The 48,152-nt window shown below is 72.9% G+C and carries 38 protein-coding genes; 26 read left to right on the top strand and 12 right to left on the bottom strand.

Annotation, left to right across the window (positions count from 1 at the left end):
• From ML340_RS11825 to ML340_RS11805, 5 genes are all read left to right on the top strand, one after another.
• Positions 1 to 217 (top strand): hypothetical protein (locus tag ML340_RS11825; protein ID WP_240099897.1); only part of this gene is annotated, 217 nt, incomplete at its 5' end.
• A gap of 49 nt (positions 218 to 266) precedes the next feature.
• The gene (locus ML340_RS11820; RefSeq protein WP_240099895.1) at positions 267 to 1,409 is read left to right on the top strand and encodes a hypothetical protein; all 1,143 of its coding nucleotides are present in this window, start codon (positions 267 to 269) and stop codon (positions 1,407 to 1,409) included.
• A gap of 11 nt (positions 1,410 to 1,420) precedes the next feature.
• Positions 1,421 to 3,535, top strand: a complete 2,115-nt coding sequence (locus ML340_RS11815; protein WP_240099893.1) for an ATP-binding protein — start codon at positions 1,421 to 1,423, stop codon at positions 3,533 to 3,535.
• On the top strand, positions 3,532 to 4,638 hold the full coding sequence (locus ML340_RS11810) for a DNA methyltransferase (RefSeq protein ID WP_240099891.1): 1,107 nt from the start codon (positions 3,532 to 3,534) through the stop codon (positions 4,636 to 4,638). Before ML340_RS11815 ends, ML340_RS11810 begins: the two co-directional genes overlap by 4 nt.
• A gap of 333 nt (positions 4,639 to 4,971) precedes the next feature.
• Positions 4,972 to 5,478, top strand: coding sequence for a hypothetical protein (locus ML340_RS11805; RefSeq protein ID WP_240099890.1), 507 nt, complete (start codon positions 4,972 to 4,974; stop codon positions 5,476 to 5,478).
• 9 nt (positions 5,479 to 5,487) lie between these two features.
• Here the strand turns inward: ML340_RS11805 and ML340_RS11800 are convergent, their stop codons facing one another.
• Positions 5,488 to 6,024 (bottom strand): Dps family protein, encoded by a 537-nt coding sequence (locus tag ML340_RS11800; protein WP_240099888.1) that lies wholly within the window; start codon positions 6,022 to 6,024, stop codon positions 5,488 to 5,490.
• A 41-nt stretch (positions 6,025 to 6,065) separates the two neighbouring features.
• Between ML340_RS11800 and hrpA the strand changes: the two genes are divergently transcribed.
• Positions 6,066 to 10,049: an ATP-dependent RNA helicase HrpA gene (gene hrpA / locus ML340_RS11795; protein ID WP_240099886.1), complete on the top strand. Its 3,984-nt coding sequence runs from the start codon at positions 6,066 to 6,068 to the stop codon at positions 10,047 to 10,049.
• Positions 10,050 to 10,079: 30 nt separating this feature from the next.
• Here hrpA and ML340_RS11790 read toward each other — a convergent pair whose 3' ends face one another.
• On the bottom strand, positions 10,080 to 11,861 hold the full coding sequence (locus tag ML340_RS11790; RefSeq protein ID WP_240099884.1) for a chloride channel protein: 1,782 nt from the start codon (positions 11,859 to 11,861) through the stop codon (positions 10,080 to 10,082).
• A gap of 84 nt (positions 11,862 to 11,945) precedes the next feature.
• On the opposite strand from ML340_RS11790, the gene ML340_RS11785 reads away from it, so the two are divergent.
• Complete coding sequence (locus ML340_RS11785; protein WP_240099882.1) at positions 11,946 to 14,096, top strand: RelA/SpoT family protein; 2,151 nt, start codon at positions 11,946 to 11,948, stop codon at positions 14,094 to 14,096.
• Between the two features lie 3 nt (positions 14,097 to 14,099).
• Complete coding sequence (locus ML340_RS11780) at positions 14,100 to 15,599, top strand: hypothetical protein (protein ID WP_240099880.1); 1,500 nt, start codon at positions 14,100 to 14,102, stop codon at positions 15,597 to 15,599.
• 3 nt (positions 15,600 to 15,602) lie between these two features.
• Here ML340_RS11780 and ML340_RS11775 read toward each other — a convergent pair whose 3' ends face one another.
• Positions 15,603 to 17,696, bottom strand: a complete 2,094-nt coding sequence (locus ML340_RS11775; RefSeq protein WP_240099878.1) for a glycosyltransferase — start codon at positions 17,694 to 17,696, stop codon at positions 15,603 to 15,605.
• A gap of 116 nt (positions 17,697 to 17,812) precedes the next feature.
• Between ML340_RS11775 and mrcB the strand changes: the two genes are divergently transcribed.
• The 4 genes from mrcB to ML340_RS11755 are packed head-to-tail and all read left to right on the top strand — an operon-like array spanning position 17,813 to position 23,502.
• A complete protein-coding gene (gene mrcB / locus ML340_RS11770; RefSeq protein ID WP_240099876.1) occupies positions 17,813 to 20,272 on the top strand; it encodes a penicillin-binding protein 1B in 2,460 nt (819 codons plus the stop codon).
• Between the two features lie 10 nt (positions 20,273 to 20,282).
• Positions 20,283 to 22,280: a DNA repair helicase YoaA gene (gene yoaA, locus ML340_RS11765; RefSeq protein WP_240099874.1), complete on the top strand. Its 1,998-nt coding sequence runs from the start codon at positions 20,283 to 20,285 to the stop codon at positions 22,278 to 22,280.
• The gene (gene tsaB / locus ML340_RS11760) at positions 22,277 to 22,963 is read left to right on the top strand and encodes a tRNA (adenosine(37)-N6)-threonylcarbamoyltransferase complex dimerization subunit type 1 TsaB (protein WP_240099872.1); all 687 of its coding nucleotides are present in this window, start codon (positions 22,277 to 22,279) and stop codon (positions 22,961 to 22,963) included. The genes yoaA and tsaB overlap by 4 nt, the downstream gene beginning before the upstream one ends.
• A 44-nt stretch (positions 22,964 to 23,007) precedes the next feature.
• Positions 23,008 to 23,502, top strand: a complete 495-nt coding sequence (locus tag ML340_RS11755; protein WP_240099870.1) for a hypothetical protein — start codon at positions 23,008 to 23,010, stop codon at positions 23,500 to 23,502.
• A 7-nt stretch (positions 23,503 to 23,509) separates the two neighbouring features.
• Here ML340_RS11755 and ML340_RS11750 read toward each other — a convergent pair whose 3' ends face one another.
• Both ML340_RS11750 and gshB read right to left on the bottom strand, forming a co-directional pair.
• Entirely contained in the window at positions 23,510 to 24,382 is an 873-nt protein-coding gene (locus ML340_RS11750; RefSeq protein ID WP_240099868.1) for an energy transducer TonB, read from the bottom strand.
• Complete coding sequence (gene gshB, locus ML340_RS11745; RefSeq protein WP_240099867.1) at positions 24,379 to 25,335, bottom strand: glutathione synthase; 957 nt, start codon at positions 25,333 to 25,335, stop codon at positions 24,379 to 24,381. The genes ML340_RS11750 and gshB overlap by 4 nt, the downstream gene beginning before the upstream one ends.
• Before the next feature lie 149 nt (positions 25,336 to 25,484).
• Between gshB and pilG the strand changes: the two genes are divergently transcribed.
• The 7 genes from pilG (at position 25,485) to ML340_RS11710 (ending at position 36,502) form a co-directional block, all read left to right on the top strand.
• Positions 25,485 to 25,886, top strand: coding sequence for a twitching motility response regulator PilG (pilG, locus tag ML340_RS11740; RefSeq protein ID WP_240099865.1), 402 nt, complete (start codon positions 25,485 to 25,487; stop codon positions 25,884 to 25,886).
• 18 nt (positions 25,887 to 25,904) lie between these two features.
• Positions 25,905 to 26,270, top strand: a complete 366-nt coding sequence (locus ML340_RS11735; protein WP_240099863.1) for a response regulator transcription factor — start codon at positions 25,905 to 25,907, stop codon at positions 26,268 to 26,270.
• A gap of 227 nt (positions 26,271 to 26,497) precedes the next feature.
• A complete protein-coding gene (locus ML340_RS11730) occupies positions 26,498 to 27,043 on the top strand; it encodes a chemotaxis protein CheW (RefSeq protein WP_240099899.1) in 546 nt (181 codons plus the stop codon).
• A 31-nt stretch (positions 27,044 to 27,074) separates the two neighbouring features.
• Positions 27,075 to 29,090 carry a methyl-accepting chemotaxis protein gene (locus ML340_RS11725; protein WP_240099861.1) on the top strand — a complete coding sequence of 672 codons (2,016 nt, stop codon included), beginning with the start codon at positions 27,075 to 27,077 and terminating at the stop codon, positions 29,088 to 29,090.
• 76 nt (positions 29,091 to 29,166) lie between these two features.
• Entirely contained in the window at positions 29,167 to 35,025 is a 5,859-nt protein-coding gene (locus tag ML340_RS11720; protein WP_240099859.1) for an Hpt domain-containing protein, read from the top strand.
• A complete protein-coding gene (locus ML340_RS11715; RefSeq protein WP_240099857.1) occupies positions 35,022 to 36,026 on the top strand; it encodes a chemotaxis protein CheB in 1,005 nt (334 codons plus the stop codon). Before ML340_RS11720 ends, ML340_RS11715 begins: the two co-directional genes overlap by 4 nt.
• 8 nt (positions 36,027 to 36,034) lie before the next feature.
• On the top strand, positions 36,035 to 36,502 hold the full coding sequence (locus ML340_RS11710; protein ID WP_240099855.1) for a chemotaxis protein CheW: 468 nt from the start codon (positions 36,035 to 36,037) through the stop codon (positions 36,500 to 36,502).
• A gap of 14 nt (positions 36,503 to 36,516) precedes the next feature.
• Here ML340_RS11710 and ML340_RS11705 read toward each other — a convergent pair whose 3' ends face one another.
• A complete protein-coding gene (locus ML340_RS11705; RefSeq protein ID WP_240099853.1) occupies positions 36,517 to 37,248 on the bottom strand; it encodes a 16S rRNA (uracil(1498)-N(3))-methyltransferase in 732 nt (243 codons plus the stop codon).
• The gene (locus ML340_RS11700; protein ID WP_425608317.1) at positions 37,239 to 38,624 is read right to left on the bottom strand and encodes an adenosylmethionine--8-amino-7-oxononanoate transaminase; all 1,386 of its coding nucleotides are present in this window, start codon (positions 38,622 to 38,624) and stop codon (positions 37,239 to 37,241) included. Before ML340_RS11700 ends, ML340_RS11705 begins: the two co-directional genes overlap by 10 nt.
• Positions 38,625 to 38,677: 53 nt before the next feature.
• On the opposite strand from ML340_RS11700, the gene nudE reads away from it, so the two are divergent.
• The 6 genes from nudE to ML340_RS11670 all read left to right on the top strand — a co-directional run bounded on the left by nudE (position 38,678) and on the right by ML340_RS11670 (position 43,189).
• A complete protein-coding gene (nudE, locus tag ML340_RS11695; RefSeq protein ID WP_240099849.1) occupies positions 38,678 to 39,232 on the top strand; it encodes an ADP compounds hydrolase NudE in 555 nt (184 codons plus the stop codon).
• Positions 39,225 to 40,010, top strand: a complete 786-nt coding sequence (gene cysQ, locus ML340_RS11690) for a 3'(2'),5'-bisphosphate nucleotidase CysQ (RefSeq protein WP_240099847.1) — start codon at positions 39,225 to 39,227, stop codon at positions 40,008 to 40,010. The genes nudE and cysQ overlap by 8 nt, the downstream gene beginning before the upstream one ends.
• Positions 40,007 to 40,876, top strand: a complete 870-nt coding sequence (gene mazG / locus ML340_RS11685) for a nucleoside triphosphate pyrophosphohydrolase (protein WP_240099845.1) — start codon at positions 40,007 to 40,009, stop codon at positions 40,874 to 40,876. Before cysQ ends, mazG begins: the two co-directional genes overlap by 4 nt.
• Positions 40,877 to 41,009: 133 nt before the next feature.
• Positions 41,010 to 41,321: an Mpo1-like protein gene (locus tag ML340_RS11680; RefSeq protein WP_240099843.1), complete on the top strand. Its 312-nt coding sequence runs from the start codon at positions 41,010 to 41,012 to the stop codon at positions 41,319 to 41,321.
• A gap of 104 nt (positions 41,322 to 41,425) precedes the next feature.
• On the top strand, positions 41,426 to 42,136 hold the full coding sequence (locus ML340_RS11675) for a response regulator transcription factor (RefSeq protein ID WP_240099841.1): 711 nt from the start codon (positions 41,426 to 41,428) through the stop codon (positions 42,134 to 42,136).
• A 21-nt stretch (positions 42,137 to 42,157) separates the two neighbouring features.
• Entirely contained in the window at positions 42,158 to 43,189 is a 1,032-nt protein-coding gene (locus tag ML340_RS11670; protein ID WP_240099839.1) for a sensor histidine kinase, read from the top strand.
• Here ML340_RS11670 and ML340_RS11665 read toward each other — a convergent pair.
• The 4 genes from ML340_RS11665 to thiE are packed head-to-tail and all read right to left on the bottom strand — an operon-like array spanning position 43,186 to position 47,131.
• Positions 43,186 to 44,325 (bottom strand): trans-sulfuration enzyme family protein, encoded by a 1,140-nt coding sequence (locus ML340_RS11665; protein ID WP_240099837.1) that lies wholly within the window; start codon positions 44,323 to 44,325, stop codon positions 43,186 to 43,188. The genes ML340_RS11670 and ML340_RS11665 overlap by 4 nt on opposite strands.
• A gap of 7 nt (positions 44,326 to 44,332) precedes the next feature.
• Positions 44,333 to 45,220: an ion transporter gene (locus tag ML340_RS11660; protein ID WP_240099835.1), complete on the bottom strand. Its 888-nt coding sequence runs from the start codon at positions 45,218 to 45,220 to the stop codon at positions 44,333 to 44,335.
• 1 nt (position 45,221) lies between these two features.
• Positions 45,222 to 46,505 (bottom strand): glutamate-1-semialdehyde 2,1-aminomutase, encoded by a 1,284-nt coding sequence (gene hemL / locus ML340_RS11655; RefSeq protein WP_240099833.1) that lies wholly within the window; start codon positions 46,503 to 46,505, stop codon positions 45,222 to 45,224.
• Entirely contained in the window at positions 46,502 to 47,131 is a 630-nt protein-coding gene (gene thiE / locus ML340_RS11650; RefSeq protein WP_240099831.1) for a thiamine phosphate synthase, read from the bottom strand. Before thiE ends, hemL begins: the two co-directional genes overlap by 4 nt.
• 62 nt (positions 47,132 to 47,193) lie before the next feature.
• On the opposite strand from thiE, the gene ML340_RS11645 reads away from it, so the two are divergent.
• Positions 47,194 to 47,382 carry a rubredoxin gene (locus tag ML340_RS11645; RefSeq protein WP_240099829.1) on the top strand — a complete coding sequence of 63 codons (189 nt, stop codon included), beginning with the start codon at positions 47,194 to 47,196 and terminating at the stop codon, positions 47,380 to 47,382.
• Positions 47,383 to 47,397: 15 nt separating this feature from the next.
• Here ML340_RS11645 and ML340_RS11640 read toward each other — a convergent pair whose 3' ends face one another.
• On the bottom strand, positions 47,398 to 47,847 hold the full coding sequence (locus ML340_RS11640; protein WP_240099827.1) for a DUF192 domain-containing protein: 450 nt from the start codon (positions 47,845 to 47,847) through the stop codon (positions 47,398 to 47,400).
• Positions 47,848 to 48,152: the final 305 nt, after the last annotated feature.

Below are 48,152 nucleotides of genomic sequence, written 5' to 3'. Positions count from 1 at the left end.
CGGCCTCACGCAGGAAGCCGATGATCTGTTCTTCGGTAAAACGCTTCTTCACGTCCAATCTCCTTGTTGTTGGGGATTGGACTCCAGATCGCGGCGCTACTCAAAACCGGGGGGACGTCGCCACCTCATCGAGGGTGAATATCTCTCCAGTGTCTTCTTTCATCGCTTCCTCACCCGGTACCAGGCAGGGGCCGGTGATGATGGTAATCTTGGCTAGGATACGGCAATATTGGACACGGTTGAACAGCTAGATGGCAGGAGGGGGGATGATCGACCCGGCAAGCCAGGCCCAACTGAAGGAGGCCATCGCGGACTGCATCGGCACCGACCAAGGGGTGCTGGATGCACTGCGCGAAGAGATTCGCCCTCTGAAGAGCGCCACACGCCGCATCCAACCACGTGCCACGACGTCGATCTCGCTGGTCGGCACCGATGGCGGCAACAACCAGCTCCAGTTCGACCCCTTCCTCATCCAGCTGGTCCGGGTGGTGGACAGCAGCAACAACGAGTACTGCCTGGAGGCGGTCTCGCCGACGACACCCATCGGCAAGCTCGACAAGCGCCAGTTCGAACCGGATGGAACACCTCGCACGGCGCTGGGCGAGATGATGGCGTACTTGGGCGTAGCATCCCTTCAAAACCTTTCCCCCGTCTTCCCACGACCAGAAAAAAACAAGCCTGTGTCTCCCAGCTGGGTGCAGGTCTACCGGGAGCTCGTCGAGTGGGCCATCCTGTTCAAAATACTCGGCAAGGACTACGGCACCGACACACTCATCATTTGCGACGGCCTACTGCGCAGCAAGGTCTTCGCCAAGGACCTGTTCCAGCGACTGCTCCAAGGCATGAAGGAGCGCATCGAAGCGCAGTGGAGCAAGAGCCGCCGACGGGTGTACCTGGCTGGCGTAGCCAAACACAGCAAGGTGCTTTCACGGTATCGCCTCGCCATGGCACTGGAAGGCGTCCTGCAGACCGACTATCCGGCCTACGTGGAGGTGCCTCGCGAGGTGGAGGAAGAGGCCTACGTCTGGTCGGAATTCGCCCGAGGCGATGACCGCGCCGGTGAGGGCGGAGAGATCAATAAGTTCGTCGGCGGCAAGATGTTCCTGGTGAAGTTCGGCTCCCACCGCCGTGATCCGGTGTGGCCGGTGGATATCTTTGTTCCACAAGTCAGCGAGGCTCAAATCATCCTCGGCTCGATGCTCGCCGACGCGATCAACGGCTTCCCGGTGCCACACTACCCCCGTTGCCTGCAAAAGGCGCACGAAAACGCGGCTCTGGTCGATTTTGATTTCGACATTCTGCAGGACTTCATTTACGAAGGTGTTCGATCGAGTCTCGGTGGCGACGCGGGGACATTGGATGCGTTTCAGCTTCAGGATGCAGATCCTGCTCAACGCCGGTACGGATAAGGGAGCACAGCATGGCAAAAATCCAACTCTTCCCCAGGGAGCAAGTTGTCGGCATCTTCCGGGGCTTCCAGCAAGGAGGCATGGAGTTCCACGCCGACCTGGTGCTGCCGTACCGGAATGAGTTCCAGAACATCCCGATGCACGGGCAGTTCCTCCTCGTACAATTGGAGACGCCTGACGAAGCCGTGCTAGGCCGCATCGCCTCCTTCTCCTCAGAGGGCAAGCTGTCGTTCGGCTCCGGCGAGGAGTTCAATATCCGTGCAGTCCGCGAGGACCGGCCGATCCCCGAAGACCTGCGCGAGCAGTACCTCAAGTACCGGGTCAACATCCGCGTGTTGGGCGTGCTGCGCAAGAATGGCAAGGGGCTGACCTTCGTCCCCTCGCATCGCCGACTCCCCCATGTCGGTAGCAAGGTAGCCTTTCCGAACGACGAGGTGCTGCGCGAGATCGCCGGTCACAACATTGACGGCGCTCCCATCGGCCATCTGGCCTTCGGAGAGTACATCTACGCCGCAGGCAGCAAATCACTCCAGTCGCAAGAATGGATGCAGGTGGTCGACCCGGAGGTGTTAGTCCGCTTCCCCATCGAGTCCCTCGTATCTCGCCGCAGCTTTATCTTTGCCCGAGCGGGCTTCGGCAAATCCAATCTCAACAAGCTGCTCTTCTCGAAGCTCTACGAGACGACGCCCTTCGTCACCAAGCGCGCCGGCAAGCAGGTCCCTGTGGGCACGGTGATTTTCGATCCAGATGGCGAATATTTCTGGCCCGACGACAAGGGCCGCCCAGGGCTGTGCGATGTCCCCGCTCTGGAGGACAAGGTCGTCGTCTTCACCGACAGGAAAAATCCGAGTCCTTTCTACCAGTCGTTCGTGGCTGGCGGCATCAAGCTGGATATTCGCCGCCTACGCCCAGGAGACGTGATTTCAATCGCACTCGGACCGGAACGTCAGGAGCAGCAGAACGTTCGGAAGCTGCGCGGGCTTCCGCAAGACCGGTGGGAGTCGTTGGTCAACCTGATCGACACCAACGGCAACACCACGCCGCTTGACGATATCTGCCGACTGCTCGACCTTGATCCTCAGCGGCAGGAGGCCGAGGCTCTGGCCGCCAGAGGCAACATGACAGCGATCGTGAAGATGCTGCATGACAAGAGCAGCCAGCTTATGGACATGCTGGTTCACGCGCTCTCCGAGGGGAAGCTGTGCGTCATTGACGTCTCGCAGATGCGCGGCGGCCAATCGCTCGTTCTCTCGGGCCTGATCTTGCGCCGGATCTTCGACCGGAACCAACAGGAATTCACTGCGGCCGACCCAAAGACCATCCCGACCATCGCAGTCGTCGAAGAAGCCCAATCGGTGCTGAACGAAAACGCACCGGCTGCAGAGCCCTACATCGCCTGGGTGAAGGAAGGGCGTAAGTACGATCTGGGCGCGCTGCTGATCACTCAGCAGCCGGGCAGCATTCCAGTCGAGATCCTCAGCCAGGGTGACAACTGGTTCATTTTTCACCTGCTGTCGGCGGCGGATCTTACGTCGCTGAAACGAGCCAACGCTCATTTCAGCGACGACTTGCTGAGCTCCCTGCTCAACGAACCTATCCCGGGCCAGGGTGTGTTCTGGAGTTCGGTGGGAGGTAAGCCTTATCCGGTCAGCCTTCGCGCCCTGTCCTTCGAGAAGATGTTCTCGATGCGCGATCATGATTACAACCAGCCGGCGGGCAACACCTACGCCCAAACGCTGCGCAGCAAATTCGCAACGATTGGGTGGACCGCGACGACGGCCCGCGTGGCCCAAGCCCCAGATGCAGGCACTTTGTTCCCCGAAGAAGCGGAGACCGGAGAAGTCGAGCCGATGGATGTCATGGCGACCATCGAGCGGACCGCTATCGAAGCTTTGCGGGGGAATGACGATCTTCGTCAGAAACTTGAATCCCAGAATGGTATGCCGTGGTATGGGGTTCAGCAGTTCCTGATTGACCACTTGCCGGAACACTTGGAAGACCGTCGTCAGTTTGCTTACAACCTGGTGTCGAAGGCGATGAATGCAGTGTTCGGGCCACAACCTACGGCGTGGGAGACTTTCAAGAACCCGAGCACCGGGAAAACGTGGATAAGAGTCAGAAAATGACCGTTACCCTTCTGCGTGAAGATGCCGCCCTGAATGGGATTTGTCCGTACTTCACGATGTTCCCGCTCGATTTTCCGCTTGGCATCCTGCAGCGGAGCGCGCGGGCGGGCCATGTCGTGCTAGATCCCTTCTGTGGCCGTGGCACCACCAATTTCGCGGCACGACTCGTCGGGCTGCGTTCCCTTGGGGTGGACTCCAGCCCGGTTGCCGCAGCCATTACGGCGTCCAAGCTCGCGACGGCCACCGTTGATGACATTCTTGCCGAAGCACGCAGGATTCTGACCGAACGTAAGGCGCGCCACATCCCGACCAGCGAGTTTTGGCAATGGGCGTTTCACCCGACTGTGCTGGACGCGCTGTGTCGGTTCCGGGAAGCTTTCCTGGAGGACTGCACGACGGATGCCCGCGTCGCACTACGGGGCATTGTCCTGGGTGCGCTGCATGGCCCAAAGCAGAAGACCTTCCCAAGCTACTTCTCCAACCAATGCCCCCGCACCTACGCCCCTAAGCCTGTCTATGCGACACGCTTCTGGCGGTCGCGAGGGCTTTCGCCTGAGCCAATTGATGTCTTGGCCGTGATCGAACGGCGTGCAAAACGCTACTACGGAACCTCGCACGACACTAAGGGCACCGTGCGATTGGCAGACAGCCGACAGGCCGAAGCGCTCCAGCCGGAAACACCAGAAACCCGATTCGACTGGGTGATCACCTCGCCGCCGTACTACGGTATGAGGACCTACATTCCTGATCAGTGGCTGCGCAACTGGTTCGTGGGTGGCGCCGACGTTGTCGACTACAGCAGTAGCGACCAGATCGTTCATTCAAGCCCCGAGGCCTTCGCGGAAGATCTCCGCCGGGTATGGCGCAACGCCAATGAGGTGTGCGCCGAAGAGGCTAAGATGGTCATCCGGTTCGGCGGTATCACAGACAGGCGCGCCGACCCGCTGGAGCTAATCAAGAGTTCCCTCACTGACAGCGGCTGGCGCATCACGACCATCAAGGTGGCTGGGGCTGCGACAGAGGGCAAACGCCAGGCAGATACCTTCCTGCGCACAAAGTCCAAGCCGATGGTCGAGTACGACGTCTGGGCGATGCGGGTATGACACCCACGTCGTGAACGACGTACCACCAGCGGCGCCAAATCATCGAATCTCCGCCCTCAAGCCCGCTGACTTGCTATCTTGTTCGGAATCCGGGTTGTGTTTCGGTGGTGTCTGCACCACCATTTCCGTGCGGCAACCGGTCTCCGCATCGGACGCAGCCGGCGGGTCACAGACTCCAGCACGGTCCTGCGTTTGCTCCGGGCCGCCGCATGGAATGGACGTTCTCGCGTGAGATCAGGTCCGGGCCGAGGGGCAGGGTGGCCGTCATCTAGCCGGAATCCGTTTGCAATCGACGAAGGGGCGCTCAGCGCCGGCAACCTGAGGAGGCCTTGCATGACATCCGCCATTCGGGGGTCTTTTCCACCGCATCTTGCCGTCATCCGGCCGGGCCTGGCGCAGGCCTGTTCGATCCTGCTGCTGCTTGCAGGATGCGGGAAGGCGCCGGACGCGCCCGCACCGGCCCCGGATGCCGCCCCAGCGCCGCAGGATGCCGCGGGCCACGGCGCCAAGCCGGCACTGACGGCGCAGGTACGCTGGCCCCGCGGCGACACCGCGTTCGCCTTGAACGTGTGCACCAGCATCGGCCCCCATACCCTCCAGGCGGGCGGCAATAGCGCGGACGGGCAGTGGAACCTGGTGCTCGACGGCAACCTGCTCAAGCCGGGGGACACGGGTAGGCTGACGATTGCGGAGAAGACCGCCGGGATGCCGGTGGCCTATGACGCACGGCTCACCCAGCTCACGGTGACGCCGGATGGCCGTTTCAGCGGGAGTGGACAGGACGCAGGCGGCGCCCCCTTCACCCTCAGCGGCCAGTGCATGACCACCTGGCGCCCGTGACGGCAGTGCTCACTGCAGCAGCGAGCGCAGCATCCAGGCGTATTTCTCGTGGGTCTGCAAGCGCTGGGTCATCAGGTCCACGGTCGGATCGTCGCCGGCGTCATCCGCGGTCTTGAGCACCTGGCGCGCGGTGCGGCAGACCGCCTCGTTGCCGGCGACCAACTGGCGCACCATCTCCTTCCAGTCGGCGGCGTCCTCCAGGCCCGGTTCCTCCTTGATCGAGCCCAGGCGCATGAACTCGGCATACGAGCCGGGTGCGTTGTAGCCGAGCGCGCGCATGCGCTCGGCGATGTCGTCCAGCGCGTTCCACTGCTCGGTGTACTGGGTCTCGAACATCAGGTGCAGGCTGTTGAACATCGGCCCGCTGATGTTCCAGTGGAAGTTGTGGGTCTTCAGGTACAGGGTGAAGGCGTCCGCCAGCATGCGGCCGAGGCCTTCGGCGATCTCGCGGCGGTCGCCGGCGGCGATCCCGATGTCGATCGCCGGGGCGCCGTCGGCGTGGGCCTGCGGCTTGGTGGGCTTGCGGTCGTGCTTTTTCTTGGCCATGGCCTGCTCCTTGCTGTGCAATGCGGCGAGAATACGCCGGCATGCCGTTGCAGTCCGATGAAATTTCCCGATCCGCGCCATCGCCGGGGTCGATCCCGCCCGGCGCGGGGCCGGATGCCGCGGCAGTCCGGCAGGCGCTGGAACGGGCGCCGACCCGCGACCGCGGGCGCCTGCTCGGCCTGCTGCGGCGCTGGCGCGAGGCGCCCGCCGACGCCGCCCGGCGCGCCGCCTTCGCCGCCGCGCTGGAGCAGGCGTTGGCTGCGCGCGCGCGGCGCGAGGCGGCCCTGCCGGCGGCGGGGCCGATCGACCCGGCGCTGCCGATCGCCGCGCACGCCGAGGAACTGATCGAGCTGATCCGCCGCCACCCGGTGGTGGTGGTGGCCGGCGAGACCGGCAGCGGCAAGACCACCCAGTTGCCGAAGTTGTGCCTGCTGGCCGGGCGTGGCGCCGCTGGGATGATCGGCTGCACCCAGCCGCGGCGGCTGGCCGCGCGCGCGGTGGCGCGGCGGGTGGCCGAGGAGCTACAGGTGCCGCTGGGCGGCGCGGTCGGCTACCAGGTGCGCTTCAACGAGGCGGTCGGCGAGCAGACCGCGGTCAAGTTCATGACCGACGGCATCCTGCTGGCGGAGATCCAGAGCGACCGCTGGCTGTCGCAGTACGACACCCTGATCATCGACGAGGCGCACGAGCGCAGCCTCAACATCGACTTTTTGCTCGGCTACCTCAAGCAGCTGCTGCCGCGCCGGCCCGACCTCAAGCTGGTGGTGACCTCGGCGACCATCGACACGGCGCGCTTCGCCGCGCATTTCGGCGGGGCGCCGGTGGTGAGCGTGGAGGGCCGCGGCTATCCGGTGGAGGTGCGCTACCGGCCGCTCGAGGGGGAGGGCGCGGAGGATGGCGGGGATGCCGGGCAGCGCACGCTGGTGGACGGCATCGTCGCCGCCTGCGACGAGATCCTGCGCGAGAAGGGCAGCGGCGACATCCTCGTCTTCCTGCCCGGCGAGCGCGAGATCCGCGACGCCCACCAGGCGCTGGAGCGCCGCAAGTACCGCCACACCGAGGTGCTGCCGCTGTACGCGCGGCTGGCCGCGAAGGACCAGGACCGCGTGTTCCATCCGGGGCCGCAGCGCCGCATCGTGCTGGCCACCAACGTGGCCGAGACCTCGCTCACGGTGCCGCGCATCCACTACGTGATCGACCCCGGCGTGGCCCGGGTCAAGCGCTACAGCCCGCGGCAGAAGCTCGACCGCCTGCACATCGAGCCGGTCTCGCAGGCCAGCGCCAACCAGCGCGCCGGCCGCTGCGGCCGGATTGCGCCGGGCACCTGCTTCCGCCTGTATTCGGAGGCCGATTTCGCCGCGCGCCCCGCGTTCACCGACCCGGAGATCCGCCGCGCGGCGCTGGCCGGGGTGATCCTGCGGATGCTGGCGCTGGGGCTGGGCAATATCGAGGACTTCCCGTTCCTGGAACCGCCCGATCCGCGCGCCATTGCCGACGGCTGGCAGCAGCTCAATGAGCTGGGCGCGGTGGACGGCCACCGCAAGCTCACCGCCATCGGCCGGACGATGGCGAAGCTGCCGGTGGACGTGAAGCTGGCGCGCATGCTGGTGGCCGCGCACGCGCACGGCGTGCTGCGCGAGATGCTGGTGATCGCCAGCTTCCTCGGCATCCAGGACCCGCGCGAGCGCCCCGCCGACGCGCGCGCCGCCGCCGATGCCGCGCACGCGCAATTCGCGGATGCCAAGTCCGAGTTCGTCGGCATCCTCAAGCTGTGGCAGGCCTACCGCGGCGCGCACGAGGCGATGACGCAGTCGCAGCTGCGCAAATGGGCCGACCGCCACTTCCTCGGCTTTTTGCGCCTGCGCGAATGGTGGGAGCTGCACCGCCAGCTGAAGCTGCAGTGCGAGGCGCTGGGCTGGGACACCGCCGCGCCGGTCGCCGAGGCCGCCGAGGCCGCCGCGCCGCTGCCGGCGGCGTCCTACGCGGCGCTGCACCGCGCCCTGATCGCCGGCCTGCCCACGCAACTGGGCCAGCGCACCGACAAGGGCCAGTACGCGGGGCCGCGCGGGCGCAAGTTCCAGCTGTTCCCCGGCTCGAGACTCGCCAGCAAGCCGCCGCCGTGGGTGCTGAGCGCCACCCTGCTGGACACCGAGAAGGTGTGGGCGATCACCAATGCCGCGATCGAGCCGGACTGGGCGATCGCCGAACTGCCGCACCTGTTGGCGCGCCGCCACCACGACCCGCACTGGTCGCGCGCACAGGGGCGGGTGGTCGGCAGCGAGCAGATCAGCCTGTTCGGGCTGGTGCTGGCGCCGAAGAAGCCGGTGCACTACGGCGCGCTGTATCCCGAGGAGGCGCGCCAGATCTTCGTGCGCGAGGCGCTGCTGACCGGCGAGATCAACACCCGCAGCGCCTTCCTCGCGCGCAACCTGCGCACGCTGGAGCTGGCCCGGCAGGAGGAAGCCAAGCAGCGCCGGGTGGGGCTGGTGCAGGACGAGGACTGGCAGGCGCGCTGGTACCTGGACCGGCTGCCGCCGCACGTGCACAACGCGCAGGCGCTGGACGCCTGGTACGCGAAGCTCGCGAAGGAGGAGAAGGCCGCGCTGGAATGGTCGCGCGCGGACCTGCTGGTGGCCGACCAGACCGACGCCGCGCGCTTCCCGGCGTACATCGCGCTGGGCGAGGCGCGGCTGGCGGTGCAGTACCGCTTCGCGCCGGGCGAGCCCGACGACGGCATGACCGTGGCGGTGCCGCTGCATCTGCTAGGTGCGCTGGATCCGGCGCGGCTGTCGTGGTTGGCGCCGGGGTTCGTGGAGGACAAGGCGACGGCGCTGATCAAGTCGCTGCCGAAGGCGCTGCGGCGCAATTTCGTGCCGGCGCCGGACTTCGCCCATGCCTTCGCGGAGGCCTTCCCGCAGCCGGACGCCGACAGCCTGGAAGGCGCGCTGGCGCGCTTTTTGAAGAAGCTGTCCGGGGTGGAGGTCGCCGCCACCGATTTCGACCCGGCCGCGTTGGAGCCGCACCTGCGCGCCAACCTGCGCCTGCTGGACGGCAAGGCGGTGCTGGCCGAATCGCGCGACCTCGACGACCTGCGCGCCCGCTTCGGCGAGGCCGCCGCGCGGGCGTTCGCGCGCCACGCCGCGCAAGGGATGGCGCAGGCCGGGTTGACCGCGTTCCCCGACGCGCCGATCCCGGCGTCGGTGCCGGGCGCCGGCGGGGTGCCGGCATATCCGGCCTTGCAGGACGACGGCGACAGCGTGTCGCTGGCGCTGCACGCGCAGCGCGAGGTGGCCGAGCGCCTGCATCCGCAGGGCGTGCGCCGGCTGCTGGCGATCGCGCTGGCCGACAAGCTCAGGCAGGCGCGCAAGCAGCTGCCGGTGCCGCCGAAAATCGCGCTGCTGTATGCGGCCATCGAGTCGGCATCGCCGCGCAAGGACGGGCTGAAGGACGCCGACCGCCTGCGTGCGGACCTGGTCGAGGGCGCATTCGCGGCGCTGAGTGCCGACGGCCTGCTGGAGATCCGCGATGCCGAGGCGTTCGCACGGCGCCGCGACGCGCTCGCGCGGGCGCTGTTCGGCGAGGCGATGCAGCGGCTGCGGCAGGCCGAGACCATCCTCGGCCTGGTCGCGGAGGTGCGCGCCAAGCTGGAAGCGACGCTGGTCGGCTGGGCGCGCGCCAACCTCGACGACATGCGCGAGCAGCTGGAGGCGCTGGCCGCGCCGGGCTTCCTGCGCGACACCCCGGCCGCCGCGCTGGCGGAATACCCGCGCTGGCTGAAGGCACTGGCGCTGCGCGCCGAGCGCGCCCAGCGCGACCCCGGCAAGGACCAGGCGCGGATGCTGGAGCTGGCGCCGTTCCAGCAGGCGCTGGCGGCGGCCGCTGCGGACGATCCCGAGGCGCAGGCGCTGCGCTGGGAGCTGGAAGAACTGCGCGTGCAGCTGTTCGCGCAGGAGCTGGGCGCCAAGGGCGGCATCTCGCCCAAGCGGCTGGCGGCGCGCCTGCAACGGCTGCGTGCGCGCGAATGAGCGCGGCGTCCGCGCGCCGCGCCCCCGCGTTCAGTCGGCGATGCGCTCGCCCAGCAGCTCGCGCTGGCGGCGGTCGAGCTCCTCGGCGTAGCGCTTGCGCACGAAGCGCTCGGACAGCAGGCCGAGCACATGGCCGTCGTGGTCGATCACCGCCAGTTCGTCGCTCTGGCTGGTATCGAACTGGCGCATGACCGCGAGCGCGTCGTCCTCCTCGCGCACTGCAGTGGCCGGATTGCGCGCGTACTGCGCGACCGGCGCGGCCGGATCCACGCCGTCGGCGTACAGGTCGGGCAGGACCGCGATCCCGGCGTAGCGGCCGGCGGCATCGACCAGCACCAGCCGGCTGGTCGAACCGAGCGGGAAGCGCCGGCGCACCTCGGCCACCGCCAGCACCGCCGGCAGGGTGTCCGGGGCCTTGCGCATCATCCGCCCGGCGGTCAGGCTGCGCACCCAGCCGACGTCGCGCGCGTCGCGGATCTCGGCGCCGCGCAGGTGCAGGCGCCAGGTCGAGAACGAATAGCCGAACAGACGCCGGGTCACGGTGCTGGAGACCAGCACCGCGGCCATCGCCGCGCTGGCCAGGGCGAAGTCGTGGGTGCCCTCCAGCACCAGCATCGCCATCGTCATCGGCGCGCCGACCACCCCGGCGGCGAGCGCCGCCATCCCGACCAGGGCGGCGGTGGTGGCGTCCAGCGGCGGGCGCCCGAACAGCTGCCCGAGCAGGCCGGCGTAGACCGCGCCGACCAGGGTGCCGATGAACAGCGAGGCGAAGAACAGGCCGCCGCGGAAGCCGAACCCGAGCGAGATCGCCGAGGCCAGCGACTTCAGCACCAGCAGCAGCAGCAGCCAGCGCAGCGGCTCCTGCACGGTCAGGTCCACCTGCAGCGCGCCATGGCCGGAGGAGAGGATCTGCGGGGTGACCAGCGCGAGCGGGATCAGCAGCAGCCCGCCCAGCGCCGGGCGCAGCCAGATCGGCACTCGCGCGCGGTCCACGCCCTGCTCGATCAGGGTCACCAGGCGCATGATGCCGATCCCGATCAGGGCGCAGACCAGGCCGAGCAGGGCGTACAGCGCGTAGTCCTGCCACTCCAGTCCGGTGCTGGTCGGCGCCGGCAGCAGGCTGTCGCCGCCGCCGAACGCGGCGCGCACCGAGGCCGCGCCGAGCACCGCGACCGCCACCGGCGCCAGCGCCGAGGGCGAGTAGGCGCCGATCACGATCTCGAAGCCGTAGAACGCGCCGGTCAGCGGCGCGTCGAACGCCGCCGCGATCGCCGCGCCGGCGCCGGTGCCGACCAGGGTGCGGATGTCGGCGCGGCGCAGGCGCAGCACCCGCCCGAGCTGCGAGCCGGCTCCCGCGCCCATCTGCGCGTAGGCCGCTTCCAGCCCGACCGAGGCGCCGCTGCCGTTGGACAGGATGGTCTGCGCGGACACGATCAGGTTGTCGCGCATCGACATCCGTCCGCCGTGCAGGGCGTTGGCCTCCACCGCATCCACCAGCTGGCGCTTGCGCACCCGCGCGATCAGGCTGATCAGCCCGACCGCCAACCCGAACAGCGGCAGCGCCAGCAGCAGCCGCCAGTCCACCTGCGGCAGCGAACTCAGCCGCACCCCGGGCTGTTCCAGCCCGTACCACCAGGCCTGCAGCGCGTGCGCCAGCCAGTGCTGGAGCAGGCTGAGGCCGCCGGCGACCACGCCGACCACCAGCGCCAGCAGCAGGAACAGGTGCTCGCGGGTGCGGAAGCGCTCGCGCAGGCGGTCGGCGAGCGTGCGCACCTGCGCGCGCGCCGCGGTCAGGCCCGGGGCGACGGACATGCAGGGGCGGGGCGGCGGGGCGGCATGCCGGCAGTGTAGTGCGTGCGGCTGGCCGGGCGCGCACGGCCTCGCTACTGTAGCCGCATGCAGCAGGCGCACGCGCAGCACGAGTACGCCGGGGCGCTGGCGCAGGTGCCGGCGGCCGCGCTGCCGCCGGCGCTGGCGGCGTTCTGGCAGGCGCAGGTGCAGGCCGGGGCGGCGCTGCGCGATCCGCCCGCGGTGCTGGCCGACACCCTCGCCATCCTGCGCGGGCTGCACGTGGATGCCGAAGTGCTGGCGGCGGCGCTGCTGGACGCGCTCGATGGCCTGCTGGCGCAGGCCGACGCGGCCGGGCTGGCGATCCCGGAGCGCCTGCGCGTGCTGCTGGAGGGCCAGCGCGCCGCCAGCCGGGTGTGGGCGCTGCACCGCGACCACGGCGGCGGTCGCAACCCGGAGGGCATGCGCCGGCTGCTGCTGGCCCTGGTGCGCGATCTGCGCGTGGTCCTGATCGTGCTGGCGCGCCAGCTGGCGCGGCTGCGGGCCTGCGCCCGGCATGCGGGCGACGACTGCCGCGCGCTGGCGCAGCTGACCCGCGACATCCACGCGCCGCTGGCCAACCGGCTCGGCATCTGGCAGCTCAAGTGGGAGCTGGAGGACCTGGCGTTCCGGGTGCTGGAGCCGGACACCTATGCGCGCATCGCGCGCCAGCTCGACGACAACCGCAGCGGGCGCGAGCGCTACATCGACGCCGCCCGCCGCCAGCTGCAGGAGGCGCTGGCCGCGCATGGCCTGCACGCCGAGGTCGCCGGGCGGCCTAAGCACATCTACAGCATCTGGAAGAAGATGCAGCGCAAGGCGGTGCCGATCGAGGAACTGTACGACCTGCGCGCGCTGCGGGTGCTGGTGGACGACCTGGCCGCGTGCTACGCCGCGCTGGGAGTGGTGCACGCGACCTGGGTGCCGATCCCCAGCGAGTTCGACGACTACATCGCCCGTCCCAAGCCGAACGGCTACCGCTCGCTGCACACCGCGGTGATCGGTCCGCAGGGCAAGACCCTGGAGGTGCAGATCCGCACCCGCCAGATGCATGCCCAGGCCGAGCTGGGCGTGGCCGCGCACTGGCGCTACAAGGAGGGCGCCGCCGCCGGCGCGGGGCTGGATGCGCGCATCGCATGGATGCGCCAGCTGCTGGAGCAGGCCGCGGAGGCGGCGCGCGAGGGCGAGGCCGCACCGCTGCAGGGCGTCACCGCGGAGCTCAGCGAGGACCGGGTGTATGCCCTGACTCCGAAGGGCGAGGTGGTGGATCTGCCGCAGGGCGCGACCGTGCTCGATTTTGCCTACCACGTGCACACCATGGTCGGGCACCGCTGCCGCGGGGCCAAGGTGGACGGCCGGATCGTGCCGCTGCACTACCGCCTGCGCAGCGGCGAGCGGGTCGAGATCCTCACCGGCAAGGTTGCCGCGCCGCGCCGCGACTGGCTGCAGCCGAGCGCCGGTTTCCTCGCCAGCAGCCGCTCGCGCGAGAAGGTGCGGGCCTGGTTCAACCGCCTCGACCGCGCCCGCAACCTGCAGGCCGGGCGCGAGTTGCTGGAGCGCGACCTGCGCCGGCTCGGGCTGCTGCAGGCCGACCTCGGGCCGGTGCTGGCGCGCTTCAAGGCGGCCAGCGTGGACGACCTGCTGGTGCAGGTGGCGCTCGGCGACATCGGCCCCGGCCAGGTCGCGCGCGCCCTGCTCGAGCAGGAGCGTCCGCCCGCTGCCGCCCCCGCCGCGGCGCCGGCGCCCGCCGCCCGGCCGGCCCCCGCCGCGGGCAGCGGCGCGATCACGGTCGAGGGCGTGGACAACCTGCTGGTGCAGCGCGCGCGCTGCTGCCAGCCGCTGCCGGGCGAGCCGATCGTCGGCTACCTGACCCGCCACCGCGGGGTCAGCGTGCACCGCCCGGACTGCGCCGCGCTGCAGCGGCTGGCCGCGCGCGAGCCGGCGCGGGTACTGCCGGCCGAGTGGGGCGCGCGCCGGCAGGAGCAGGAGGTCGCGCTGCGGATCGAGGCGATCGACCGCAAGTGGCTGCTGAAGGACATCACCACCCTGGTCGCGCAGGTCGGCGTGCACGTGGCCAGCCTGCATGCCGAGCCGCAGCCGGGCGGGCACGCGCGGCTGCGGATCGCGCTGCGGGTGCGGATCGCCGACTACGACCAGCTCGGGCAACTGCTGGCGCGGCTGGAGGCGCTGCCCGGGGTGCTGGCGGCGCGCCGCGGCTGAGCCATGCGCGCGCGCCAGTTCGCGTCGCTGCGTGTACTGCCGGCCGCCTGGCGGCGCGGGCTGGCGATCGCGGGCGGCGTACTGCTGGCCGGCGCGCTGCTGCTGGCGTGGCGGCAGCCGCTGGGCGAGTGGCTGTGGCCGCAGCCGCGCGCCGAGCAGCTGCGGCTGCGGGCGGAGCGCGCGCTTGCGGCCGGCCGCCTGAGCGCGGCGGACGGCAGCGGCGCGCGCGAACTGTACGAGGCGGCGCTGGCGCTGGACCCGGACCAGCGTGCGGCGCGCGCGGGGCTGGCGAAGGTCGCGCGCGCGGCGCTGGCGCGTGCGCAGGCGGCGCTGGACGCCGGGCGCGAGGACGCGGTGGCCGCGGACCTGCAGCTGGCGCAGGCGCTGCAGGCGCCGCAGGCCGAGATCGCGCGGGTGCAGGCGCGCTGGCAGGCGCGGCGCGCCGCGCAGGCGGACATTCCCGCCCTGCTGGCGCAGGCGCAGGCGGCGCAGCGCGCCGGACACCTCGACGACGGGCCGCAGGCCGCGCTGCCGCTGTACCAGCAGGTGCTCGCGCTGGCACCGCGCAACCTGGCCGCGGCCGAGGGCCGCGAGGACGCGCTGGCGCAGCTGCTGCAGCCGGCGCAGGCGGCGCTGGCCGCGGGCAATGTCGCCGCAGTGGCGGCGCGGATCCGGCGCGCCGAGGCCTTTGATCCCGGGCACCCGGACCTGCCGGCGCTGCGCGCGGGGCTGGCGCGCGCGCTCGAGCATCGCCAGCAGGCGTTGCGGCGTGCGCTCGTGCGCCGGCACCTGGTGGCGGCCAGCGCGCAGTGCCTGGCATTGCGCCGCGACGTACCGGAGGCGGAGCCGGCCGAATGCCGCGGCGCCCTGGTGGATGCCCTGCTGGTGCGCGTCCAGCGCGCCGCTGCGCATGGCAATGCCGCGGCGGCGCGCGGGCTGCTACAGCAGGCCGAAGCGCTGGCCGGCGCGGCGGATCCGCGCCTGCGCGGGGAGGCCGCGCGGCTGGCGGCGCCGCCGGCGGTGGCCGTGCCGGCGCCGCTCGACCACCGCAGCCGTGCCCGCGTCCGCCAGCTGCTGCAGCAGGCCGCGCGCGCGCAGGCGCGCGGCGACTGGCTGACCCCGCCCGGCGAGAGCGCCTGGGACCGGCTGCGCGCCGCGCGTGCGCTGGCGCCGGCGGACCCGGCGGTGGCCGCCGCGCTGCACGCGCTCGGGCCGGCCGCGCGCCACTGCCAGGCGCAGGCCCTGCGCGACAATCGCCTGGCCCAGGCCGAGACCTGCCTCGACGCCTGGCGGCAGGCCGATCCGCGCGCGCACGCGGCGCTCGCCGCCGCGGCGCAGGCGCTGGCCGAGCGCTGGCTGGCGGTCGCCGACGAGCGCCTGCAGGCCGGCGAGCTGGAACGCGCGCAGCAGGCATGGGCGCACGCCGCCGCGCTCGACCCGCAGGCCCCCGGGCTGGAGGCGCTGGCGCAGCGCCTGCGCCGCGCCCGCCCGGCCGAGCGCTGAGCCTCAGCGCCCGAGGAACAGCGCGCGCACCAGCGGGCGCGCGGCGTCCAGCGAGAAATGCCGGGCCACGTTGGCGCGCCCGTTGGCGGCCAGCTGCTGCCACAGCCCGGGGTCGCGGTAGAGGCGGACGATGGCCGCGGCGAAGGCCTCGGCATCGGCCGCCAGCAGCACGTCCTCGCCGTCGCGCAGGTGCATGCCCTCGGCCGCCAGCGGGGTCGCCACCACTGGCAGGCCGTGCGCCATGGCCTGGTTGACCTTGCCCTTGACCCCGGCGCCGGCCCGCAGCGGCGCCACCGCCACCCGGCAGCCGTCCAGCCAGGGCTGCAGGTCGGGGACATGGCCGTGGATGCGCACGCCGGGCTGCGCGGCCAGCGCCGCGATCGCCGGCGGTACGTCGCCGCCGATGCAGTGGAACGTGACTTCCGGCAGTGCCGCGCGCACCCGCGGGAACACCGCCTCGACGAACCAGCGCACCGCATCCACGTTCGGCGGATGCCCGAAGCCGCCGACGAACAGCAGGTCGCGCCGCGCCTGCGGGCCCGGGCCGGGCGGCGGCAGCCGATGCAGGTTGGACAGCACCTGCACGTCGGCCGCGGGCAGCAGGCGTTGCAGCAGGTCGCGCTCGGCGCTGCTGACCACCAGGGTGGTGTCGGCCTGCTGGGCGAGCGCCAGCTCCTGGCGGCGGGTGCGCGCGGCCGCCCGCCGCGCGGCGGCATCGCCGGCCAGGTCCGCCTGGCGCTGCTCGCGCAGGAAATGCAGGTCCACGGTGTCGAACAGCAGCCGCGCCTGCGGCGCATGCCGGCGCAGCAGCGGCAGGCACTCGGCGGCGACGTAGTGGCGGCTGACCAGCACGCTGGCGAAGCGCGCGCCGTGGCGGCGCAGCCAGGCCGGCAGGCGCGGCGCCCACGGCGCATGCCAGCACTCCACGCCCTGCCGCTGCAGGGCGCGGGTGTAGTCGCCGTCGGCGCGGCGGTTGGCCGGCCAGAACACCACGTGCGCGCCTTCTTCCTGCAGCAGGGCGATCAGGTTGGCCAGCCGCAGCGAGCCGGAGTCGCGGTCCGGGCGCGGGGTCAGGGCATCGATCAGCAGCACCTGCGGCTGCCGCGCGTGCAGCAGCGCTGGGGTCGGCAGGGTGTCGGGCGCCGGCTGCTGCGCCAGCGCCTGCGCCCATTTGGCCGCGAACACCGCGCGGTTGCGCACCTGCGCGGCCTTGGCGCCGGCGCCGGGGTCGGTGCCGGCGGTGGCCCCTTCCACATGCACCACGGTCGCTTCCGGCTGGTACAGCACCCGCAGGCCGGCCGCGCGCACCGCGAAGGCCAGGTCGGTGTCCTCGTAATAGGCCGGCGCATAGCGCAGGTCCAGCCCGCCCAGCCGGCGGAACAGCGCGCTGGGCAGCGCGATCGCCGCGCCGCTGAGGTAATCGGCGTCGCGCAGGTAGGCGAAGCGGCAGTCCTGCGGGTCCTCGCCGCGCCCGTAGTTCCACGCCGAGCCGTCGGCGAACACCACCCCGCCCGCTTCCTGCAGGCGGCCGTCGGGGTACACCAGTCGCGCGCCGACCAGCCCCGCCGCCGGCTGGTCCGCGAAGGTGCGAAGCAGCGCCTCCAGCCAGCCCGGCTGCGGCACGGTGTCGTTGTTCAAGAGCACCAAGAACTCGCCGCGCGCGAGCCGGGCGCCGTCGTTGCAGGCGGCGATGAAGCCGCCGTTGGCGGTGCGCGCGTGCACGCGCAGGCCGTCGATCCGGCGCAGCTGCGCCAGGGTGTCGTCCGGCGAGGCATCGTCCACCATGATCACCTCGAACGGCGTCGCCGGCGGATGCGCGGCGAGCGCGCGCAGGCAGCGCAGGGTGTGCGCAAAGCCGCCGTGCACCGGGATCACCAGGCTGGCGCGCGGCGCATCGGAGGTGGGCAGGGCGAACGGCGCGAACGCGTCCGCGGGCGGCAGCACCAGCGCCAGCGGCGCGCGCAGCGGCGGACGCCACAGCCGGCGCAGGCGCACCAGGCTGGCGCGCAGCCCGCGCGTGCGCAGGCTGGCCCAGCCGCGCCGCCACAGCCCCCGCATGCGCGCCCACCAGAAACGCGCATCCGCGGCGAAGGACATGCAGGGCAACTCCGGCTGAAAGATCGGGACGGGCGCCGGCGGCCCGCGCGGCGGCCTGCGCTAGACTGCCCGGCCATCGCATTGTCGCATCCCGCGCCGGACCCGCCAGCCCGCCCATGCCCCGCATCCAGGACGACGACGCCGCCCCCGGCGCGGCCGGCGAGGACCCCCGCGGCGACCGCCCGTCCTGGCGCCGGCGCCTGCTGACCTGGGCGCTCGCCGCGGCCGCGCTGGCGCTCGGCTTCCTGGTGCCGTACGTGCTCTACCTCAACCACCAGGTCGGCGAGCGCTTCGGCAAGCTGCGCTGGCAGGTGCCGACCCGGGTGTACGCGCGCCCGCTGGTGCTGCGCGCCGGCCTGCCGCTGGACGCGGCCACCCTCAAGACCGAGCTGGACGCCGCTGCCTACCAGCCCGGCGACGGCTACCGCCCTGGGACTTACCTGCGCGACGGCGCGCGCTGGCGGATCGCCAGCCGCGGCTTCACCGACGTGGATGGCCGGGTGCTGCCGTCGCAGCTGGAGGTCGTGCTGAGCGGCGACCGCGTGCAGAGCATCCGCGACGTGCCCGGCCGGCGCTGGCTGCGCAGCGCGCGCATGGATCCGGCGCGGATCGCGACCCTGTACGGGCAAAGCCAGGAGGAGCGCCGGCTGGTGCGGCTGGAGGAAGTGCCGGAGTTGCTGATCACCGGCCTGCAGGCAGTCGAGGACCGCGACTTCAACCACCACATCGGGATCGACCTCAGCGGCATGCTGCGCGCGGTGTTCGTCACCGCGGCCTCCGGCGGCGACACCCGCCAGGGCGGCAGCACCCTGACCCAGCAGCTGGCGCGCAGCGGCCTGCTCGGGATCGGCAGGGAGCAGACCCTGCGCCGCAAGTTCAAGGAGATCCTGTTCGCCCTGCTGCTGGAGGCGCGCTACGACAAGCGCACCATCCTCGAGGCCTACCTCAACCAGGTGGACCTCGGCCAGCGCGGCGCGCAGTCGATCCGCGGGGTGGCGGCGGCCTCCGAGTTCTGGTTCGGCAAGGACCTCAAGGACCTCAGCACCGAGCAGATCGCGCTGCTGATCGGGATGGTGAAGGGGCCGTCCTGGTACAACCCGCGGCGCAACCCGGAGCGCGCGCTGGAGCGCCGCAACGTGGTGCTGGCGCAGATGCACGAGACCGGCCTGATCGACGCGGCCGAATACCGGCGCGCGCGCGCGGCGCCGCTGGAGGTGACCCGCGGGCCCGGCAACCTCGCCGCCAACCGCTTCCCGGCCTACGTGGACCTGGTGCGCCGGCAGCTGGCGCGCGACTACCCGGCCGACTCCATCTCCGGCGCCGGGCTGGCGGTGATGACCGGGATGGCGCCGTCCGCCCAGGCCTATGCCGAGGGCGCGGTGGTGCGCACCCTGGATGCCCTGCAGACGCGCGGGCGGCCGCCGCTGCAGGCCGGGCTGGTGCTGACCGACGCCCACAACGGCGACGTGCTGGCGGTGGTCGGCAGCCGCGAGGTCGCCGAGCCCGGCTTCAACCGCGCGGTCGAGGCGCGCCGCCCGGTCGGCTCGCTGCTCAAGCCGTTCGTGTACCTGCTGGCGCTGGCGCAGCCGGCGCAGTGGACGCTCGCCAGCCCGATCAGCGACGAGCCGGTGACGGTACCGCTGGGCGGCGGCCGGCGTTGGACCCCGGGCAATTCCGACGGCCGCAGCCACGGCACCGTTCCCCTGATCGACGCCCTGGCGCAGAGCTACAACCAGGCCACCGTGCGCCTGGGCATGCAAGTCGGGGTGGCGCGCCTGGCGCAGCTGCTGCGCACCCTCGCCGGGTTGCAGGTGGAGGCGCAGCCGGCGCTGATCCTCGGCGCCACCGACCAGAGCCCGTACGCGATGGCGCAGCTGTACCAGTTCCTCGCTGCCGACGGCCAGGTGCAGCCGCTGCACGCGGTGCGCGGGGTGCTCGATCCGCAGGGGCGGGCGATCCGCCGCTACGACCAGCCGGCGCCGCCGGCGCAGGCGGGCGATGCGGTCGCCGCGCGCCTGGTCGGCGCGGCGCTGCAGTACGTGGTGACCGCCGGGACCGCGCGCGCGCTGCTGGCGCAGGGCCTCGGGCGGCTGGCCCCGGCCGGCAAGACCGGCACCAGCAACGACAGCCGCGACAGCTGGTTCGCCGGCTACACCGGCGACCACCTGGCGGTGGTCTGGGTCGGCAACGACCAGAACCAGCCGACCGGGCTGTACGGCGCGACCGGTGGAATGCGGGTCTGGGCCGAGCTGTTCCGGCGCCTGCCGAGCAGCCCGCTGCGGATCGGCGGCGACGGCCTGCAGTGGGTGGCGGTGATCGACGGCCATGCCACCGACCCGGACTGCCCCGGCGCGCGCCGGTTCCCGTTCGTCGCCGGCAGCGCCCCGGCCTACGCGCCATGCCCGGCGCCGGTGCCGCTGGATGCCGAGGGCAACCCGATCCCGGCCGGCGAGGACGCCGGCGGCAACCTGCTGCAGCGCGCCGGGGATGCCCTGCGCGCGCTGTTCGGCGGCGGCGATCCGGCCAAGGCCCCGCCGCCCGCGCCGGCGCCGAACCCGCCGCCGCCCACGCCGTGACCGCGTGCTGATGGAACCGGAGTCGCGGCTGGCCCGCGCCACCCTCGCGGCGCTCGGCGAACAGGCGGCGCTGGCCGCGGCGTTGCCGGGTTACCGCCCGCGCCCGGCGCAGCAGCGGCTGGCGGCCGCGGTGGCGGAGGCGTTCGAACAGCGCGCCGTGCTGCTGGCCGAGGCCGGCACCGGCACCGGCAAGACCTTCGCCTACCTGGTGCCGGCGCTGCTGTCGGGGCTGAAGACCATCGTCTCCACCGGCACCCGCGCGTTGCAGGACCAGCTCTACCAGCGCGACCTGCCGCGCGTGCGCCAGGCCCTGGGCGTGGGCCTGAAGACCGCGCTGCTGAAAGGCCGCGCCAACTACCTGTGCCGCTACCGGCTGGAGCACGCGCGCGGCGAGGGCCGCTTCGGCAGCCGCGAGCAGGCCGCGCTGTTCCAGCGGATCGTGGCCTGGGGCGGGCGTACCCGCAGCGGCGATCTCGCGGAACTGGAGGGACTGCCGGAGGACTCGCCGCTGCTGCCGCGGGTGACCTCGACCGCCGACAACTGCCTCGGCGGCGAGTGCCCGTTCTGGAGCGAATGCTTCGTGGTGCAGGCGCGCCAGCGCGCGCAGGCGGCCGACCTGGTGGTGGTCAACCACCACCTGCTGCTGGCCGACCTGGCGCTGAAGCAGGAAGGCTTCGGCGAGATCCTGCCCGGCGCGCAGGCGTTCGTGGTGGACGAGGCGCACCAGCTGCCGGAGTTGGCCGCGCAGTTCTTCGGCGAGGGCATCGGTGCGCGCCCGCTGGTGGAGCTGGCGCGCGACGCGCTGGCCGAGGCCGCTGCCGTGCCGGGTGCGCTGGCCGCCGTGCAGGCCCCGGCGCAGGCGTTGGAACGCGCGACCCTCGACGTGCGCGCGGCGCTGGACGGGTTGCCGCAGCGCGGCACCGCCTGGCGCGCGCACGCGGCGGCCGGGCTGGCGCCGGCGCTGGCCACGCTGGACGCCAGCCTGCACGCACTGGCGCAGGCGCTGGCACCGCTGCGCGAAGCGGCGCCGACGCTGGATGCCTGCGCGGTGCGCGCGCAGGCGCAGCAGGCGCGGCTGCGGCGCTGGCGCCACGCCCTGCAGGACGCAGGCGACCCGGCGGCCGAGGACCTCGCCCAGGACGCGCCCGATCCGCTGGCCGGCGCCGACTGCGTGCACTGGTACGAACTGGGCGCGCGCGGCTTCCGCCTGCAGCGCACGCCGCTGGACGTCTCCGCCCCGCTGCGCGCGCACCGCGAACGCTCGCAGGCGGCGTGGGTGTTCACCTCGGCGACGCTGGCGGTGGCCGGCCGCTTCGACCACCTGGCGCAGCGGCTGGGGATCGATGAAGCGCGCACCCTGATCGAGCCCAGCCCGTTCGACTGGGCGCGGCAGGCGCTGTGCTACCTGCCGCCGGGGCTGCCGGAACCGGCCGCCCCCGATTTCGGGCAGGCGGTGCTGGCGGCGGTGCGGCCGGTGCTGGAGGCCTCCGGCGGGCGCGCGTTCCTGCTGTTCGCCTCGCACCGCGCCCTGCGCGAGGCGGCCGCGGCGCTGGCCGATGGCCCGTGGCCGCTGTTCGTGCAGGGCAGCGCGCCGCGCCACGTCCTGCTGCAGCAGTTCCGCGCATCCGGCAACGGCGTGCTGCTGGGCACCGCCAGCTTCCGCGAGGGCGTGGACGTGGCCGGCGCGGCGCTGAGCGTGGTGGTGATCGACAAGCTGCCGTTCGCCGCGCCGGACGATCCGGTGTTCGAGGCGCGGCTGGAGGCGATCCGCCGCGCCGGCGGCCACCCGTTCCGCGACGAGCAGGTGCCGCAGGCGGTGATCGCGCTCAAGCAGGGTGCCGGCCGCCTGATCCGTAGCGAGACCGACCGCGGCGTGCTGGTGCTGTGCGATCCGCGCCTGCTCGGCCGCGCCTACGGCCGGATCTTCCTCGACTCGCTGCCGCCCTTGCCGCGCACCCGCGCGCTGGCCGACGTGCAGGCGTTCTTCGCCGATAATCCCGCGCCATGAACCTGCTGGCCTTCGAAACCGCCACCGAGGCCTGCTCGGTCGCGTTGTACGTCGCCGGCGAGGTGCGCGAGCGCTTCGCCGTCGCCCCGCGCCGGCATGCCGAGCTGGCGCTGCCGTGGGCCGAGGCGCTGCTGGCCGAGGCCGGGCTGGCGCGCCGCCAGCTGGATGCGATCGCGTTCGGCCGCGGCCCGGGCGCCTTCACCGGGGTGCGCCTGGCGGTGGCGATCGCGCAGGGCCTCGCGCTCGGCCTCGAGCGCCCGCTGCTGCCGGTGTCCACCCTCGCCGCGCTGGCGCTGCAGGCCGAAGGGCCGCGTCGGCTGGCCGCGATCGACGCGCGCATGGGCGAGGTCTACCTGGGCGCGTTCGGGTGGGACGGGCACGCGCTGCAGCCGCTGGCCGCGGAGCAGGTGGCCGCGCCGGCGGCGGTGGCCCTGCCCGCGGGCGAAGGCTGGCACGGCGCCGGTACCGGCTTTGCGGTTGCGGGCGGCGCGCTCGGCGCGCGCATGGGCGCGCGCCTGCGCGCGGCCGCGGCCGCCGCCCTGCCGCATGCGGCCGACGTGGCGCGCCTGGCCGCCGCCGCCTTCGCCCGCGGCGAGGCCCTGCCGCCGGAGCAGGCGGAGCCGGCCTACCTGCGCAACGACGTCGCCCTCACCCTGGCCGAGCAGCAGGCCTTGCGGCGCTGAACGGCAGGCTTGCTATCCTCGCCCTGCATGCAAGGGGGGCGACGATGCGCTGGAACGGACTGGCACGGACTCTCGCGATCACGCTGCTGGCGGCGGCCGCGGCCGCCGGCGCGCAGGAGGTGAGCTTCGGCGGGCACCTGCTGACCCTGGCCGGATCGCCGCAGGCGCCGGTGGTCGAACGCGCCAGCGGCACCCTGCACATGGTCGGGCTGGACGCGCAGGAACTGGCCGCGCGCGCGCGGACCTGCCTGGCGGCGCAGGGCCTGACCCCGGATCCGCAGGCGCCGGACGGCCGCCTGCAGGCGACCCTGACGGTGCAGCGCAGCGGCCTGCTATCGGCGTTCCGCGCGCGCAGCCGGCTGTGGATCGAGATCGGCGAGGGCCAGTTCCGGCTGGTGCAAGAGGCCCCGGAGCGCGCCACCGGCGCGGAGGCCGATGCGGCGTTCGCGCCGGTGCCGGCGCCGTCCGCCGGCGGCGGCAAGGTGCTCGAGGCCCTGTTCGAGGCCGAGCGCCCGCTGGTCGACTGCCTGTATCGCTGAGGCGGCCTCAGCGGTCGATCAGCTCGCCGCCCGGCAGGAACTGCCAGGTGCGGGTGATGTGCAGCACGTCCGGGTCCTCGCGGGTCTTGGGCAGCGGCTCGAACGGCGCCGCCAGCTGCACGATCCGCAGCGCCGCCTCGTCCAGCATCGGCACGTGGCTGGACTGCACGATGCGCACGCCTTCCACGCTGCCGTCGCGGCGCACCGCCACGCTGATCACCAACAGCCCGCCGATCCGGCGCCGGCGCGCCTCCTCCGGATAGTTGAGGTTGCCGACCCGTTCGACCCGGTCGACCCAGCCGCGCAGGTACTGGGCCCAGGCGTACTCGCGGGTGCTGGCGGAGACGAACTTGCGCTTGGGGCGCTTGGCGTACTCGGCCGAGCGCAGCTGGATCTCGGCCGCCAGCCGCGCCATCTCCATGTCGCGCGCGATCTTCTCCTGGCCGGGCGGCAGCGGTTCCGGCGGCAGGTCCGGGCGCGCCTGCGGCGTCGGCTGCGGCGCCTGGCCGCGGGTGCTGGCCACGACCCGGTCGCGCGGCGGTGGACTCGGCGCCGGCGTCTGCGCGTGCAGCGGGCGCGGCGCCAGGCCGTCGCGCGCGCTCGCCAGCGCGCCGGCCTGCGGCGCGCTCGGGCGCTGGCTGCGGTCGCGGTCGCCGCCGCCCTGGTTGTTGGCCTGGGCGAGGAAATCGGCCTGCGCCGGGGTCAGCGGGGTCTGGGTGCGGGTCAGGATCACGTCCAGGGTCGGCACCACCGGCGCGGCCGCCTCCAGAGTGAAGCCGAGGCCGAGGATCACCAGCGCATGCAGCAGCACGGACAGCGCCAGCGCCGCGCCCAGGCGCGCGGAATCCGGCGGGGCGGCAGCCGCGGCGGCCGCGCTCATGCCGGCATCCGCGCCTCGATGCGGTCGAACAGCAGGCCTGCGATGTTCAGGCCGAACTGGGCATCCAACTCGCGGATGCAGGTCGGGCTGGTGACGTTCACTTCGGTCAGGTAGTCGCCGATCACGTCCAGCCCCACGAACAGCATGCCGCGACGCTGCATCTCCGGGCCGACCTGGGCCGCGATCCAGCGGTCGCGTGCGGACAGCGGGCGGCCCTCGCCGCGGCCGCCGGCGGCGAGGTTGCCGCGGAACTCGTCGCCCTGCGGGATGCGCGCCAGGCAGTAGTCCACCGGTTCGCCGTCCACCAGCAGGATGCGCTTGTCGCCCTGCGCGATCTCCGGCAGGTAGCGCTGGGCCATGGCCAGGTGGCGGCCGCCTTCGGTCAGCGTCTCCAGGATCACGTTGAGGTTCGCCTCCCCGGCGCGGGCGCGGAAGATCGAGCGCCCGCCCATGCCGTCCAGCGGCTTGAGCACCGCCTCGCCGTGTTCGGCCACGAAGGCCTTGAGCGCGCCGGCGTCGCGGCTGACCAGGGTCGGCGGGCAGCACTGCGGGAACAGCAGCGCGGCCAGCTTCTCGTTGAAGTCGCGCAGGCCCTGCGGGTCGTTCACCACCAGCGCGCCCTGGCGCTGGGCCAGGCCCAGGACCTGGGTGTCGTGCAGGTAGTCGGCATCCACCGGCGGGTCGGTGCGCATCAGTACCACCTGGCCGGGGCCGAAGTCGATCTCGGCCCATTCGCCCAGCCGGAAATGGTCGCCGGCGGCATCGCGCACCGCCAGCGGTGCCGCGGTGGCGACGGCGCGGCCGTCGCGCACGCTCAGCCCGCCGGGGCGCACGTAGTGCAGGCGGTGGCCGCGGCGCTGGGCCTCCAGCAGCATGGCGAAGGTGGAATCCTTGGCGATCTTGATGTCGCCGATCGGATCCATGACCACGATCACATCCCGCGGCGTCGGCATGGCCCTGCGCTCCGTCACAATGGGCCGGCATGGTAGCAGCGGCGGCCGGCGCCCTAGCAGGATGCTTGACACTGCCGGCCCCCACGGGGATATATGACGCTTCGACGCCGCACCGCCGTCCCGGCGCGGGACGGCCGCAAGGGGACCGCATGTCGCACGAACATGGGCACGACGTCAGCCTCAAGGGCCTGAGGGTGATGGTCATCGACGACTCCAAGACCATCCGCCGCACCGCGGAGACCCTGCTCGCGCGCGAGGGCTGCGACGTGGTGACCGCCACCGACGGCTTCGAGGCGCTGGCCAAGATCGCCGACCACCAGCCGCAGATCATCTTCGTGGACATCATGATGCCGCGGCTGGACGGCTATCAGACCTGCGCCCTGATCAAGAACAACCAGACCTTCAAATCTGTGCCGGTCATCATGCTTTCGTCGAAGGACGGTTTATTCGACAAGGCGCGAGGCCGTATCGTCGGCTCCGAGCAGTACCTCACCAAGCCGTTCACCCGGGAGGAGCTGCTCGACGCAATCCGGACGTACGTCAACGCCTGACCGGGGGGTAGGGCACGCATGGCACGCATTCTGATCATCGAGGATTCGCCGACCGAGACCGCGGTCCTGGTGCAGATCCTCGAACGCAACGGCCACCAGGTGAGCACCTCGGGCAACGCCGAGGACGGCATCGCCAGCTGCAAGCGCGAGAAGCCGGACCTGGTGCTGATGGACGTGGTGCTGCCGGGCATGAACGGGTTCCAGGCTACGCGCGCGCTGGCGCGCGACGCCGAGACCCGCGACATCCCGGTGCTGATCGTCAGCACCAAGGGGCAGGAGACCGACCGCCTCTGGGGCCTGCGCCAGGGCGCCAAGGACTACATCGTCAAGCCGCCGCGCGAGCAGGACCTGATCGCGCGCATCAACGCGCTGATCGGGCACTGACGGCCATGGCCAAGCGCGGCAAGCACCGGCACGGCAAAGGCGGTCCCGGCCCGGGCGCACCGCGGGCGCCGGAGCCGGCCACCATGCAGGCGAAGGACCACGCCCCCGCGGTCGCGCCGGCGGAGGATGCCGATGCCGCGCACGAGGAGCGCGCCGGACAAGTCGCGGAGCCCGCCACGGCGGAGGCCCCGGCGGCATCGGCGGCCCCGCTGCTGGCGGAGTTCGAACTGGCCGGGCAGTCGCCGTTCCTGGTCCTGGCCGAATACGAGCGGCGCAGCCTGGCGCACGTGGTCGGCCTGCCGGAGCAACTGGATGCACCCGGGCTGTGGCGCGGGATCGCCTACCGGGTCGGCAGCCGCCGGCTGGCGTCCGGCTTCGGCGAGGTGGTCGAGATCTTGACCCTGCCGGCGCTGACCCCGGTGCCCGGCACCCAGCCGTGGATGCTCGGGGTCGCCAACGTGCGCGGCACCCTGCTGCCGGTGGTCGACCTCAAGCAGTTCCTGGAGGGCGAGCGCACCGTGCTGCACGAGGGCCAGCGCGTGCTGGTGGTGCGCCAGCCCGGGGGCGACGTCGCGGTGACGATCGACGAGCTCTACGGCCAGCGCAGCTTCATGGACGGGGATGCCGCCGATCCCGCCGAGGCCGGCGAGCTGTCCGCCGGCCGCTATGCCCATTTCATCGAGCGCGCATTCCGCCTCGACGGCCAGCTGTGGGGCCAGTTCAGCCTCGACCGCCTGGCCCGTACCCCCGAGTTCCGCCAAGCCGCGGCATGACGCCGCCATCCCCGCAAGCCGAGGTCGCAACATGAGCACTCTGATGGATACCGTCGCCGGCAAGGGCCGCAGCCTCAGCACCAACTTCTGGATCTGGCTGCTGGTCGGCGCGCTGGTGGTGTTCGCCGGCAACACCCTGTACGCGGTCACCAAGACCGCGCGCCTGAGCGGCGCCAGCGGTGCGGCCTCGCGCTTGCAGCTGGATTCGCAGCGCCTGGCCAACCAGGCGCGCGAGGCGATCGGCGGCGACGCGCAGGCGTTCGCGGCGTTCAAGGCGACCAAGGACCAGGTCGACGCCGACGTGAAGATGCTCAACGACCGCTTCGGCGACTCCCCGGACGTGGGCGGCCCGATCCGCACCGTGAGCGAGACCTGGGCGCCGCTGGCCAAGCGCGCCGACGAGGTCCTGGCCTCGCAGCAGGCGGTGCTGGGCCTGGCCGGCAAGGCCGACAGCTTCACCGCCAAGGTGCCGCAACTGCAGGCGCAGCTGAACGAGGTCGTGCGCGGCCTGGCCTCCGGCGGCGCCAGCTCCGGCCAGGTGTTCACCGCGCTGCAGCAGGTGGTGACCTCGGCGGCGATGGCGCGCCGGATCGCCGAGCTGCGCGCCGGCGGCCCGGGCGCCAAGGTCGCGGCGGACGCGCTCGGCCGCGACGCGGCGGTGTTCGACCGTTCCATGAACGCGCTGCGCAACGGTGGCGAGGACATCGCCAAGGTCACCGCGGCCGGCGCGGTCGGCCCGCTGAACCAGGCGTGGACGCTGTGGCAGGGCATGAAGAGCGACCTCAACGCGATCGTCGGCAGCTCCGACGCGCTGATCAAGGCGCAGACCTCGGCCGAGGCGCTGGCGACCGGCTCCGACAAGCTGCTCGGCGACGGCGAGAAGCTGTTCAACGCCCTGACCTCGTTCGGCTCGGTCAAGGACACCAGCATCATCGGCGGGGTGTGGGTGAGCATCATCTCCGGCCTGCTGGCGCTGGCCGCGCTGGTCGGCCTGATCTGGTCGATGGGCCGCGCCGACCGCATCCGCTACCAGACGACCAAGGAACTCAACGACCGCAACCAGGAGGCGATCATGCGCCTGCTGGACGAGATGGGCTCGCTCGCGGAGGGCGACCTCACCGTGAAGGCGACCGTGACCGAGGACATGACCGGCGCGATCGCCGACTCGATCAACTTCGCGGTCGAGCAGCTGCGCACCCTGGTGCAGACGATCAACGACACCTCGGTGCAGGTCGCCGCCAGCGCGCAGGAGACCCAGGCGACCGCGCTGCAGCTGGCCGAGGAGGCCGAGCACCAGGCGCAGGAGATCAACTCCGCCTCCGACCGCATCAACGAGATCGCGGCGAGCATCAACCAAGTGTCGCGCAACTCCGCCGAGTCCGCCGAGGTGGCGCGTCGCTCGGTGCAGATCGCGACCAACGGCGCCGGGGTGGTGCGGCAGACCATCGCCGGCATGGACAGCATCCGCGACCAGATCCAGGAGACCTCCAAGCGCATCAAGCGCCTGGGCGAGAGCTCGCAGGAAATCGGCTCGATCGTGGAACTGATCAACGACATTTCCGAGCAGACCAACATCCTCGCGCTGAACGCGGCGATCCAGGCGGCCTCCGCCGGCGAGGCCGGCCGCGGGTTCGCGGTGGTGGCGGACGAAGTGCAGCGCCTCGCGGAACGCTCCTCGAACGCGACCAAGCGCATCGAGTCGCTGGTGCAGACGATTCAGGCCGACACCAACGAGGCGGTGTCCTCGATGGAGCAGACCACCTCGGAAGTGGTCGCAGGCGCGCGCCTGGCCGAGGACGCCGGCACCGCGCTGGGCGAGATCGAGCGCGTGTCGGCCGACCTGTCGCAGTTGATCGAAGGCATCTCCGCGGCGGCCGCGCAGCAGTCCTACGCGGCCACCGACATCACCCAGACCATGCACACGATCCAGTCGATCACCGCGCGCACCGCGCAGGGCGCCAACCAGACCGCGCAGTCGATCGGCACCCTCGCGCAGCTGGCGGCCGACCTGCGCCGCTCGGTCGCGGACTTCAAGCTGCCGGCCTGAACGGCGGATCGACCGGCATGAACGGCAACATCCAGGCGTGCCCCGCGACGGACCGCGGCGGCAGGAGGGTTTCGCGATGAACACGGCAGTGCAGGACGCGATCGACCTGGCCGCGCTCGGCTGGGTCAAGCCGGAGATCGACGAGACCCTGCGCCAGGCGCGGCTGGAGATCGAGGCCTGGCTGGAAGCGCCGCAGGACGCGGCGCCGATGCAGGCCGCGGCGGCGCATCTGCACCAGGTGCAGGGCACCCTGCGCATGCTCGAGTTGCAGGCGCCGGCGATGGTGGCCGAGGAGATGGAGCAGCTGGCGCGGGCGCTCGCCGCCGGGGCGGCGGCGGACCGCGAGGAGGCCTGCAGCGTCCTGCTGCGCGGGATCGTGCAGCTGCCGGACTACCTCGAGCGGCTGCAGGGCGGCCACCGCGACATCCCGATCGTGCTGCTGCCGCTGCTGAACGAGCTGCGCGCCGCGCGCGGGCAGCCCGCGCTCGGCCGCGAGGCGCTGCCGGCGCTGCTGGTCGAGCCGACCGCGGACGAACTGGAGCATGCGCGCGGCAGCCTGGCCGGGCGCAACCGCGCGCTGCTGGACACCGTGGCCGCGGCGTTGAAGGAGGACCTGCTGCGGGTCAAGGATGTGCTCGACCTGCACCTGCGCGCGGGGCTGTCCAATCCGACCGACCTGCAGCCGCAGGCGCAGGCGCTGGAGCGGATCGCCGAGACCCTCGGCATGCTCGGCCTGGACGGCGTGCGCAGCCTGCTGCTGGCGCAGCGCGACGTGCTGGCCGAGGCGGCCGACGGGCGCCGCCCGGCGCGCGAGCAGGACCTGCTGGCGGTGGCCGAGGTGCTGCTGCAGGTGGACCATTCGCTGGACGACCAGGTGGCGCGCCTCGGCCAGGCCGAGGCCGGCGACGCCGATCCGCTGGCGCAGGAGTCGCGGCGGGTGATGGCCAGCGTCGCGCGCGAGGCGATCGCCAATTTCACCGAGGTGCGCAACGCGTTCGTCGCGTTCGTCGAGACCGGCTGGAGCCACGATGCGCTGGCGCAGGTGCCGCGCCTGCTCGGCGAGGTCGCCGGCGCGCTGCGCATCCTGCAGCGGCCGGAGCCGGCGGGCTATCTCGACGCCCTGCGCCGCCACGTCGAAGTGGAACTGCTGGGCGCGCGCCGCGTGCCCGCTGCCGCGCGCCTGGACGACTTGGCCGATGCGCTGGCTGGGATGGAGTACTACCTGGAGGCGCTGCCGCAGACGGTCGGCCAGCGCCAGGACATGCTCGAGAAGGCGCGCGCCAGCCTCGAGCGCCTCGCCGCGTGGCCGATCCCGCAGGCTGCCGCGCCGCGGGCCGAGGAGCCGCCGCAGGCCGCCGCGCGCGATGCCGCCGCGGAGGCAGCGATGGCGGAGTCGGAGGAGTTCGCGGCCGAGGCCGTGGGCGAGGCGGCCTCCGCCACGACGCCGGAGCCCGAGGCTGCGATCGCGGCCGACGCCGAGCCCGAGGCGGAGGACAGCGCGCCCGCGCCCGCTCCCGCGGCGGTGGTGGCGGCAGTGCCGGCCGCGCCCGGTGCGCATGCCGGCTTCGATACCGCCGGCGAGGAGATCGACGATGAGATCCGCGAGATCTTCCTGGACGAATTCCAGGAGGAGATCGCCAACCTAGACGCCCTGCTGCCGGCCTGGCGGCGCGCGCCGGAGGACCTCGAGCAGCTGCGCCCGATCCGGCGCGTGTTCCACACCCTCAAGGGCAGCGGCCGGCTGGTCGGCGCCAAGGTGCTGGGCGAATTCGCCTGGCACGTGGAGAACATGCTCAACCGCGTGCTCGACGGCAGCCGCCCGGCCAGCCCGGCGGTGGTCGCGTTCGTCGGCCAGGCGCGCGAGGCGCTGCCGCACTTGCATGCCGCGCTGCGCGGCGAGGCCCTGCTCGGGCTCGACCTGCAGGTGATGGAAGCGGTGGCCGACCGCCTCGCCGCCGGCGAGGAGGTGGTGCTGGAGGCCGTGCCTGCGGCCGCCCCGGCATCCGCCGCGGCGCCGCTCGAGGCGGAGCCAGAACCGGCGCCGGCCGAGGCGCCGGAAGTGCTCGCCGTGCACGTGGACCCGGTGCTGCTGGAGATCCTCGGTACCGAGGTCGGCGGCCATCTGGACACGATCGAGGCGTGGCTGGCGCAGGCCCGCGGCGGCGACGCCCACGTCGACGAGCCGGTGGTGCGCGCCCTGCACACCCTCAACGGCGCCTTCGCGATGACCGAAGTGCCGACGGTGACCGCCTTCACCGCGCCCGCCGAGGGCTATGCCAAGCGCCTGCGCGCCGCGGCGCGGCCGATGGACGCCGCCGGCCTGGACGCGATGGAGGCGCTGGTCGCCGCCATCCGCGCCTCCACCCACGCCCTGCAGCACACCCCCGAGGCGGTGCCGGTGTATGCCGCCCTTGCAGCCACCCTGGTCGCGCTGCGCGATGCGCAGCCGGAAGCCACGGTGCCGTTCGCGCCGCCGTTGGCCGAGGTGGCGGCCGACCTCGCCGGCGCGGGCGACGAAGTCGACCGCATGATCGCCGAGGAAGCGGCATGTCTCGAGGCCGAGCGTCTCGAGGCCGAGCGTCTGGCCGCGGAGGAAGCCGCGCGTCTCGAGGCCGAGCGTCTGGCCGCGGAGGAAGCCGCGCGTCTCGAAGCCGAACGCCTGGCCGCGGAGGAAGCCGCGCGTCTCGAGGCCGAGCGTTTGGCCGCGGAGGAAGCGGCGCGTCTGGAAGCCGAGCGTCTCGCCGCCGAGGAAGCCGCGCGTCTCGAAGCCGAACGCCTGGCCGCGGAGGAAGCGGCGCGTCAGGAAGCCGAGCGCCAGGCCGCGGAGGAAGCCGCGCGTCTCGAAGCCGAACGCCTGGCCGCAGAGGAGGCCGCCCGCCTCGAGGCCGAACGCCAGGCCGCGGAGGAAGCGGCGCGTCAGGAAGCCGAGCGTCTGGCCGCCGAGGAGGCGGCACGCCTGGAGGCCGAACGTTTGGCGGCGGAACAGGCCGCCGCGGAGGAAGCGGCCCGCCGCGAAGCCGAGCGCCTGGCCGCAGAGGAGGCCGCCCGCCTCGAGGCCGAACGCCAGGCCGCCGAACAGGCGGCCCGCGAAGCCGCGCTGCTCGAGGCTGAGCGCCGCGCGGCGGAGGAGGCCGAGGCCGCGCGCGTGGCCGCGGAACAGGCCGAGCGTCTGGCGGCAGAGGAAACCGCGCGCCTCGAGGCCGAGCGTCTGGCGGCGGAGGAAGCGGCCCGCCAGGAAGCCGAGCGTCTGGCCGCGGAGGAGGCCGCCCGCCAGGAAGCCGAGCGCCAGGCGGCCGAGGAAGCCGCACGTCTGGAGGCCGAGCGTCTGGCCGCCGAGCAGGCGGCCGCGGAAGAAGCAGCCCGCCGCGAGGCCGAGCGCCTGGAAGCCGAACGCATCGCCGCCGCGCGCGCGCAAGCCGAGCGGCTGGAGGCGGAGCGGCGCGCGGCCGAACGCGCCGAGGCCGAACGCCGCGAGGCGCAGCGCCGCGCCGAGGAGGCCGCCGCGCTGGCCAAAGCGCGCGAGCTGGCGGCCGCGGCCATGCTGCAGGCACTGCCGGCGGCCGCCGAGGACCCGGATGCGCCGCTGGACATGGAGGGGCTGGACGCCGATCTGGTCGACATCTTCGTCGAGGAAGGCGGCGACCTGCTCGACCACGCCGACGGCCTGCTGGCGCAGTTGCGCGAGAACCGCGAGGACCGCGAGGCAGTGGTCGGCCTGCAGCGCGACCTGCACACGCTCAAGGGCGGCGCGCGCATGGCCGGCCTGCTGGCGATCGGCGAACTCGGGCATGCGATGGAGAGCCTGCTCGAGGCGGTCGCCGCGCAGCGGGTCGAGCTCGGCGCCGACGGCGTGCCGCTGCTGGAGCGCGGCTTCGACCGCCTGCACGCGATGGTCACCCGCACCGCCGCGCGCCGCGCCATCGGCCTGCCGCAGGCCCTGATCGACCAGTTCAACGCGCGTGCGCTCGGCGCCGCCGAGCCGGTCCAGGCACCGCCCGCGGCCGCGGCCGTGGCAGACGTCCCGGCGCCGCGGCGGCCGGAGCTCAAGCCGCTGTCGGCGCCGATCGCCGCGGCGCCCGGGATCGATGACGACGACCTGGCGATGCGCGCGCCGCAGGAGCAGGTGCGCATCCGCGCCGACCTGCTCGACAAGCTGGTGAACTACGCCGGCGAGGTGGCGATCTACCGCGCCCGCCTCGAGCAGCAGCTGGCGGCCTTCCGCAGCACCGCGCAGGAAATGGAGCGCACCAACATCCGCCTGCGCGACCAGCTGCGCCGCCTGGATGCGGAGACCGAGGCGCAGATCATCGCCCGCTACCAGCGCGAGAGCGAGGCCGGCAACGAGGTGTTCGACCCGCTCGAGCTCGACCGCTTCAGCACCCTGCAGCAGCTCTCGCGCGCGCTGGCCGAATCCGCGGCCGACCTGCAGAGCCTGCACGGCTCGATGGAGGACCTGACTCGGCAATACGAGACCCTGCTGCTGCAGCAGTCGCGGGTCAGCTCGGAGCTGCAGGAAGGCCTCATGCGCACGCGCATGCTGCCGTTCGACTCGCTGGTGCCGCGCCTGCGCCGGGTGGTGCGCCAGGCCGCCGCCGAGACCGGCAAGCAGGCGCAGCTGCGCCTGGAGGGCGCGCAGGGCGAGCTCGACCGCAACGTGCTCGAGCGCATGACCGCGCCGCTCGAGCACATGCTGCGCAACGCGATCGCGCACGGGCTGGAGAGCCCGCAGGCGCGCGCGGCGGCCGGCAAGCCCGCCGAGGGCAGCATCCGCATCGCGATCCGGCGCGAGGGCTCGGAAGTGGTGCTGCAGGTCGGCGACGACGGCGCCGGCCTCGACCGCGCCGCGATCCGCCGGCGTGCGGTGGAGCGCGGCCTGATCGCCGCCGACGCCCAGCTGTCCGACGCCGACCTCGACGTGCTGATCCTCGAGCCCGGCTTCTCCACCGCCGACAGCGTCAGCCGCCTGGCCGGCCGCGGCGTGGGCATGGACGTGGTCGCCAGCGAGGTGCGCCAGCTCGGCGGCTCGATCGACATCGCCAGCACCCCGGGCCAGGGCACCACCTTCACCCTGCGCCTGCCGCAGACGCTCGCGGTCACCCAGGCGGTGTTCGTCAAGATCGGCGAGACCCGCTACGCGGTGCCGATCGCCTCGGTGCGCGGCGTCGGCCGCATCGCCCGCGAGGAACTGGCGCGCGCGGACGCGAGCTACCGCTACGGCGGCGAGGACTACGCCCTGCACGACCTCGGGGCGCTGGTCGGCGCCGCGCCGGCGAAGGCCGAAGGCCAGCTGCAGATGCCGCTGCTGCTGGTGCGTTCCGGTGACCTGCGCGCCGCGGTGGCGGTGGACGCGGTGCTCGGCAACCGCGAGATCGTGGTCAAGCCGGGCGGGCCGCAGCTGGCCTCGGTGCCGGGCATCTTCGGCGCCACCATCATGGGCGACGGCTCGGTGGTGGTGATCCTCGACGTGGCGCCGCTGGTGCGCCGGCACGCCGCGCTGCCGCGGGCCGCAGCCCCGGCGCCGGTCGCCCAGGAGACGCGCCGGGTGCCGCTGGTCATGGTGGTGGACGATTCGGTCACCATGCGCAAGGTCACCGGGCGCGTGCTCGAGCGCCATGGCTTCGAGGTGGTCACCGCCAAGGACGGCCTGGACGCGCTGGAGCGCATGGCGGATGTCATCCCGGACCTGATGCTGCTGGACATCGAGATGCCGCGCATGGACGGCTACGAGCTGGCCACTGCGATGAAGGGCGACCCGCGCATGCGCCAGGTGCCGATCATCATGATCACCTCGCGCACCGGCGAGAAGCACCGCGAGCGCGCCATGCAGATCGGCGTCGAGCGCTACCTCGGCAAGCCCTACCAGGAGCCGGAGCTGATGCGCAACGTGTTCGAGCTGCTGAAGCTCGAACGCAGCGGTGACGGCGGGCCGCAATGAACCGGCGGCGGGTGGTGCTGCTGGCGCGGCCGGGCGTGGCCTGCGAACGCACCCAGGAAGCGCTGGCCCAGGCCGGCGCGGAGCTGGCCGCGTGCCTGGATCCCCTGGTCGCGGACGAGGCGCTGGTGCGCGCGCACGCGCCGGAGGCGGTGCTGGTGGTGCTCGATCCGATGGTGGAGCAGGTGCTCGACCGCTACCAGGGCCTGCTGGCCGACCCGACGCTGGATGCGCTGTTCGAGGATGCCGACGTGGCCGCCCGCCGCGAGGGCTGGGAGGCGGCGCGCTGGGCGCGCCACCTGCGCGCCAAGCTGCACGGGCATGCCGACGTGCTGCCGCCGGCTGCCGGCGCGGCGGCAGCCGGGGCCTCGGGTGGCATGGCCGAGGCCGACCTGCGCTTCGAGGAGGACATGCGCCGCATCCAACTCGCCGCCGCGCAGGTGGAGCTGGATCCGGCGGCCGATCGCCGCAGCGCCCCGCGCCTGGCCGGCGCGGTCGTGATCGCCGCCGGGCTCGGCGGGCCGGACGTGGTGCGCCAGCTGCTGGCGGCGCTGCCGGCGCATTTCCCGCGCCCGGTGGTGCTGGACCAGCGCATCGAAGGCGGCCATTACGACCGCCTGGTGCGGCAGATGCAGCGGGTCAGCGCGCTGCCGGTGGTGCTGGCGCAGGCCGGCGAACCGCTGCGCGCCGGCAGCGTGTACGTGCTGCCCGCACGGCTGGACGTGGTTGCCGCGCCCGGCGGCCTGCAGCTGGCGGAGGTCGCGGGCGATCCGCGCTTCGCCGCGCTGCCGCCGGCCGACAGCGCGCTGCTGCTGCTCAGCGGCGCGGACGCCGGGCTGGTGGACACCGCGCTGGCGATCCGCCTCGGCGGCGGGCTCGCGCTCGGCCAGGCGGCGGACAATTGCTACGATCCGGCCGCCAGCCAGCAACTGGTGGCCCGCGGCGGCGAGGCCGAGCCGGTGGCCGGGCTCGTGCGCCGCCTGCTGCAACGCTGGTCTGCCTGAGGTGTCCCATGTCCGATAGCGCTCCCATCATCCGCGGCGTGCTGGTGCAGGTCGCCGACACCCGTCTGCTGTTGCCCAACGCGACCATCGCCGAGGTGCTGTCCTATGCGCGTCCGGAGCCGGTCGAGGGGGCGCCGGACTGGCTGCTCGGTCGCATCCGCTGGCGTGGCTGGCGGGTGCCGCTGGTCGCGTTCGCGCGCTTCGCCGGCCATCTGCAGGAAGAGGCCGGCTTCGGCAGCAAGGTGGTCGTGCTCAAGGCGCTCGGCGGCGATCCGCGCCAGCCGTACTTCGCGGTGCTGACCCAGGGCTTCCCGCGCCTGGTGACCGTGACCCAGCAGGCGCTGCGCGCGCTCCCCGCGGAGGCCGGGGAACTGCCGCCGGGCGTGCTGGCGCAGGTGATGCTCAACGAGGATGCCGCGGTGGTGCCGGATCTGCCGCGCCTGGAGCGCGAGATCCGCGCCGTGCTGGCGGCCTGAGCGCCGCCCCGGCTTCAGCCAAGATCCCCGGCCAGCGCCTGCAGCGCCGCGATCGCCGCCAGCCCCGCGGTCTCGGTGCGCAGCACCCGCGGCCCCAGGCGCAGGCCGCCGAACCCGGCCGCCTCCAACTGCGCGCGGTCGCGCGGGGACCAGCCGCCTTCCGGCCCGATCGCCAGCGTGCAGGCCGCCAGCGGCGTCCCGCGCAGCGCGGCCAGCGCGGTCTTTGCCTGCGGATCGAGCAGGAAGCCGCGGCCTTCGCGCAGCGCCGCGGCCGCGGCCAGCGGCTGCGGCGGCAGCACCTGCGGCACGCGCGCGCGCCCGCTCTGCTCGCAGGCGGCGATCACCACCTGCCGCCAGTGCGCCAGGCGCTTGTCCGCGCGTGCACCCGCCAGCTTCACCTCGCTGCGCTCGCTCTCTACCGGGAGCACCCGCGCCACGCCCAGCTCGGTGGCCTTCTGCAGGATGAAATCCATCTTCTCGCCACGGGCGATGCCCTGCAGCAGGGTGATCCGCAGAGGCGATTCGGTCGCGACCGCGCGCGCGGTGAGCACCTGCGCCCGCGCCTGCCGCTTGTCGGCGGCAAGCAGGCGCGCCGCGTAGTCGTGGCCATCGCCGTTGAACAGCACGCAGGCATCGCCGGGCGAAAGGCGCAACACCCGCAGCAGGTGGTTGGCGACCTCCTCGGGCAGCAGGACCTCGGCGCCGGGCGCCAGCGGGCCGTCGACATAACAGCGGGTCAGGCGCACCGGGCGGCCTCCTCCAGCGCGGCGGCGGTGGCGCGTGCCAGCACTTGCAGCTCGGCCTCGCCCACGCAATAGGGCGGCATCCAGTACAGCACGTCGCCCAGCGGGCGCAGCAGCGCGCCGGCGTCCAGCGCGGCGCGGTACATGCGCAGGCCGCGGCGGCCGGCGATCTCCACCGCATGGCCGTCCTCGGTATTGCCGGTCTCCGGGTGCAGCTCGATCGCAACCACCATCCCGGTCTGGCGCACCTCGGCCACCTGCGGATGCGATCTGAACTGCGCCGCCAGCGCGCCCATGCGCGCGGCGGTGGCGCGGTTGCGCGCGAGCACGGCGTCCTGCGCCAGGATGTCCAGCGAGGCCAGCGCCGCGGCGCAGGCCAGCGGGTTGCCGCTGTAGCTGTGCGAATGCAGGAACGCGCGCTCGCGCGAATCGTCGAGGAAGCCGTCGTAGATCGCCTGGGTGGCGAGCACCGCGCACAGCGGCAAGAAGCCGCCGGTCAGGCCCTTGGACAGGCACAAGAGGTCCGGCTGGATGCCGGCCTGCTCGCAGGCGAACAGGGTGCCGGTGCGGCCGAAGCCGGTGGCGATCTCGTCGGCGATCAGCAGCACCCCGTGCGCATCGCACAGCGCGCGCGCGCGGCGCAGGTAGGCCGGGTGGTGCATGCGCATGCCGCCGGCGCATTGCAGCAGCGGCTCGACGATCAGCGCGCAGACCTCGCCGGGATGCGCCTCCAGCAGCGCCTGCAGGGCATCGGCGGCGGCCTCCGCCTTGCGCTCGGCGTCGGCGGCGTCCACGCTGCCGAAGGCATCCGGCGAGGGCGCGAACAGGGCCTCCGCCAGCAGCGGCGCGTACACCCGCCGGTACAGCGGGAGGTCGCCCACCGCCAGCGCGCCGAGGGTCTCGCCGTGGTAGCTGCCGGTGAGCGCGATGAACTTGGTGCGCCCGGCGATGCCGCGGTTGTGGAACCAGTGGAACGCCATCTTCAGCGCCACCTCGACCCCGGCCGAGCCGTTGTCGGCATAGAACACCTTGGCCAGCGGGTCGCGCCCGGGCTGGCGCGGGGCGAGGGCGAGCAGGCGCTCGGCCAGTTCCACCGCAGGCGCATGCGAGAATCCGGCCAGGATCACCTGCTCCAGCGTCCGCGCCTGGCGGGCGATGGCCGCGGCGATGCGCGGTTCGGCATGCCCGTGCAGATTGGTCCACCAGCTGCTGATCCCGTCCAGCACCCGGCGGCCGTCCATGCCCACCAGCCAGGCGCCCTCGCCGCGTTCCACTGGGAACAGCGGCAGCGCGTGCGGGTGCTCGCGCATCTGGGTGCAGGGATGCCACAGCACGGCCAGGTCGCGCGCGCGCCAGTCCTCGGCGGCGGCGGGTATCATGGGGCCATCGTGAATCGCCTTCATCGCGCCATTATCGTCGCCGAGGGCCGCGCATGCGCCAGCGTCTGCCGGTGATCCATGGCATCACCCAGCACGAGGCCGGCCCGTACCGGATGGAGCGGCTCGACCTCGAGTTCGCCAACGGCGAGCGCCGCCTGTACGAGCGCCTGCACAGCCGCGGCCACGGTGCGGTGGCGGTGGTGCCGCTGCTGGATCCTCAGACCGTGCTGCTGGTGCGCGAGTACGCCGCTGGCGTGCACCGCTACGAACTGGGGCTGGTGAAGGGCCGGATCGACGCCGGCGAGACCCCGGAGCAGGCGGCCAACCGCGAGCTGATGGAGGAGGCCGGCTACGGCGCGCGCGACCTGCGCGTGCTGCGCCGGCTGAGCCTGGCGCCGACCTACATGAGCCACCAGACCCACCTGGTGCTGGCGCGCGACCTGTACCCGCAGCGCCTGCCCGGCGACGAGCCGGAGGAACTCGAGGTGGTGCCGTGGAAGCTGGCCGACCTCGGCCAGCTGATCCTGCGCGAGGACTTCTCGGAGGGGCGCAGCATCGCCGCGCTGTTCCTGGCGCGCGAGTGGCTGGAGCAGCAGGCGCATGGATGAGGCCCTGCGCGAGGGCGTGGCCGCGCTCGCGCGGCGCGCGGCCGCCGCGATCCTGGCGGTGTACGAGGGCGAGTTCGCGGTGCAGCACAAGGACGACCGCTCGCCGCTGACCGCCGCCGACCTCGCCGCGCACCGCTGCATCCTGGACGGCCTGCAGGCGCTCACCCCCGGCATCCCGGTGCTGTCGGAGGAGTCGCGCACGGCCGACATCGCCGCGCGCCGCGGCTGGCGCCGGCTGTGGCTGGTCGACCCGCTGGACGGCACCCGCGAGTTCGTCAAGCGCAACGGCGAGTTCTGCATCAACATCGCGCTGGTCGAGGACGGCACGGCGGTGTTCGGGCTGATCCAGCAGCCGGTGACCGGCCTGCTGTGGCATGGCGCGCCGGGGCAGGGCGCGTTCCGCCGCGCGGGCGCCGATGACCAGCCGATCCGCGCGCGCCGGCCGGCCGTGCCGCCGCTGCGGATCGCCGCCAGCCGCTCGCACCGCGACGCGCGCACGCAGGCGCTGTTGGACGCGCTGCCCGGCAGCGAGGTGGTCGGCTGCGGCTCGGCGCTGAAGTTCTGCAAGATCGCGGAGGGTGCGATCGACCTCTACCCGCGCTTCGGCCCGACCAGCGAGTGGGACACCGCGGCCGGGCAGGCCATCGTGGAGGCCGCCGGCGGCGCGGTGCTGGACGCGCGCGGCCGCCCGCTGCGCTACAACCAGCGCGACAGCCTGCTCAACGGCGACTTCATCGCCGTCGGCGACCCCGCCCTCACCGCCCGCCTGCCCGCATGACCGACGCCCCCGGCGACCCGCGCGACATCCGCACTCTGCTGGCGATCATGGCGCGCCTGCGCGACCCCGACGGCGGCTGCCCGTGGGACCTCGCGCAGACCTTCGCCAGCATCGCGCCGTACACCCTCGAGGAGGCCTACGAGGTCGCCGATGCGATCGACCGCGGCGACCTGCACGACCTGAAGGACGAGTTGGGCGATCTGCTGCTGCAGGTGGTGTTCCATGCGCGCATGGCCGAGGAAGCCGGCGCGTTCGCCTTCGCGGACGTGGTGGCGGCGATCTGCGACAAGATGGTGCGCCGGCACCCGCACGTGTTCGGTACCGCGCAGGCCGGCGAGCCGGGTGCGGTGCTGCAAGGCTGGGAGGCGATCAAGCGCGCCGAGCGCGCGGCCAGGGGGGAGACGGATCCCTCGGCGCTGGCCGGCGTTTCGCGTGGGCTGCCGGAATGGCTGCGCGCGGTGAAATTGCAGCAGAAGGCGGCCAAGGTCGGCTTCGACTGGCCCGGCCCGGCGCCGGTGATCGCAAAGCTGCACGAGGAGATCGAGGAGGTGCGCGCGGAGTTCGCCGCGGTCGCGGACGATCCGGACGATGCCGCCGCGCGCGACCGCCTGGAGGACGAACTGGGCGACCTGCTGTTCGTCTGCCTCAACCTCACCCGGCATGCCGGGATCGATGCCGGCGCCGCCCTGCGCCGCGCGAACGCCAAGTTCGAGCGGCGCTTCCGCGCGATGGAGGCGCTGGCCGCCGCCGACGGCGGGCTTGCCGGCCAGCCGCTGGCGGCGCAGGATCGCTACTGGGAGCAGGCGAAGGCCGCCGAGAAGGCCGGCGGGCCGGGCCTCCCGGCGCAGGCGCAGGAGGCCGGCTGACGCGCGTCCCGATCGTGGCGAGCCCGTCGAGCCACGCACGGGCGATGCGTGTGAGGCCGCAGGCGACCCGCTGCCGATCCCGCGGGGCCGCGTGCTGGCCCCGTCCCGCATACAGTCCAGAGGAGTCCTCGCCATGGGCGACGCCACGCATTTCTCCAGCTTCCGCGAGTTCTACCCGTTCTACCTGGGCGAGCACCGCGACCGCACCTGCCGGCGCCTGCATTTCGCCGGCAGCAGCCTGGCGCTCGGCTTCCTGCTGCTGGCGCTGCTGCGCGGCAATCCGTGGTGGCTGCTGGCGGCGCTGGTGTCCGGCTATGCCCTGGCCTGGATCGGGCATTTCTTCTTCGAGAAGAACCGCCCGGCCACCTTCCGCCATCCGTTCTATTCGTTCGCCGGCGACTGGGTGATGTTCAAGGACATCCTGACCGGCAAGATCCCCTTCTGACCGCGTTCCCGGCGCGGCGGGCGGCACCGCCCGCGCGCTTTCACGCCGCATCCACCCGGCGCTGGGAATCCTGCCGCGGTTGCCACGATTCGGAAACGGAGTCCATGCGCGCACACGAACAGGCCGGCCTGGTCCTCATCGTCGAGGACAACCGCAACATCTCGGAGATGGTCGGCGAGTACCTGGAGAGCCGCGGCTTCGAGGTGGACTACGCCGGCGACGGCATGGACGGCTATCGGCTCGCCTGCGAGAACACCTACGACGTGATCGTGCTCGACCTGATGCTGCCGCGGCTGGACGGCATGGAGGTCTGCCGCCGCCTGCGCCAGGAGGCGCGCAAGGCCACGCCGATCCTGATGCTGACCGCGCGCGACACCCTCGAGGAGAAGCTCGACGGCCTCACCACCGGGGCCGACGACTACCTGACCAAGCCGTTCGCGATCCAGGAGTTGGAGGCGCGCCTGCGCGCGCTGATCCGGCGCGAACGCCGCCAGGTCGGCGGCGAGATCCTGCGGGTGGCCGACCTGGTGCTGGATCCGGCCGCGCTGCGGGTCAGCCGCGCCGGCACCGAACTGCAGCTCTCGCCGATCGGGCTGCGCCTGCTGACCATCCTGATGCGCGAGTCCCCGCGTGTCGTCAGCCGCCAGGAGATCGAGCGCGAGATCTGGGGCAACGGCCTGCCCGACTCGGACACCCTGCGCAGCCACCTCTACAACCTGCGCAAGGTGATCGACAAGCCCTTCGACAAGCCCTTGCTGCACACCGTGCAGAGCGCCGGCTACCGGATCGCGGACTTGTCGGCGCAGCCGGGCTGAGGCGGCCCGCGCGGGGCGCGCATGGGCTATTCCTGGCGCCAGATCCGGCTGGTGTTCCTGCTCCAGGTGGCGATCGTCAGCCTGGTGGTGCTGCTGTGCATGCTGGTGCTGGCCGCGCTCGGCGGGGAGCTGATGCCGCTGGCGCTGCCAGCGCTGGCCACCATCCTGATCGCGCTGGCCGCGATCGCGGGCGCGACCTGGCTGGCCTGGCGCGCCACCCGGCGCACCCTGGCGCCGGTGGACTGGATCCTCGGCGAGGTCCTGCGCTGGGATCCGCGCCGGCCCGATCCGCAGGCGTTCGCGCCGGCGCGCATTCCCGCCGACCTGCCGGCCGAGCCGCGGCGGCTGGCCGATGCGCTGCACGGCCTCGGCCAGCGGATGGAGGACTGCCTGCTGCGCGAGCGCGACTTCACCCGCGCCGCCAGCCACGAGCTGCGCACCCCGCTCACGGTCATCCGAATCGCCGCCGACCTGCTGGAGGGCGAGCCCGACCTGCCGCCGCGCGCACGCCGGCAGGTGGAGCGCATCCAGGCCGCGGGCACCGCCATGCACGACCTGGTGGACGCGCTGCTGCTGCTGGCGCGCGACGAGGCCGTGGTGGCCGAGGCCCAGGATGTCGCCGTGCGCGCGGTGGTCGAGGCGGCGCTGGCGCGGCTGCGCCCCGAGCTCGAAGGGCGTCCGCTGACGCTGGCGGCGGAGTACCACGCCGCGCCGCAGCTGCACGCCTCGCCGCGCGCGCTGGCGGTGATCCTCGACAAACTGCTCGACAACGCCGCGCGCTACACCGCGCAGGGCCGGATCGCGCTGCAGCTGCATGCGGACCGGCTGGAGATCGCCGATACCGGCAGCGGCATGGACGCGGCGCTGCTGGCGCGCGCGTGCGAGCCGTTCCGGCGCGGCGCCGATGGCGATGCCGGTCCCGGGCTGGGGTTGGCGATCGCGCACCGCCTCGCGCAGCGCTGCGGCTGGCGGCTCGTGCTCGACAGTGCGCCCGGGCGCGGCACCCGCGCCGTGCTCTGGTTCGCCGCCGACGCTGCGGCGGCGCAGGCCTAGGCCGGCAGCGCGTCCAGCGCCTGCGCGAAGTCCGCCACCAGGTCGCGGGCGTCCTCCAGCCCCACCGAGACGCGCAGCAGGTCCTGCGGCGAACGCGGGTGCGCGCCTTCCACCGAGGCGCGGTGTTCCACCAGCGACTCGCACCCGCCCAGCGAGGTGGCGTTGGTGAACACCCGCAGCTGGCCGGCCACCGCCAGCGCGGCCGCGCGCCCTCCGCGCAGCTGCACGCTCAGCATCGCGCCGAAGTCGTGCATTTGCGCGGCCGCCACCGCATGCCCCGGATGCGCGGGCAGGCCGGGCCAGTGCACCCGCGCCACCGCCGGATGGCCGGCGAGGAACTGCGCCAGCGCGCGCGCGTTCGCGCAGTGCATGGCCATGCGCGCACCCAGCGAACGGCAGCCGCGCAGGATCAGCCAGGCGCTGAACGGCGCCAGCACCGCGCCGGTGACGTGCAGCCGGTGCGCCACCTGGCGCGCGAAGTCGTCGTCGCGCGCGAACACCAGCGCGCCGCCCAGCACGTCGCTGTGGCCGCCGAAATACTTGGTGGTCGAATGCATCACGATGTCCGCGCCCAGCGCCAGCGGGCGTTGCAGCAGCGGCGTGGCGAAGGTGTTGTCCACCACCACCCGTGCGCCGGCGGCGTGGCCGAGGGCGGCGAGCGCGGCGATGTCGCTGACCTTCAGCAGCGGGTTGGACGGGGTCTCGATCCACAGCAGCGCCAGCGGCGCCGCGCAGGCCGCGCGCACGGCGTCGAGGTCGCCCATGTCCACCGTCTCGACGCGCAGGCCGCGCGCGGGCAGGAACTCAGTGAACAGCATGCGCAGGCCGCTGTAGCAGTCGTCCGGGAACAGCACGCGGCTGCCCGCCGGCAGCGACTCCAGCAGGGTGGTCATCGCCGCCATGCCGGAGGCGAAGGTCAGTGCGGTGGCGCCGCCTTCCAGCGCGGCCAGCGCCTCGCGCAGGCGGTCGTTGGTGGGGTTTCCCTCGCGCTGGTACTCGTAGCCGGCCAGGCGCTCGCCGGCGGGGCCGTGGCGGAAGGTAGTGGCCAGGTGGATGGGCGGGGCGACCGCGCCGGTCGCGGGGTCGGGCGCCTGGCCGGCGTGCACGGCCACGGTCAGGGGATGCGCATCGTGCATGGGGGTCTCACTCGCTGTCGCTGGAGGGAAGGGCGTGGCCGCACTTGCGGCAGTGCCAGGCATCGGCTTCGTGCTCGGGCAGGCCGCACTGCGGGCAGCGCACGCGCATCCGCCGCGGCTGCAGGCTGCGCGCCAGCTCCGCGGTGTAGATGCCGGTCGGCACCGCGATGATGCTGTAGCCGATCAGGATCAGCACCGAGGTGATGAAGCGCCCGAGCGGCGTGTGCGGGGCGATGTCGCCGAAGCCGACCGTGGCCATCGTCACCACCGCCCAGTACATCGCGGTGGGGATGCTGGTGAAGCCGTTGGCCGGGCCTTCCACCAGGTACATCAGCGCGGCGAACACCACCACCACGGTCAGCACCGCGGCCAGGAACACCAGGATCTTGCGCCGGCTGCGCCACAGCGCCTGTAGCAGCACCCCGGCCTCGCTGGAGTACTCCACCAGCTTCAGCACCCGGAAGATGCGCAGCAGGCGCAGCGCCCGCACCACCGTGAGCGAGGTGCTGGTGGGGAACAGCAGCGACAGGTAGGTCGGCAGGATCGCCAGCAGGTCGATCAGCCCGTAGAAGCTCAGCGCATAGCGCAGCCGGTTGCGCACCACCCACAGCCGCACCAGGTACTCCAGGGTGAACAGGCCGGTGAACAGCCACTCCGCCGCATACAGCACCAGGTGCCAGCGCGCGCGCAGGGACGGCACGCTGTCCAGGATCACCACCAGCACGCTGGCCAGGATCGCGGCGATCAGCCACAGGTCGAAGTTGCGCTCGGCCGGACTGTCGTGGTGGAAGATCACCCGGTACAGGCGGTAGCGCAGGCCCGCGGTGCTGGCCGGCCAGTGCTCGCGCTCGAACAGGCTGCGCGGCTCCCCCTCGCGGCGCGCCGGGCCGGCCATGTCAGCAGGCCGCGAACGCGCCGCGCGCGGCCTCGAGGGTGGCCGCGATCACCGCCTCGTCGTGCGCGATCGAGACGAAGCCGGCCTCGAACGCCGACGGCGCGAGGTACACCCCGCGCTCGCGCATGGCGTGGAAGAAGCGCCGGAACATCGCCACGTCGCAGGCGGTGGCCTGGGCGTAGGTCTCCACCTTCTCGGCGCTGAAGAACAGGCCGAACATGCTGCCGACCCGGTTGCAGCTGAACGCGACGCCGGCCTCGCGCGCGAGCGCCTGAAGCCCGTCGCACAGCGCCTGCGTGCGCGCCTCCAGCGTCTCGTAGAACCCGGGCGCCTGCACCAGCTCCAGCATCGCCAGCCCCGCGGCCATCGCCACCGGATTGCCGCTCAGGGTGCCGGCCTGGTAGATCGGCCCGCTCGGCGCGATCTGCCGCATCAGCGCGGCGCGCCCGCCGTAGGCGCCGACTGGCATCCCGCCGCCGATGATCTTGCCGAAGGTGGTCAGGTCCGGCACCACGCCGTAGCGCGCCTGCGCGCCGCCCAGCGCGACCCGGAAGCCGGTCATCACTTCGTCGAAGATCAGCAGCGCGCCGTGGCGGCTGCACAGTTCGCGCAGATGCTGCAGGTAGCCCGGGCGTGGGGGGATGCAGTTGGCATTGCCGACCACCGGTTCCACGATCACCGCGGCGATCTCCTCGCCGCGCTCGGCGAACAGCGCGGCGGCCGCCTCGAAGTCGTTGTAGGGCAAGGTCAGGGTGAGGTCGGCCAGTGCCGTCGGCACCCCGGGCGAGGTCGGTACCCCGAGCGTGAGCGCACCGCTGCCGGCCTGCACCAGGAAGGAATCGCCGTGGCCGTGGTAGCAGCCCTCGAACTTGACGATCCGGCTGCGGCCGGTGGCGCCGCGCGCCAGCCGGATCGCCGACAGCGTAGCCTCGGTGCCGGAATTGACCATACGCACCATCTCGCAGCTGGGCACCAGCCGGGTGATGGTCTCGGCCATCGTCACCTCGAGCGGATTCGGGGTGCCGAAGGACAGGCCGTCGCGCGCGGTGGCGATGACCGCCTCCAGCACCTTCGGGTGGTTGTGGCCGGCGATCATCGGGCCCCACGAGCCGACGTAGTCGATGTAGCGGTTGCCGTCCACGTCGAACAGGTACGGCCCCTCCGCGCGCTGCACGAAGAACGGCTCGCCGCCGACCGACTTGAAGGCGCGCACCGGCGAGTTGACGCCGCCGGGGATCAGCGCCTGGGCGCGGGTGAACAGGGCGTGCGAATGGTCGGTCTTCATGCGGTCGGCTCGTCGAAGCAGGTCAGGTAGGCGCGGCAGGCGGCCACGGGGTCGTCGGCGTCGAACACCCCGCTGATCACCGCCAGCAGATCGGCGCCGGCCGCCACCAGCGCGCGGCCATTGTGCGGGGTGATCCCGCCGATCGCCACGCGTGGGCGCCCGAGCGCGGCCGCGGCGGCGAGCAGGGCGGGCGTGGCGCGGCGGGCCTGCGGTTTAGTGGGGGACGGATGGAATGCGCCGAAGGCGAGGTAGTCCGCGCCCTCATCGGCCAGCCGCTGTGCGCGCGCCAGATCGTCGTAGCAGGACACCCCGATCAGCGCGGCTTGGCCGAGCAGCGTGCGCGCGGAGGCAAGATCGCCGTCGTGCTCGCCGAGGTGCACGCCGTCGGCACCCACCGCGCGGGCCAGGTGCGGATCGTCGTTGACCACGAACGCGACTCCGGCGGCGCGGCATTGCGCCGCCAGCGCGTGCGCCACCTCGGCGACCGCGCCCGCGGCGGCGCGCTTGAGGCGCAGCTGGAGGACGGCGGCATACGGCAGCAGCGGCGCCACCCGCGCCGGCAGCGGCGCCGGATCGGCGAGGTCGGGGGTGATCAGGTACAGGCCGCGGCGCAGCAGGGGGGGCATCGCGCTTCCTTCCGGGGGCGGGCAGTGGGAGAATCCGGCCGTCTTCCCGCATTATCCCGCCGATGAGCCAGTCCGCCGCCGTTGCCTACCGCACGTGGATGTGCGTCGTCTGCGGCTTCGTCTACGACGAGGCGCGCGGGCTGCCGGAGGAGGGCATCGCGCCCGGCACCCGCTGGGAGGACGTGCCCGACACCTGGACCTGCCCGGACTGCGGCGTCACCAAGGACGACTTCGAGATGGTCGAGGTGTGAGGCGCGCGGGCGCGCTCAGCGCGCGCCCGGGATGCCCGGCCCGAAGCGCAGCTCGGCGCCGTCCTTGAGCCCGATGCGCGCGGCCTCGCCGGCATTGAGCTCGAGCACGTAGCGCGCCGGCGCGCTGCTGGGATACGCCGGGCAGGCATCGCCGAGCGAGCATGGCGGCACGTCGCGCTGTTGCGTCACCAGCCGGCGGCGGCCGTCGAAGAACAGGATGTCCAGCGGGATCCGGGTGTTCTTCATCCAGTACGCCTGCGGCTCCTCGGCATCGTGGATGAACAGCATGCCGTGGCCGGGCGCGAGCGCGTCGCGGAACATGAGCCCCTGCGCGCGCTGCGCATCCGTGGCCGCGATCTCGACCGTGTAGCGGTGCCCCTGCAGCTCCACATACGGCTCGCGCGCGGCGGCGCAGGCGGACAGCAGAGTGGCGGCGGCGAAGGCGAGCAGGGAGCGCAGCGGCATGGGCGGCATTCGGCGGTGGGGATGGCCGCGCACCTTGCGCGCGTGCCACGACTCGCGTCAAGCGGTCAAGACTTCACAGGCAGGTGCCGGCCCGGCATCATGCGCCTCCCTCGCGGCGGGCCGGCACGGTCGCCTGAAGGAACGCAAAAAACCGGCATCTGGGGTGTTGACGTTCTTGCAAAGTCCTGTATGATGTGCGGCTCCCTCGGGCGGTAAGCGATCTGAGGGGATGGGAGACGGCGCTGAGGCTGGTCTTTCGGATCTTTGACAGTGTGCGCAGGTGACTTGTGCGGGCGTCTGGCAGT

The organism is Thermomonas flagellata (assembly GCF_022419185.1).
Taxonomy (GTDB): Bacteria; Pseudomonadota; Gammaproteobacteria; order Xanthomonadales; family Xanthomonadaceae; genus Thermomonas; species Thermomonas flagellata.
Note: the sequence above shows the minus strand (reverse complement) of the source record. Positions and strands in the feature narration are given on the sequence as shown.

What these genes read in the sequence shown, in the direction of transcription:
- ML340_RS11660 (WP_240099835.1), bottom strand. Translation starts at nt 45,220, where the DNA reads ATGGCCGGCCCGGCGCGCCGCGAGGGGGAGCCGCGCAGCCTGTTCGAG.
- ML340_RS11805 (WP_240099890.1), top strand. Translation starts at nt 4,972, where the DNA reads ATGACATCCGCCATTCGGGGGTCTTTTCCACCGCATCTTGCCGTCATC.
- ML340_RS11720 (WP_240099859.1), top strand. Translation starts at nt 29,167, where the DNA reads ATGAACACGGCAGTGCAGGACGCGATCGACCTGGCCGCGCTCGGCTGG.
- ML340_RS11735 (WP_240099863.1), top strand. Translation starts at nt 25,905, where the DNA reads ATGGCACGCATTCTGATCATCGAGGATTCGCCGACCGAGACCGCGGTC.
- ML340_RS11750 (WP_240099868.1), bottom strand. Translation starts at nt 24,382, where the DNA reads ATGAGCGCGGCCGCCGCGGCTGCCGCCCCGCCGGATTCCGCGCGCCTG.
- pilG (WP_240099865.1), top strand. Translation starts at nt 25,485, where the DNA reads ATGTCGCACGAACATGGGCACGACGTCAGCCTCAAGGGCCTGAGGGTG.
- ML340_RS11710 (WP_240099855.1), top strand. Translation starts at nt 36,035, where the DNA reads ATGTCCGATAGCGCTCCCATCATCCGCGGCGTGCTGGTGCAGGTCGCC.
- hemL (WP_240099833.1), bottom strand. Translation starts at nt 46,505, where the DNA reads ATGAAGACCGACCATTCGCACGCCCTGTTCACCCGCGCCCAGGCGCTG.
- mrcB (WP_240099876.1), top strand. Translation starts at nt 17,813, where the DNA reads ATGCCCCGCATCCAGGACGACGACGCCGCCCCCGGCGCGGCCGGCGAG.
- ML340_RS11810 (WP_240099891.1), top strand. Translation starts at nt 3,532, where the DNA reads ATGACCGTTACCCTTCTGCGTGAAGATGCCGCCCTGAATGGGATTTGT.
- ML340_RS11785 (WP_240099882.1), top strand. Translation starts at nt 11,946, where the DNA reads ATGCAGCAGGCGCACGCGCAGCACGAGTACGCCGGGGCGCTGGCGCAG.
- ML340_RS11755 (WP_240099870.1), top strand. Translation starts at nt 23,008, where the DNA reads ATGCGCTGGAACGGACTGGCACGGACTCTCGCGATCACGCTGCTGGCG.
- ML340_RS11820 (WP_240099895.1), top strand. Translation starts at nt 267, where the DNA reads ATGATCGACCCGGCAAGCCAGGCCCAACTGAAGGAGGCCATCGCGGAC.
- nudE (WP_240099849.1), top strand. Translation starts at nt 38,678, where the DNA reads ATGCGCCAGCGTCTGCCGGTGATCCATGGCATCACCCAGCACGAGGCC.
- ML340_RS11675 (WP_240099841.1), top strand. Translation starts at nt 41,426, where the DNA reads ATGCGCGCACACGAACAGGCCGGCCTGGTCCTCATCGTCGAGGACAAC.
- ML340_RS11725 (WP_240099861.1), top strand. Translation starts at nt 27,075, where the DNA reads ATGAGCACTCTGATGGATACCGTCGCCGGCAAGGGCCGCAGCCTCAGC.
- thiE (WP_240099831.1), bottom strand. Translation starts at nt 47,131, where the DNA reads ATGCCCCCCCTGCTGCGCCGCGGCCTGTACCTGATCACCCCCGACCTC.
- ML340_RS11665 (WP_240099837.1), bottom strand. Translation starts at nt 44,325, where the DNA reads ATGCACGATGCGCATCCCCTGACCGTGGCCGTGCACGCCGGCCAGGCG.
- gshB (WP_240099867.1), bottom strand. Translation starts at nt 25,335, where the DNA reads ATGCCGACGCCGCGGGATGTGATCGTGGTCATGGATCCGATCGGCGAC.
- ML340_RS11715 (WP_240099857.1), top strand. Translation starts at nt 35,022, where the DNA reads ATGAACCGGCGGCGGGTGGTGCTGCTGGCGCGGCCGGGCGTGGCCTGC.
- ML340_RS11670 (WP_240099839.1), top strand. Translation starts at nt 42,158, where the DNA reads ATGGGCTATTCCTGGCGCCAGATCCGGCTGGTGTTCCTGCTCCAGGTG.
- ML340_RS11700 (WP_425608317.1), bottom strand. Translation starts at nt 38,624, where the DNA reads ATGATACCCGCCGCCGCCGAGGACTGGCGCGCGCGCGACCTGGCCGTG.
- tsaB (WP_240099872.1), top strand. Translation starts at nt 22,277, where the DNA reads ATGAACCTGCTGGCCTTCGAAACCGCCACCGAGGCCTGCTCGGTCGCG.
- ML340_RS11775 (WP_240099878.1), bottom strand. Translation starts at nt 17,696, where the DNA reads ATGTCCTTCGCCGCGGATGCGCGTTTCTGGTGGGCGCGCATGCGGGGG.
- ML340_RS11640 (WP_240099827.1), bottom strand. Translation starts at nt 47,847, where the DNA reads ATGCCGCTGCGCTCCCTGCTCGCCTTCGCCGCCGCCACTCTGCTGTCC.
- hrpA (WP_240099886.1), top strand. Translation starts at nt 6,066, where the DNA reads ATGCCGTTGCAGTCCGATGAAATTTCCCGATCCGCGCCATCGCCGGGG.
- ML340_RS11790 (WP_240099884.1), bottom strand. Translation starts at nt 11,861, where the DNA reads ATGTCCGTCGCCCCGGGCCTGACCGCGGCGCGCGCGCAGGTGCGCACG.
- ML340_RS11815 (WP_240099893.1), top strand. Translation starts at nt 1,421, where the DNA reads ATGGCAAAAATCCAACTCTTCCCCAGGGAGCAAGTTGTCGGCATCTTC.
- ML340_RS11780 (WP_240099880.1), top strand. Translation starts at nt 14,100, where the DNA reads ATGCGCGCGCGCCAGTTCGCGTCGCTGCGTGTACTGCCGGCCGCCTGG.
- cysQ (WP_240099847.1), top strand. Translation starts at nt 39,225, where the DNA reads ATGGATGAGGCCCTGCGCGAGGGCGTGGCCGCGCTCGCGCGGCGCGCG.
- ML340_RS11680 (WP_240099843.1), top strand. Translation starts at nt 41,010, where the DNA reads ATGGGCGACGCCACGCATTTCTCCAGCTTCCGCGAGTTCTACCCGTTC.
- yoaA (WP_240099874.1), top strand. Translation starts at nt 20,283, where the DNA reads ATGGAACCGGAGTCGCGGCTGGCCCGCGCCACCCTCGCGGCGCTCGGC.
- ML340_RS11800 (WP_240099888.1), bottom strand. Translation starts at nt 6,024, where the DNA reads ATGGCCAAGAAAAAGCACGACCGCAAGCCCACCAAGCCGCAGGCCCAC.
- ML340_RS11645 (WP_240099829.1), top strand. Translation starts at nt 47,194, where the DNA reads ATGAGCCAGTCCGCCGCCGTTGCCTACCGCACGTGGATGTGCGTCGTC.
- mazG (WP_240099845.1), top strand. Translation starts at nt 40,007, where the DNA reads ATGACCGACGCCCCCGGCGACCCGCGCGACATCCGCACTCTGCTGGCG.